67 protein-coding genes, 1 tRNA gene and 2 pseudogenes (2 of these 70 running past the window's edge) are annotated in these 52,177 nt (G+C 57.3%); 41 read left to right on the top strand and 29 right to left on the bottom strand.

All coding sequences use genetic code 11. The annotated features are described in order from the left end of the window. Both ACZ5IL_RS07130 and ACZ5IL_RS07135 read left to right on the top strand, forming a co-directional pair. Positions 1-949, top strand: partial view of a cell wall hydrolase gene (locus tag ACZ5IL_RS07130; RefSeq protein WP_464596000.1) — the 3' portion only. The gene continues 881 nt to the left of window position 1, outside the view; 949 of the gene's 1,830 nt are visible here — the last part of the coding sequence; its start codon lies beyond the left edge, outside the window; its stop codon occupies positions 947-949. Beyond that, positions 949-2,043, top strand: a complete 1,095-nt coding sequence (locus ACZ5IL_RS07135) for a hypothetical protein (RefSeq protein ID WP_464596002.1) — start codon at positions 949-951, stop codon at positions 2,041-2,043. The genes ACZ5IL_RS07130 and ACZ5IL_RS07135 overlap by 1 nt, the downstream gene beginning before the upstream one ends. Here the strand turns inward: ACZ5IL_RS07135 and ACZ5IL_RS07140 are convergent. After that, positions 2,034-2,219, bottom strand: coding sequence for a hypothetical protein (locus ACZ5IL_RS07140; protein WP_464596003.1), 186 nt, complete (start codon positions 2,217-2,219; stop codon positions 2,034-2,036). The two genes, ACZ5IL_RS07135 and ACZ5IL_RS07140, sit on opposite strands and share 10 nt — an antisense overlap. Positions 2,220-2,237: 18 nt before the next feature. On the opposite strand from ACZ5IL_RS07140, the gene ACZ5IL_RS07145 reads away from it, so the two are divergent. From ACZ5IL_RS07145 to ACZ5IL_RS07155, 3 genes are read left to right on the top strand one after another with little or no spacing between them, the layout of a single operon-like run. Continuing rightward, positions 2,238-2,705 (top strand): DUF5681 domain-containing protein, encoded by a 468-nt coding sequence (locus tag ACZ5IL_RS07145; protein WP_464596005.1) that lies wholly within the window; start codon positions 2,238-2,240, stop codon positions 2,703-2,705. Then, complete coding sequence (locus ACZ5IL_RS07150; RefSeq protein ID WP_464596007.1) at positions 2,689-2,871, top strand: hypothetical protein; 183 nt, start codon at positions 2,689-2,691, stop codon at positions 2,869-2,871. The genes ACZ5IL_RS07145 and ACZ5IL_RS07150 overlap by 17 nt, the downstream gene beginning before the upstream one ends. Further along, positions 2,868-3,023: a hypothetical protein gene (locus tag ACZ5IL_RS07155; protein WP_464596008.1), complete on the top strand. Its 156-nt coding sequence runs from the start codon at positions 2,868-2,870 to the stop codon at positions 3,021-3,023. The genes ACZ5IL_RS07150 and ACZ5IL_RS07155 overlap by 4 nt, the downstream gene beginning before the upstream one ends. A gap of 214 nt (positions 3,024-3,237) precedes the next feature. On the opposite strand, the gene ACZ5IL_RS07160 is transcribed toward ACZ5IL_RS07155, so the two are convergent. Then, positions 3,238-3,528, bottom strand: a complete 291-nt coding sequence (locus ACZ5IL_RS07160) for a hypothetical protein (RefSeq protein ID WP_464596009.1) — start codon at positions 3,526-3,528, stop codon at positions 3,238-3,240. Positions 3,529-3,600: 72 nt separating this feature from the next. On the opposite strand from ACZ5IL_RS07160, the gene ACZ5IL_RS07165 reads away from it, so the two are divergent. Further along, positions 3,601-3,804: a hypothetical protein gene (locus tag ACZ5IL_RS07165; protein WP_464596011.1), complete on the top strand. Its 204-nt coding sequence runs from the start codon at positions 3,601-3,603 to the stop codon at positions 3,802-3,804. 38 nt (positions 3,805-3,842) lie between these two features. After that, positions 3,843-3,980, top strand: a complete 138-nt coding sequence (locus ACZ5IL_RS07170) for a hypothetical protein (protein ID WP_464596012.1) — start codon at positions 3,843-3,845, stop codon at positions 3,978-3,980. 60 nt (positions 3,981-4,040) lie between these two features. Here ACZ5IL_RS07170 and ACZ5IL_RS07175 read toward each other — a convergent pair whose 3' ends face one another. The 4 genes from ACZ5IL_RS07175 to ACZ5IL_RS07190 form a co-directional block, all read right to left on the bottom strand. Then, the gene (locus tag ACZ5IL_RS07175) at positions 4,041-4,841 is read right to left on the bottom strand and encodes an outer membrane protein (protein ID WP_464596014.1); all 801 of its coding nucleotides are present in this window, start codon (positions 4,839-4,841) and stop codon (positions 4,041-4,043) included. Positions 4,842-5,646: 805 nt separating this feature from the next. Next, entirely contained in the window at positions 5,647-5,997 is a 351-nt protein-coding gene (locus tag ACZ5IL_RS07180) for a hypothetical protein (RefSeq protein ID WP_464596016.1), read from the bottom strand. A gap of 508 nt (positions 5,998-6,505) precedes the next feature. After that, positions 6,506-6,997, bottom strand: coding sequence for an HNH endonuclease (locus ACZ5IL_RS07185; RefSeq protein ID WP_464596017.1), 492 nt, complete (start codon positions 6,995-6,997; stop codon positions 6,506-6,508). 215 nt (positions 6,998-7,212) lie between these two features. Next, entirely contained in the window at positions 7,213-7,488 is a 276-nt protein-coding gene (locus tag ACZ5IL_RS07190) for a hypothetical protein (RefSeq protein WP_464596019.1), read from the bottom strand. Positions 7,489-8,280: 792 nt separating this feature from the next. Between ACZ5IL_RS07190 and ACZ5IL_RS07195 the strand changes: the two genes are divergently transcribed. The 5 genes from ACZ5IL_RS07195 (at position 8,281) to ACZ5IL_RS07215 (ending at position 10,196) form a co-directional block, all read left to right on the top strand. Next, positions 8,281-8,535, top strand: coding sequence for a hypothetical protein (locus tag ACZ5IL_RS07195; protein ID WP_464596020.1), 255 nt, complete (start codon positions 8,281-8,283; stop codon positions 8,533-8,535). A 134-nt stretch (positions 8,536-8,669) separates the two neighbouring features. Then, on the top strand, positions 8,670-8,984 hold the full coding sequence (locus tag ACZ5IL_RS07200) for a hypothetical protein (RefSeq protein WP_464596021.1): 315 nt from the start codon (positions 8,670-8,672) through the stop codon (positions 8,982-8,984). A gap of 260 nt (positions 8,985-9,244) precedes the next feature. After that, complete coding sequence (locus tag ACZ5IL_RS07205) at positions 9,245-9,589, top strand: hypothetical protein (RefSeq protein ID WP_464596022.1); 345 nt, start codon at positions 9,245-9,247, stop codon at positions 9,587-9,589. Further along, the gene (locus ACZ5IL_RS07210; protein WP_464596023.1) at positions 9,586-9,891 is read left to right on the top strand and encodes a hypothetical protein; all 306 of its coding nucleotides are present in this window, start codon (positions 9,586-9,588) and stop codon (positions 9,889-9,891) included. Before ACZ5IL_RS07205 ends, ACZ5IL_RS07210 begins: the two co-directional genes overlap by 4 nt. A gap of 101 nt (positions 9,892-9,992) precedes the next feature. After that, positions 9,993-10,196: a cold-shock protein gene (locus ACZ5IL_RS07215; protein ID WP_464596025.1), complete on the top strand. Its 204-nt coding sequence runs from the start codon at positions 9,993-9,995 to the stop codon at positions 10,194-10,196. Between the two features lie 368 nt (positions 10,197-10,564). On the opposite strand, the gene ACZ5IL_RS07220 is transcribed toward ACZ5IL_RS07215, so the two are convergent. After that, positions 10,565-10,939, bottom strand: coding sequence for a hypothetical protein (locus tag ACZ5IL_RS07220; protein ID WP_464596027.1), 375 nt, complete (start codon positions 10,937-10,939; stop codon positions 10,565-10,567). Between the two features lie 38 nt (positions 10,940-10,977). Here ACZ5IL_RS07220 and ACZ5IL_RS07225 point away from each other — a divergent pair, with 38 nt between their 5' ends. After that, positions 10,978-11,220, top strand: a complete 243-nt coding sequence (locus tag ACZ5IL_RS07225; RefSeq protein WP_464596029.1) for a helix-turn-helix domain-containing protein — start codon at positions 10,978-10,980, stop codon at positions 11,218-11,220. Between the two features lie 65 nt (positions 11,221-11,285). On the opposite strand, the gene ACZ5IL_RS07230 is transcribed toward ACZ5IL_RS07225, so the two are convergent. The 3 genes and pseudogenes from ACZ5IL_RS07230 to ACZ5IL_RS07240 all read right to left on the bottom strand — a co-directional run bounded on the left by ACZ5IL_RS07230 (position 11,286) and on the right by ACZ5IL_RS07240 (position 14,220). Then, on the bottom strand, positions 11,286-12,902 hold the full coding sequence (locus ACZ5IL_RS07230) for an esterase/lipase family protein (RefSeq protein ID WP_464596031.1): 1,617 nt from the start codon (positions 12,900-12,902) through the stop codon (positions 11,286-11,288). 130 nt (positions 12,903-13,032) lie between these two features. Beyond that, positions 13,033-13,305: pseudogene (locus ACZ5IL_RS07235) on the bottom strand (DUF4236 domain-containing protein); the annotation flags it as partial. Positions 13,306-13,464: 159 nt separating this feature from the next. Further along, positions 13,465-14,220: a hypothetical protein gene (locus tag ACZ5IL_RS07240; RefSeq protein ID WP_464596033.1), complete on the bottom strand. Its 756-nt coding sequence runs from the start codon at positions 14,218-14,220 to the stop codon at positions 13,465-13,467. An 854-nt stretch (positions 14,221-15,074) separates the two neighbouring features. Here ACZ5IL_RS07240 and ACZ5IL_RS07245 point away from each other — a divergent pair. The 11 genes from ACZ5IL_RS07245 to ACZ5IL_RS07295 all read left to right on the top strand — a co-directional run bounded on the left by ACZ5IL_RS07245 (position 15,075) and on the right by ACZ5IL_RS07295 (position 20,464). Next, positions 15,075-15,296, top strand: a complete 222-nt coding sequence (locus ACZ5IL_RS07245; protein WP_464596034.1) for a hypothetical protein — start codon at positions 15,075-15,077, stop codon at positions 15,294-15,296. Beyond that, a complete protein-coding gene (locus ACZ5IL_RS07250; RefSeq protein ID WP_464596036.1) occupies positions 15,283-16,320 on the top strand; it encodes a hypothetical protein in 1,038 nt (345 codons plus the stop codon). Before ACZ5IL_RS07245 ends, ACZ5IL_RS07250 begins: the two co-directional genes overlap by 14 nt. Before the next feature lie 461 nt (positions 16,321-16,781). Beyond that, positions 16,782-17,357, top strand: coding sequence for a hypothetical protein (locus ACZ5IL_RS07255; RefSeq protein WP_464596038.1), 576 nt, complete (start codon positions 16,782-16,784; stop codon positions 17,355-17,357). Between the two features lie 180 nt (positions 17,358-17,537). Beyond that, the gene (locus tag ACZ5IL_RS07260; RefSeq protein WP_464596039.1) at positions 17,538-18,068 is read left to right on the top strand and encodes a hypothetical protein; all 531 of its coding nucleotides are present in this window, start codon (positions 17,538-17,540) and stop codon (positions 18,066-18,068) included. Beyond that, complete coding sequence (locus ACZ5IL_RS07265) at positions 18,068-18,628, top strand: hypothetical protein (protein ID WP_464596041.1); 561 nt, start codon at positions 18,068-18,070, stop codon at positions 18,626-18,628. Before ACZ5IL_RS07260 ends, ACZ5IL_RS07265 begins: the two co-directional genes overlap by 1 nt. Continuing rightward, positions 18,621-18,806, top strand: coding sequence for a hypothetical protein (locus ACZ5IL_RS07270; protein ID WP_464596043.1), 186 nt, complete (start codon positions 18,621-18,623; stop codon positions 18,804-18,806). The genes ACZ5IL_RS07265 and ACZ5IL_RS07270 overlap by 8 nt, the downstream gene beginning before the upstream one ends. Beyond that, positions 18,799-19,305, top strand: coding sequence for an HK97 family phage prohead protease (locus tag ACZ5IL_RS07275; RefSeq protein ID WP_464596045.1), 507 nt, complete (start codon positions 18,799-18,801; stop codon positions 19,303-19,305). Before ACZ5IL_RS07270 ends, ACZ5IL_RS07275 begins: the two co-directional genes overlap by 8 nt. After that, a complete protein-coding gene (locus tag ACZ5IL_RS07280; protein ID WP_464596047.1) occupies positions 19,302-19,505 on the top strand; it encodes a hypothetical protein in 204 nt (67 codons plus the stop codon). Before ACZ5IL_RS07275 ends, ACZ5IL_RS07280 begins: the two co-directional genes overlap by 4 nt. Before the next feature lie 269 nt (positions 19,506-19,774). Next, positions 19,775-19,942 (top strand): hypothetical protein, encoded by a 168-nt coding sequence (locus tag ACZ5IL_RS07285; RefSeq protein WP_464596049.1) that lies wholly within the window; start codon positions 19,775-19,777, stop codon positions 19,940-19,942. Then, complete coding sequence (locus ACZ5IL_RS07290) at positions 19,926-20,204, top strand: P27 family phage terminase small subunit (RefSeq protein ID WP_464596050.1); 279 nt, start codon at positions 19,926-19,928, stop codon at positions 20,202-20,204. The genes ACZ5IL_RS07285 and ACZ5IL_RS07290 overlap by 17 nt, the downstream gene beginning before the upstream one ends. A 23-nt stretch (positions 20,205-20,227) precedes the next feature. Next, positions 20,228-20,464 (top strand): hypothetical protein, encoded by a 237-nt coding sequence (locus tag ACZ5IL_RS07295; protein ID WP_464596051.1) that lies wholly within the window; start codon positions 20,228-20,230, stop codon positions 20,462-20,464. A gap of 258 nt (positions 20,465-20,722) precedes the next feature. On the opposite strand, the gene ACZ5IL_RS07300 is transcribed toward ACZ5IL_RS07295, so the two are convergent. Beyond that, positions 20,723-20,983, bottom strand: a complete 261-nt coding sequence (locus ACZ5IL_RS07300) for a hypothetical protein (RefSeq protein WP_464596053.1) — start codon at positions 20,981-20,983, stop codon at positions 20,723-20,725. Positions 20,984-21,190: 207 nt separating this feature from the next. Here ACZ5IL_RS07300 and ACZ5IL_RS07305 point away from each other — a divergent pair, with 207 nt between their 5' ends. Next, the gene (locus ACZ5IL_RS07305; protein WP_464596054.1) at positions 21,191-21,328 is read left to right on the top strand and encodes a hypothetical protein; all 138 of its coding nucleotides are present in this window, start codon (positions 21,191-21,193) and stop codon (positions 21,326-21,328) included. A gap of 786 nt (positions 21,329-22,114) precedes the next feature. Next, positions 22,115-23,692 carry a hypothetical protein gene (locus tag ACZ5IL_RS07310; RefSeq protein ID WP_464596055.1) on the top strand — a complete coding sequence of 526 codons (1,578 nt, stop codon included), beginning with the start codon at positions 22,115-22,117 and terminating at the stop codon, positions 23,690-23,692. Here the strand turns inward: ACZ5IL_RS07310 and ACZ5IL_RS07315 are convergent. After that, positions 23,612-24,652 (bottom strand): acyltransferase family protein, encoded by a 1,041-nt coding sequence (locus tag ACZ5IL_RS07315; RefSeq protein WP_464596056.1) that lies wholly within the window; start codon positions 24,650-24,652, stop codon positions 23,612-23,614. The genes ACZ5IL_RS07310 and ACZ5IL_RS07315 overlap by 81 nt on opposite strands. 191 nt (positions 24,653-24,843) lie before the next feature. On the opposite strand from ACZ5IL_RS07315, the gene ACZ5IL_RS07320 reads away from it, so the two are divergent. Beyond that, a complete protein-coding gene (locus ACZ5IL_RS07320) occupies positions 24,844-26,463 on the top strand; it encodes a phage tail length tape measure family protein (RefSeq protein ID WP_464596057.1) in 1,620 nt (539 codons plus the stop codon). Then, positions 26,432-27,172 (top strand): hypothetical protein, encoded by a 741-nt coding sequence (locus ACZ5IL_RS07325; RefSeq protein ID WP_464596058.1) that lies wholly within the window; start codon positions 26,432-26,434, stop codon positions 27,170-27,172. The genes ACZ5IL_RS07320 and ACZ5IL_RS07325 overlap by 32 nt, the downstream gene beginning before the upstream one ends. 99 nt (positions 27,173-27,271) lie before the next feature. On the opposite strand, the gene ACZ5IL_RS07330 is transcribed toward ACZ5IL_RS07325, so the two are convergent. Next, a complete protein-coding gene (locus ACZ5IL_RS07330; RefSeq protein ID WP_464596059.1) occupies positions 27,272-27,586 on the bottom strand; it encodes a hypothetical protein in 315 nt (104 codons plus the stop codon). Positions 27,587-27,977: 391 nt separating this feature from the next. On the opposite strand from ACZ5IL_RS07330, the gene ACZ5IL_RS07335 reads away from it, so the two are divergent. Further along, positions 27,978-28,406, top strand: coding sequence for a hypothetical protein (locus ACZ5IL_RS07335; protein WP_464596060.1), 429 nt, complete (start codon positions 27,978-27,980; stop codon positions 28,404-28,406). Between the two features lie 14 nt (positions 28,407-28,420). Here the strand turns inward: ACZ5IL_RS07335 and ACZ5IL_RS07340 are convergent, their stop codons facing one another. Beyond that, complete coding sequence (locus ACZ5IL_RS07340) at positions 28,421-28,966, bottom strand: hypothetical protein (protein ID WP_464596061.1); 546 nt, start codon at positions 28,964-28,966, stop codon at positions 28,421-28,423. Between the two features lie 875 nt (positions 28,967-29,841). Here ACZ5IL_RS07340 and ACZ5IL_RS07345 point away from each other — a divergent pair. Next, positions 29,842-30,147, top strand: coding sequence for a hypothetical protein (locus ACZ5IL_RS07345; RefSeq protein ID WP_464596062.1), 306 nt, complete (start codon positions 29,842-29,844; stop codon positions 30,145-30,147). Here ACZ5IL_RS07345 and ACZ5IL_RS07350 read toward each other — a convergent pair. Further along, the gene (locus ACZ5IL_RS07350; protein ID WP_464596064.1) at positions 30,144-30,362 is read right to left on the bottom strand and encodes a helix-turn-helix domain-containing protein; all 219 of its coding nucleotides are present in this window, start codon (positions 30,360-30,362) and stop codon (positions 30,144-30,146) included. The genes ACZ5IL_RS07345 and ACZ5IL_RS07350 overlap by 4 nt on opposite strands. Before the next feature lie 109 nt (positions 30,363-30,471). On the opposite strand from ACZ5IL_RS07350, the gene ACZ5IL_RS07355 reads away from it, so the two are divergent. The 3 genes from ACZ5IL_RS07355 (at position 30,472) to ACZ5IL_RS07365 (ending at position 32,412) form a co-directional block, all read left to right on the top strand. Then, positions 30,472-30,951: a hypothetical protein gene (locus ACZ5IL_RS07355; protein WP_464596065.1), complete on the top strand. Its 480-nt coding sequence runs from the start codon at positions 30,472-30,474 to the stop codon at positions 30,949-30,951. 74 nt (positions 30,952-31,025) lie between these two features. Then, on the top strand, positions 31,026-31,325 hold the full coding sequence (locus tag ACZ5IL_RS07360; RefSeq protein ID WP_464596066.1) for a helix-turn-helix transcriptional regulator: 300 nt from the start codon (positions 31,026-31,028) through the stop codon (positions 31,323-31,325). Between the two features lie 322 nt (positions 31,326-31,647). After that, the gene (locus tag ACZ5IL_RS07365; protein ID WP_464596860.1) at positions 31,648-32,412 is read left to right on the top strand and encodes a tyrosine-type recombinase/integrase; all 765 of its coding nucleotides are present in this window, start codon (positions 31,648-31,650) and stop codon (positions 32,410-32,412) included. Here the strand turns inward: ACZ5IL_RS07365 and ACZ5IL_RS07370 are convergent. Both ACZ5IL_RS07370 and ACZ5IL_RS07375 read right to left on the bottom strand, forming a co-directional pair. Continuing rightward, a tRNA-Glu gene (locus tag ACZ5IL_RS07370) sits at positions 32,372-32,446 on the bottom strand. The two genes, ACZ5IL_RS07365 and ACZ5IL_RS07370, sit on opposite strands and share 41 nt — an antisense overlap. Positions 32,447-32,500: 54 nt before the next feature. Then, positions 32,501-32,833 carry a hypothetical protein gene (locus tag ACZ5IL_RS07375; protein ID WP_464596067.1) on the bottom strand — a complete coding sequence of 111 codons (333 nt, stop codon included), beginning with the start codon at positions 32,831-32,833 and terminating at the stop codon, positions 32,501-32,503. Between ACZ5IL_RS07375 and ACZ5IL_RS07380 the strand changes: the two genes are divergently transcribed. Next, positions 32,832-33,893, top strand: coding sequence for an RluA family pseudouridine synthase (locus ACZ5IL_RS07380; RefSeq protein ID WP_464596069.1), 1,062 nt, complete (start codon positions 32,832-32,834; stop codon positions 33,891-33,893). The two genes, ACZ5IL_RS07375 and ACZ5IL_RS07380, sit on opposite strands and share 2 nt — an antisense overlap. A gap of 216 nt (positions 33,894-34,109) precedes the next feature. Then, the gene (gene rpoH, locus ACZ5IL_RS07385; RefSeq protein ID WP_079447673.1) at positions 34,110-35,009 is read left to right on the top strand and encodes an RNA polymerase sigma factor RpoH; all 900 of its coding nucleotides are present in this window, start codon (positions 34,110-34,112) and stop codon (positions 35,007-35,009) included. Positions 35,010-35,122: 113 nt separating this feature from the next. Here rpoH and ACZ5IL_RS07390 read toward each other — a convergent pair whose 3' ends face one another. Both ACZ5IL_RS07390 and ACZ5IL_RS07395 read right to left on the bottom strand, forming a co-directional pair. Then, entirely contained in the window at positions 35,123-36,343 is a 1,221-nt protein-coding gene (locus tag ACZ5IL_RS07390; RefSeq protein WP_464596071.1) for a GGDEF domain-containing protein, read from the bottom strand. Positions 36,344-37,030: 687 nt separating this feature from the next. Beyond that, a pseudogene (locus ACZ5IL_RS07395) lies at positions 37,031-37,192 on the bottom strand (PRC-barrel domain-containing protein); the annotation flags it as partial. 298 nt (positions 37,193-37,490) lie between these two features. Between ACZ5IL_RS07395 and ACZ5IL_RS07400 the strand changes: the two are divergent. Then, positions 37,491-37,751, top strand: a complete 261-nt coding sequence (locus ACZ5IL_RS07400; RefSeq protein WP_464596072.1) for a hypothetical protein — start codon at positions 37,491-37,493, stop codon at positions 37,749-37,751. Between the two features lie 126 nt (positions 37,752-37,877). Here the strand turns inward: ACZ5IL_RS07400 and nadC are convergent, their stop codons facing one another. Genes nadC through ACZ5IL_RS07420 form a run of 4 tightly spaced genes read right to left on the bottom strand, consistent with a single transcriptional unit; the run spans position 37,878 to position 42,298 of the window. After that, positions 37,878-38,741: a carboxylating nicotinate-nucleotide diphosphorylase gene (nadC, locus tag ACZ5IL_RS07405; protein WP_464596074.1), complete on the bottom strand. Its 864-nt coding sequence runs from the start codon at positions 38,739-38,741 to the stop codon at positions 37,878-37,880. An 18-nt stretch (positions 38,742-38,759) separates the two neighbouring features. Then, positions 38,760-40,289: an L-aspartate oxidase gene (locus ACZ5IL_RS07410; RefSeq protein WP_464596075.1), complete on the bottom strand. Its 1,530-nt coding sequence runs from the start codon at positions 40,287-40,289 to the stop codon at positions 38,760-38,762. After that, positions 40,286-41,269, bottom strand: a complete 984-nt coding sequence (nadA, locus tag ACZ5IL_RS07415; protein ID WP_464596076.1) for a quinolinate synthase NadA — start codon at positions 41,267-41,269, stop codon at positions 40,286-40,288. Before nadA ends, ACZ5IL_RS07410 begins: the two co-directional genes overlap by 4 nt. 51 nt (positions 41,270-41,320) lie before the next feature. Further along, entirely contained in the window at positions 41,321-42,298 is a 978-nt protein-coding gene (locus ACZ5IL_RS07420) for an NUDIX hydrolase (RefSeq protein ID WP_464596077.1), read from the bottom strand. Positions 42,299-42,532: 234 nt separating this feature from the next. On the opposite strand from ACZ5IL_RS07420, the gene ACZ5IL_RS07425 reads away from it, so the two are divergent. The 4 genes from ACZ5IL_RS07425 to ACZ5IL_RS07440 are packed head-to-tail and all read left to right on the top strand — an operon-like array spanning position 42,533 to position 45,900. Further along, positions 42,533-42,826, top strand: coding sequence for a Dabb family protein (locus tag ACZ5IL_RS07425; protein ID WP_079447473.1), 294 nt, complete (start codon positions 42,533-42,535; stop codon positions 42,824-42,826). 43 nt (positions 42,827-42,869) lie between these two features. After that, complete coding sequence (locus tag ACZ5IL_RS07430; RefSeq protein WP_464596078.1) at positions 42,870-44,006, top strand: 8-amino-7-oxononanoate synthase; 1,137 nt, start codon at positions 42,870-42,872, stop codon at positions 44,004-44,006. After that, positions 44,003-44,644: a dethiobiotin synthase gene (bioD, locus tag ACZ5IL_RS07435; protein WP_464596080.1), complete on the top strand. Its 642-nt coding sequence runs from the start codon at positions 44,003-44,005 to the stop codon at positions 44,642-44,644. Before ACZ5IL_RS07430 ends, bioD begins: the two co-directional genes overlap by 4 nt. Continuing rightward, the gene (locus ACZ5IL_RS07440; RefSeq protein ID WP_464596081.1) at positions 44,641-45,900 is read left to right on the top strand and encodes an adenosylmethionine--8-amino-7-oxononanoate transaminase; all 1,260 of its coding nucleotides are present in this window, start codon (positions 44,641-44,643) and stop codon (positions 45,898-45,900) included. The genes bioD and ACZ5IL_RS07440 overlap by 4 nt, the downstream gene beginning before the upstream one ends. 122 nt (positions 45,901-46,022) lie before the next feature. Here the strand turns inward: ACZ5IL_RS07440 and ACZ5IL_RS07445 are convergent, their stop codons facing one another. From ACZ5IL_RS07445 to ACZ5IL_RS07455, 3 genes are all read right to left on the bottom strand, one after another. Beyond that, entirely contained in the window at positions 46,023-46,457 is a 435-nt protein-coding gene (locus tag ACZ5IL_RS07445) for an HIT family protein (protein ID WP_464596083.1), read from the bottom strand. Between the two features lie 94 nt (positions 46,458-46,551). Beyond that, positions 46,552-46,743 (bottom strand): hypothetical protein, encoded by a 192-nt coding sequence (locus tag ACZ5IL_RS07450; RefSeq protein WP_079447468.1) that lies wholly within the window; start codon positions 46,741-46,743, stop codon positions 46,552-46,554. Between the two features lie 119 nt (positions 46,744-46,862). After that, positions 46,863-47,129 (bottom strand): hypothetical protein, encoded by a 267-nt coding sequence (locus tag ACZ5IL_RS07455; RefSeq protein ID WP_464596084.1) that lies wholly within the window; start codon positions 47,127-47,129, stop codon positions 46,863-46,865. 316 nt (positions 47,130-47,445) lie between these two features. Between ACZ5IL_RS07455 and ACZ5IL_RS07460 the strand changes: the two genes are divergently transcribed. Further along, positions 47,446-48,645 (top strand): pyridoxal-phosphate-dependent aminotransferase family protein, encoded by a 1,200-nt coding sequence (locus tag ACZ5IL_RS07460; RefSeq protein WP_464596085.1) that lies wholly within the window; start codon positions 47,446-47,448, stop codon positions 48,643-48,645. 824 nt (positions 48,646-49,469) lie between these two features. On the opposite strand, the gene ACZ5IL_RS07465 is transcribed toward ACZ5IL_RS07460, so the two are convergent. From ACZ5IL_RS07465 to ACZ5IL_RS07475, 3 genes are all read right to left on the bottom strand, one after another. Continuing rightward, the gene (locus tag ACZ5IL_RS07465; RefSeq protein WP_464596086.1) at positions 49,470-49,976 is read right to left on the bottom strand and encodes a hypothetical protein; all 507 of its coding nucleotides are present in this window, start codon (positions 49,974-49,976) and stop codon (positions 49,470-49,472) included. A gap of 42 nt (positions 49,977-50,018) precedes the next feature. Beyond that, positions 50,019-51,187, bottom strand: a protein-coding gene (locus ACZ5IL_RS07470; RefSeq protein WP_464592339.1) for an IS3 family transposase whose coding sequence is annotated in 2 segments (ribosomal slippage) — positions 50,019-50,923 and positions 50,923-51,187 — 1,170 coding nt in all. Because the reading frame shifts where the segments join, the coding sequence is not laid out codon by codon here. Positions 51,188-51,547: 360 nt separating this feature from the next. Next, positions 51,548-52,177, bottom strand: the 3' portion of a protein-coding gene (locus ACZ5IL_RS07475) for a 6-phosphofructokinase (RefSeq protein WP_464596087.1). It continues 558 nt past the right edge of the window; the window shows 630 of its 1,188 coding nt (coding positions 559-1,188); its start codon lies beyond the right edge, outside the window; it ends in the stop codon at positions 51,548-51,550.

Below are 52,177 nucleotides of genomic sequence, written 5' to 3' on the forward strand. Positions count from 1 at the left end.
GACAGGCAATTCCTCTCCGGTCGCTCAGGCTCTCACGCCGCTCATCAGCACGATTGGCAATCCTTACATATCGCCCGATGCCCGCAGCACGGCGATGATGGTCTTGCAGAGCCAATTGGCGGCTAACAAGGTGCAGACTGTCGATCTTGGCAACGCGGTCGGGATCATGGATGCGCGCGGCAACATGCTACGTTCAATTCCGAAGGGAGAGCCGAACAAGGGTCCGGAGTTCGGCGAGGTTGGCACCAATCAAGCCACCGGCGAAAAGATCATGGGCTGGCGCAATCCGCGCGACATGAGCGTGACACCCTATGCTCCACCCCAGCCTCAAGGCACGACGCCGTCCGTCGTCCCGCCCGTTCCAGCAGGTGTTGATCCTAAGGTTTGGCGCGAGGAACAGTCCAAGCGGGCCACCTCCGACGCCATGCCTGCCGATACCAAGACCGTCGCGGCCCTTCGTAACGAGGTGCAGGGGTTGCCGTCCTACAAGAACCTTGCGCAAGCGGCTCCCGTCTATCGCACAATGGTGGATGCGGCGGGGCGCGACAATCGCGCGGCGGACGTGAACCTGATTTACGGGCTCGCGAAAATCATGGACCCGGGTTCGGTAGTCCGCGAAAGCGAGATGACCGTGGCGCAGGCCATTGCGACGCTTCCTCAGCAGTTGCAGGCCGGAATCAAGTCTCAGTTGGCAAACACGGGCCGACTGGCCCCAGACTTGCGAGAAGCGATCATGACGGAGGCGCACAGCCGTGTTGGCGCCTATCAATCCATGTTCGATCAGGATACGAATATGTATCGCGGCATTGCTCAACGTGGACGCATGAACGCGGATGATGTTCTGCCGAATTTCGGCGCATTCGATCCCTGGACCCGGCCAAAGACCACTGGAGACGTTTCCAAGCCGGGTGGTCACACACAGTCTGGCCTACAGTGGAGCGTCGAATAATGGCAACGCTTAACATCGGTGGCCAGCGCATCTCGATTGACGACGGCTTTCTGCAATTGGCGCCCGAACAGCAACAGGCAACCGTGGAAGAGATTGCGGTCTCTTTGCCTAAATCCACGCCCTCAACGGATTCTGGCAGCGTCCTGGGTGCGATCGATAGTGGCGCACGGCAGCTTGTGAAAGGCATTCCGGTGCTTGGCGGCGCGATGGATAAGATTGCGGCTGCTGGGGATGCGGCAACGTATTCGTTTCTAGGGCGCGGCTCTCCGGGAGAGAATTTTTCGGAACGGTACGCCAAAAACAAGATTTCAGAAGCCGGCAAGGATGCCGCCTTTGAAACTGTACATCCCAACATCTCGACCGCGCTGCAGCTCACGGGTGGCGTCGCCGGCACATTACCCCTGGCAGCCACAACTATCGGAGCGCGCGGTCTTGGTCTGGTTGGCTCGACCGGGGCGCGTGTCGCGCAAGGTGCTGCGGGCGGCGCTGCAATTGGCGCGGGTGATGCGGCAACGCGAGGGAATGATGTTGGCGCCGGCACGTTGGTTGGGGGCGCTCTTGGTGGATTCTCTCCTTTCCTGGGTCGAGTGGCGGGCGCGGCGGTCGAACGCTTCGCACGCGGGCCGACGCCAGACGCGCTGCAAGGCTTCCAGCCCAAAGCAGTCGATAAGGTGACGCGAGCACTGACCGACGACGCAGTTGATCCTGCGGCCCTACAACAGCTTGGCGCTGTTCAACGTGGTTCGCAGACCCGCGGCCGGCAGGCTGCTGGCGCAGAGTTTCCGAGCAGCGTCGCACCTGTCACGCTTCCGGGCGGCGACCGAACTCTGCTGGGTATCGCAGAACAGGGTATCCGCGGCATTGCTCGGATGTTGGGCACACAATCCCGTCAGGCTGGTCTGGATCGACAAAGCTCCGATGCGGCCCGTCTGCTGTCCTCGCAGGGCACAGACCGCGACCGGGTCGTGCAGGCATTGATAGACAGCGCGGCACGGCGGCAACGCCTCCGGCCACGCGCCGATGCGACGCAGGACATTGCAACACTGATCGGGCAGTCAGGGAATAACGATGTCAGGCGGCGGGTTCAGCGATGAGGGCTGAGCCTGTCTTGGCGGTCGAACCAGAGGCCGCCGGCCAATGCTACCGGCAGCATAAGCGCCAACGTCCACAGACCAATTCTGTCATAGCCCCACATCGCAACCACATACACGCCATACATCATGGCGCCGTAAAGAACCGTAGCGGCGATCAATTTGACCGAGCGTGACATGATCGACCTTGAGGACATATGAGCGGCAATCGATCTACTGAAAATACAGCAAAACAACAGCGGGGGACACCCTTTCAGAAAGGTCAGTCTGGTAACCCGAACGGACGACCTATCGGCTCCCGAAACGCCACGACGTTAGCCATGGAAGCCCTGCTGGATGGTCAGGCGAAAACATTGACGCAGAAGGCCATTGATATGGCGCTTGCCGGCGACATGCAGGCGATCATGCTCTGCATTGACCGGATGCTGCCGCCACGCCGAGATGTGCCGGTCTGTTTTGATCTGCCCGAACTAAAGTCGTCGGCTGACATCGCTGCGGCCACGTCGTCAGTCCTGAAGGCCGTAGCGGTCGGCGAGCTGACGCTGACCGAAGCGGCAGAACTATCCCGCATCATCCAATCCTTTGCCCGAGCCGCCGAGACAGCCGAGTTGGAAGAGCGCATCAGACGCCTTGAACAGGAGTGTCAGAATGACCCTAAAAGCTAGGTTGGAAAAGCTGGAGGCAAGTAACAATGGCGGCGGCCCTCACATCGTTTCGGGACGAGACGGACTCGACTTCAAGGCCGAGCTTGAAAAGCTGACAAAGAAACTCGGCAAGGCCCCAGATGGCCTGATCATCTGTGTCCGGCGTTTCACTGGAGAAGCAGCATGAAGACCGATCTGGTGAAGCGGTTGGAGGTGATGGAGCGACGTCGGGCTGTCATCGAGGATAACCGAGTCAGCGTCATGCTGGTGTTCGGTGGCGACCCGGAACCCGTGCATACGCCCGGTGAGAAGGTCATCCGCCTGGACTTCGCACCATGAGTGATTCACTGCATCGCAGAGTGGGAGGAGCGCAAACATGAATGCTGCTGCCTTCACTCTTTTTTCTATCGGCTACGCCGCCGATAGCCTTAACTTTGCATTCATCCGACCATGAGAATCTAAGCTCAACCCGAGAGGGCCAGTATTCGTGCGTACAAAACCCGCTGCCGGCTAATCCCGGTGGCGGGTTTTTTTGCCTTCCCCGCCAATCCCTCTATTTGCCCACTAGGCGTGTAAGCTTCGCATCGCAGGCGACTTCGGCATCGTCGAAAGACTTAAATGGTGAGCCTGTGATTTCGGCTGCGCCATAGCCTCCGTAAAGCGGGCGCCAGGATGCTACGTAACCTGGTTTCCCGTGAAAGCCGGGACCGGCAAAGCTTTTGAAGTAACTGATGGTGAAGGAAAAGCCGTCGCTATTCGCGCTCCAAATTTCCATCTCCTCGACGGCGCGCTGGAATTGGAGCGCCGCCATTCGATAGGGCAGGTCTCTCAAGGTACTGGACATCGCGATACTCCACATGCGATGCGGAAAATGTAATGCTCGCGCCAGCAAATGGGAGTCCTAGATTGAGCGTGATTGAATGGTTCAGACGGTGCCAAACACCGTTCCGCAAAGGCCGTGAAGGACTTTACGCGGGTCGTGAAGGCTCAAGGAGCGCTGCTCGACTTTGATCGAGACAAGAGGCTTGCCGAGCTGCTGAGCAGCGACGGCGATCCGGCCGCGAACTTCGACGAGATTACCAAACTCTTGGGTCAGTCGGAAACGGCCCCCAAGCCGTAGCGGCTGGACTCCCATCGTGGCCCGTTCCACTTTCGATCATGACCACAGCCGAAGAGCATGACATCTGGATGCGCGCACCGTGGGATGAAGCGAAGGCGCTGCAAAGGCCACTGCCGGACGGCTCGCTCCGGACCGTCGCAACTGGCGAGCGAGAGGACGCTGAGGCGGCAGCCTAGCTCCCTACGCAAAAAAGCCCCGGGCACTGCCGGGGCTTTTGAACTCATCGATTAGGCCGATTAGTACATCGAGCCGGCTGGGCCGCCGAACTTGTAGTTGATGCCAATCTTGGCGATCGAGAGCTTGTTCTTGAAAGCCACGTTGCCGGTGGCGGCACCTGCGCCGAGTCCCCCAAGCGCCGACAGATCCAAAGCAGCGTTCTTCGAGTCGAACTCCATGTAATCATATTCGAGGAACGCGCTCCAGTTCGGGCTGAAGGCATATTCCGCGCCCGCACCAATGAGCCAGCCAAAGCTGGTGGTCCCAGTGCTCGCCGTGCCACCGACGCCGAGACCACCAATGCCACCGATGCCAACCGCAGGGAGTGTGACGCTGTGCGTGGTGTTCAACCAAGCCGCACCGCCCTTTGCATAAACCAGCGTCTTGTCGGCTACGACGCCGCCGATGCGACCTGTCGCCGTCGCCAGCCAATCGCTCTTGGCCGTGCATGACAACACGGTGATGCAGGGCGTCGTGCCCTTTACATCCAATCCCGCGATGTCGGCCTGAACACCGAAGACAGCCCAACCAGACTGATAGTTATAACCAATCTGTCCGCCACCAAGAAAGCCGCTTCGGCTGTTCTGCGCGATCGGAAGGTTGACTGGCGTAACAGGAACGCCCAGGCCGGAAATCGAAGTCAATGTTGATTCAGTAGTGCCCCAGCCCGCTCCAGCGTGCACACCTGCATAAAATCCCGTCCAGTTCCAAACCGGCGATGGCGCCCCGTAAGGCGCCTTGACTGCGAGATCGGCAGCGGAGGCCGAAGAAAGGCCCATGGCCGTTAAACCGGCAGCAGCGAGTAGGATGATCTTGTTCATGCTTGCCCCAAAGTTAGAAGGAAGAACCGATGGAGGAAAGCTTGCAATAAAACCGTGGAACTCGCTGTAGCAGGTAGACCACAGTGTACAACTTATGCACGAGCCTCCTCTCGCGAGGAGCGCTTTTCTGCCCTGCGCATCGAAGCAACTGGAACGGGTTGATCCTCACAACCCTTTGAGATCCACCCGAGCCCGAATTGGCCCGCTGTGGGTTCATCCGGCGGGCCTTTTTGTGGACCTGGTTCAGCGCATCCTCCGCGCTCAATTGGACTAGGTATCCGACGTTTGAGGCAGCGGACCGCCACCGTCCAAGGTACGGATTCCCGTACTTGTTCATCGCCCTTGCTTCGCCCTTACTCGACGAAAAACGACGGCGAGGGAGGGACTTTTCGTGAGTGACGCTCAGCGTATCTTAGTAGTCGGACTGCTCTTGATGGTCGGCGCAACGATGGTATTTTCTTTTTTGAATTTTGGCCAAGGCGCTTTCAGCCGTGGGGATCGTATCGCTATCCTTGTTTTGTCAGGCCAGGACAAAGATTCAATAATGGGACCCGGGTATGGACTTTATACGAAGAAGGGGATTCCCGGCGTTCTCTTCGGGTTGATAGCCCCGATCTGCCTATTTCTAGTTGCCGTTTTTGTCGCGCTCGGTGCGAGAAAGCGAGACGAGCGAGCAACGGCTCGGTAACAGGGGCCATGTGTGCCCCAGCGCTGGCTTGATCAACTTCTGGGTCGCGGGGCCATCTAATTGCTGTTTGCTCTGCATGTAGATAGAGCGGCGCGACCAGCGCGCCCGAGGGACTGATTATTTGCCTGGCGGTCGCCGTCCAAATTGATTCATATCAACCGGCTCGCGAAGCTGCGGCAGCCCCTTCGGCCGATCTGGATAAATGAACTCTTCGCCGCGAAGCCATCGCCCGTCGAAGCGATCCCAAAACTGAATCGCGTCTAGCTGAACAGCGAACTCGTAGACGCGCCATGAGCCGTCGCGTTCGATGTGCTCGCCTGTCCCGTCAAATGGGATGCTGTTGAGCTTACAGACGGCGTCGATAAATCCCCAGTTTTCCCTGATGTAAAGGTCAGCCAGACATCGCACCGATTCCTGCGATGGCGATTGCTTGCATTCATCGGGCGCGGTATTTGAATTGATGTTCAAAAACCCCAGAAGCCTCTACGAGGCCGCCTTGATGTCGGTAGCCGGATCACTCTTCGTCGTTGTGCTTCTGAAAGCGGCGTTCGCATTTGGCTTCGGCTGAGCGCCAGAGTCCGAAACATGGTGCTTAGATGAGTAAGAGACTGGGAAACGTTCTCTACTGGGCTGGCTGCATTCTAGCTGGCCTTGCCGTCTTATTCGGCGTGACCGTGTCCATCATTCTTTGGAAAAGTGGGAATCCTAATGACCACGAGATGTCCTGGTTCCCGGCCGTCTTCGCAAGCGTTGGCGCGCTGGTTTCGTGGCTGATAGGCCGAGCGCTTCAATACGTCTTGTCTGGCAAATAACCAGCAACCTCCTCCGGCGGCGATGGTGCTGATCATCGCAGTTGGTGCTCTGATAGCATGGCGGGTCAAAGACTTGCTGTCGCAAGCGAGCTCCGTTGGCTTAAACATGCGGGTCAGTTCACGCGACTAGAAATAGAACCTCGCGTCTATCATCCGGGCTTGCTTCATCCACGCTTCGCCTCGTTTAGCGCGTGCTCCAGCTTCGCCACGGCCATGATTGTGGGCTTCAGCGCAGCGGAAGCATCGTTGAATCCGCGCTTGTTCAGCCGGCTCAGAACGCCATTCGGCACACATTCCCAATTCGACGGGTCTGGATTAGACCTGTTTCCGTCGATGCATTTGAGTTTGTGTCCCTTGGCTGTTGGCCCGTTCTTCTCCTCCCAAAGCAGAATATGTTTGGGACGCCATTGTTCTCTGCGGCTTTTGCTTTTCCGGTCAGTCTTGACACGAATGTAGCCATCACTATCGACGACTTCGAACCCAACAGGTCTATCCAGTCGCCAAGTCGAACTTCTGAGTCCCCTGTTTTTTGCGCGATAGTACAAAGCCTCTTTGGTAAGGTCACTTCTACCGAATTTTTTAACAAACCCTTCGTGCAATGCGCGAGGCGGCAAATCGCACCCGTTCTCCAAGAACCGACGTTCTGACGGACTCATGTCGTGACCATAACAAAGGTGACCTCTACCTCCACTCACTGCCTTAAGTCCGAGTTTTTGACAAAGGACCTTAAACTTACTGTAAGTGACGTCTGTTCGGCCGAACTTCTCTACAAACAACTTGTAGAGCCGTGGTCGCGGAGAGTTCGCGGGTAACCGCCGATAGGTCCGCTTAATGAACGCAATCTCGGCCTTGCTGTATGAAGTTGATACTGTCATCGGCGTTCAACCAGCTTAGGCGCTGTGCCAGTCGCCGGCTTTTCCATCATCGACAGATACGGGCGCGGATCACTGCCGTCGTGGTCATTCACGAGCTTGGCGGCCTGTAGCTGGACCGCTGCGGTCCGCAGGATTTGATCAGCAACACCCACCATCGCCTCGGCGCGCTTGTGCTCTTGGTCGATCTTCTCTGAAGTATTATCCTCATCGGCAAGTCGCTCGATCTGCGCGAAGAGATGGTCGTTGAGGTCAGAAAGTCTATTCTTGGTCATGCTGTTTCTCCGATGCGATGAATGCATCAGATGGCAGGTCATTGGTTCCCGACAGATCGAGCTCACGGGAACTCTCTAAATCCTCGATATCCCTCCACAGAGAGGAGTGGGATGTCTGGGTGCGGGCGCTGCTTGGGTCGGACACTCCGGCCGATCAGCAACCCGGAAGGCCAGAAGGGCCACCGCTGAAACGGCATCCAAGCGATAGGAAGTCCGTCCGGCGAGCCATTTGCCGAAGAATGAAACCAATTTCCTATTCCCATGAAGTCTATCTGAAACATTGGGCGGCTACGTATCCCTCGAATTGTAGGGAAGCGTCATGCTTGAAGCCTCAGTTGCCGCACTGTTTTTGGTCAGCGTCGCCGTATTCATTGCTCAAGCATACGACGCGATGCGCACGCATTGATGCGCGGATAGTGACACGACAGGAGACAAAAATCTGGTGAACGGTTCCACCGCTTCGCCGAAGGCGGCATATGCGATCACAAACAGGAAAACTCTTCCAATGAAATCCTTATCGACCGATCAAGCTAGACAGGCATCTCTCGTTAGTTCCCTTATCTATCTCGCCATTAAACAGCATGAACTCGCAATTGAATGGGCGTCTATCCAACAGATGAGGCTTCAACTCCGCAGCGCGTTCAATGCAGGTCCGGGAAGCGACGTATGCATGACTCGTGCATAGGAAGCCTGCCTCCCGACCATAACCGTCGTACAAAAGATTTTCTCCATCAAACCAACCGCGAGCACGCCAGCCTTTTTGTTAGGAAGGGGACCAATCTGGAGCAAAAAATGAGCAACAATGCCGAAATTCTTGCCAAGACAATCCTCGATCTCAAGGCGATGCTGGACAACAAAAGAGTGCTTTCTGAAATTGAAAGCGCGCTAGCGGATGAGTTGCCCGGCATCGCGAAAAACAGAAATCAAGAGCTGATCCAAGACCTACTGTTGACGATTGACAATGCCGATGCGGTCAGCGCCGCTGAGCGTGTACTGGCTCGATCTTATCGTCCGAGGCTAGTGATATGGGAAAATCACTGTGCGTGATCTGCCAGTGCCAGTAACCCTAAAAACACCAACAGCGTCCATTGGGACCTTAGAACCTGGCGCGGCTCGGCGAGCAATGATTTAACCTTGGCAAAGCCAATTTGAGCCGAAATTTATTGCAGAGTGAAAAAATTATGTGGGAACGCATACGCGCCGGATCCGGCCTGTTGAAGATTAGACCCCAAGAAGAAGCGGACCTCGATCCTTTTTTGGTTGATCACCTGACGGCACAGGCGAAACAATTGCTGTCAGAAGGCAAGTTGCACAGCGACACGGACGTCACCATCGCGGTAGACAACCTACAACCGAACACCACGGAGACGGTAGACGCGTTTATCGTCGTTGCCAGCCATATTGCGCATAGTTTCGGGCCGAACAATCTTCTGGCTGTGATAAGCCTTCGCAAGTGGGCGGATCGGAACCGCGGGCCGGTTATGGTTAGCTGTTAAAGCCGCTCCACGCTCTCGTCTCGCGGACCACACCGTATTGAAAGTGAAACGTCGTTGTCTTCTGCTACAGCGAACGCTGCGGTCGCCGTTTCGTCGCTATGCGATGACGTTGACCCCATCAGGGCTTAAAGCGGTCGCTTGGCGAAAACTCTTTTCAACTCCGGAAAGCCGCGCATCCGGACGAGGCCCTGCTGGCGTATGGCCGAGAACTGGACCGATGCATCCATGACCACAAAACCACATGCGCGAAATATCGCCCTTTGTGGGACGAGCTAAGCTCTCGCCTGCATCAGGAGGAACTTCACAAAAGCGAGGACATCGGCACTCTTCACGAGCGACTCTATGCCGAAGTCGGCCTGAAAGCGCTCAATGAGCAAGGCGAGCATCCGGACGATATCATTAATCGCTCTGACGCCCCTAGCCGCGCCATCTTAGCTATCCCGGCCACGACATTAGCCGGACTTGCGGTCAAAGCGCGGCTCGCAAAGTTCGGCGCTTCACACATCTGGGATGAGTCCGACGAAGACGCTGACTGGGATCATCTAGTCCTGAGAAACCTCGTCGATGCTGTTTTGGAATTGGCGGCGAAAGACGCAGCACGATGAAGGCGAACCGAGAGCTGAATGTGGATGAGGTTTTGAAACGCTGCGAGTGGGGCGTTCCGGTCAACGTCAGTATGGAGGTGGCAATAGAAGCGCACCGATCCGCAGCCCAATCATTAGGCGGGTTTGCGCTCCGAGCTGTCATCCTGGCGCGGACGCCAGAGGTTGCCGACCTACAATGCCAGATCGATTACCTTGCTGGCCTTCCAGGCGAGGCGTGGGATGCGCTTGGATGCGATCAGGATGTGCGCAGCCTGACGTTAGATGCCATTCGGCGGCAGATTGCTTGGATGCAGGATAATTGACAGCTGGGGACGGCCCGCCGGTTCACGCTGGCGGGTTTTACTTGCACATGCCTGCCGCCCAGGGTTGTATTCGCGGCGTTTCAACTATTGGGGGTACTAAGGTGGCTACAGGAACTGTGAAGTGGTTCAATCAGCAAAGGGGCTATGGCTTCATCGAGCCGGAAGCCGGCGGCAGGGACGTATTCGTTCACATCTCGGCAGTGGAGAAAGCCGGTTTCAACAGCCTGCCAGAAGGCGCCAAGGTGTCTTACGAGATCATTTCGGACCGGGGCAGGGAGAGCGCAGGGAACCTGCGGATAGGTTAGCGAGCTGAGCCGGATGTACGCTCGCTCGCGATGTGGATGGCCCAGGCGATGCTTCGGGCCATTTGCTTTTCTGGAATGTGTTTTTTCCGTTCATTCAGGAAGTGGGGGCTTCCGCCGACCGCGGACTGGCTCTTGATCAAAACGTGCTCGTGCAATGCCTTTGCCTGAACCCCTATTGACGTTCGGCCCATTAATTTAGCGATCAAGCGGACCGGCTTACCTTCCGCTGCCAGCTTTTGTAACGTCTCAATATCATCCGGCGTCCAAGGCTTTTGCGGGCAAGGCTGTTGGGATTGCGGCAGCCGCCGCGACTGCGAGCAACCCCCGTCGAGACGTGACAGCAGTAGCGCTCATTTCTCTTTCCTCCTTTAGTCTGACAGACGGGTGATTTCGGCGCGAGCGGCATTGATCTCTTGGGAGGCCTGCGGCCAGCTTTCGCTATACGAAGCCAGTTCAATGGTGCGGTTGAGAACGGCGATGCGTGCCGCCTTTTCGTCGGCCGGGATGTCGGCAATACGCGCAGCTTCGCGAGCCTCGGCCCATGCTTTTCGCAGTGCCCATCCGAAACATTTCCAGCCGATGCTGGAAAATTTGATGGCCGGATATTTGTAGGTCTCACGGAAGATGGCCCACGCATGTGCCATGATGGCCTTGCGGTTGAATTTGGGCATAGCTCCGCAGTTCACCGTGATGGTGTTGTTCGTGGTCATTGGGGTTGTCCTTAGATCGTCGGCCTGATACAAAAGGATCATACATGATGATCTAAAAGGATCAATAGGGGATGGTAAGTTTTTTTCAGCTTAGAGCAGGCCGGGCGCTGACGGGGCTATCTCAGGCTGAGGTGGCCGAAGCGGCAGGGGTCTCCATCCCAACGCTCAAACGGGCCGAGGCCGGCGGCACGATCAAAGTCGCCGATGACACAATTGCAGCCATTGCCAAAGCCCTCGAAAAGGCCGGCGTCGAGTTCATCGCGGAGAATGGCGGTGGGGCGGGGGTGAGGATGAGGAGGCGAGGGAAGAAATAGTCGCGCGTGCCAGTTTGCTCTCCTCAGGTCACGCCCTTGTCGTGGAATGGGGAGAATACGTGCGTCTAAAAAGGGAGCTTTTCGCATCGTTCGATGTCGAGGTTCTTATAGTCAACAATGAGATCAATGCGAATACTCTCCCGAACTGCCACGTCTTCTTGCAGTATAACGGGGACATATATCACGCTGGCGCAATCGTCATCGCCAGCTTCCTTGCTGTGTACGTAGAATTTGAAATTGGCGCTTAGGTTCGAAAGCATAATGTCGACGAGTTCCCGACGCTTCTTGTCGTCTCCGTCGAACTTGAGGTTGATACCTCCCGCATAAAACATCGAAGATAGCTCTGATAAGATGCGCCGCATCGAGGTCTTCTGCAGAGCCTCTTTAAAGTTCACGCCTACTGTGAAGACAGGCGAGAACTCATCGCTAAACCATTGCGAAAGTGCTCCGCTTTTTTCGTTGACACTCGTATATTTGTCGCCTGGACCTCGCTGACCAACACTTAATGTTCCGGTCGCGCCGACTGTGTCTGTTACGTTGATCCATATGCTGCCAGCATCGCCGTCTTTGTTACCGACGTCTGGGAATGGTCCGGCGAATTCAGGATAAAAAGAACTAAGCGGGCGTCCAGACTTGGAGTAGTAGATGATGAACATCGCGTTCCTTGGCGGCTTGTTTAGCGTGAAGTAGTTGAGCTTCGCATCCCGCAAATCACGAGTAATCGCCGCATCATTTAGGTTTCCGCTTATCGTTCGAGGTGATCCATTAAAAAGGACCACGATTAAACCAATGCAGAAATAAAAAAACAGAAGAATGAGAGCCAGTCGAATCAGTTTTGCAAGAATCCCCGGCAGGTGCCACGGCAAATCGAACGAGGGGAGCGAGTAGAAAGTTGGGGTGCCAACGTCCGCTGGATGTCTGAAGGTGACGCCAATCGTATTCTTGATCTCGGAGTAGATTAGCGCGTCTTTACCGACCGGCTTCGAAAGTGATGTGTGATGGGCTCTGATCGGGATTGGCCGGCAATTGGGCAGACCCGGATCCGAAGAAGCCGGGTCCACTATACGCCCCGCCGCGGTGTTCTGGGTCTCGTAGTAAACGACGTGCTGAAGATCAGATCGTCTTTCCGCGACTCCTCGATAGCCTGTGTTAAGGTTTCTCAAAGTGGCATTGTTGGCGACCAAATCTTTCGCTGAGTTTGAGCCCCATGCGAACAGTCGAAATCGCTCCAGCCACGTCGCTTTTCCCGATCCGGTATGTGGCGTACCAAGAAACATCACGATTTTTGTGCGCCTAAATAAGCTCTCAAGAGTTCTGTCTGAGTCCGCGCGCTCGTTTGCGTCGCGTAGAAACTGTTTTATTAGCAGGCCGCCCAGGCTGTGGCACACGAAGACAATCGGTCCACTGGATAGCTCTGCTTCGTTTGCGAGTAGCCGGCTTATACTTACAGCCTCGTCTAATATTGGCAGCGAAGATCCAACCCAATTTGAGGCGGGCGAGAAATAGCCGAGGGTGAAAACTGTTGCCCCAGGAATATCTTCTGCCATCCAGCGTGGCCAAAAGTTTTGGCGAGATGAGCCATTCTGCCAAGTTCCGTAGGGGTGACCGCCCAAGCCATGGACAAAAACGATGTTAATGCGCTTCTCGCCGGTCCAGCTAGCAACCTTGATCAACTGCGTCATTCTACATCTCAACGAGGCAACGCTGAATTTGGCTTCATTATAAACGTGACTGACAAGGCGAAGCCAAAAATCCGGGTAGAGCACTGTCTGTCGACGGCGGGGCATGCCTTCTCGGCGGCTTCAAGCCGCCTCATGCAAGCAAGGTTGCTATCTTGGTTTGTTGACGACGCACATTGATCTCGTCGAGGACTTCCCCGAAGACGACATCTCGCATTGCAAGTACGTTCGCGGATTCGACCTCAATCATTTTGACCCCAGATGCCTCTATCCCAGAGGAAGACAACGGGCTGTCGATATCATTGGCTTGTTGTTTAGCTCCCGCTCTGCCAATCGTGGCGCGGTAGTAGACGCCGTTGCGGCCAGCATGAACATAATGGCCCTTAGGCCCAGTCCCGAATCGAAGTCCTTTTGTGTCGACAAGAACACCAACGCCGCCTTTTGAAAAATTGAAGCGAAAGGGGCCGCACTAATCGACTTTCGCAAATAGAAAGGCATTCGCAACCTGTCTTCCGACTAATAATGAGAGGACGTTCACTGCGAAGGTTGAAAGCCCTTCGACTAGTCAGGCGGCGATCAGCCGCCGCCAAGCATCGTCCGGCGCGTCCGCACCAAGGGCATTGCCGGCTACGCGTGACAACAGCGAGACCAAGTGAGGATCTGTGCGGGATACGTCGGTCAGGACGGCAGCGCCGCGACGTGCCGGATCCTGCGCTTTAACGTCCGTGAACTTCGATATGGTAGCGTACACCGCATTCGGCCGCGGGCGTACCAAATCGAGCAGATAGATAATGTTGCCTTCACGCTCGACTCCGGCGCTAAACTCCCAAGTACGACCGCTGGCGCCAATAATTTCGGGCTGCCGAACTACCTTCTGGCCTCTGAACGTGATCTCGATCTTGCGGTCGAATATTTCTCGACTTGCCGCATAACGAATCTCTTCTAGGCGGATCGCTGTCCGGCGCACAGCTTCTGCGCTTGCATTCGCAACAGCAACGACAGCGCCTGGCAGTTCGTCGCGAGTAGCCTCCACCACGAAAAGAAACCGCTGGTCGAATCCAATGCCGGTTCGTTCGGCGACAGTCTTGGCGACGCGCTTGAACGTAGACGAGGCGCCCATCATATCGGCTTCCTGCGCCCCGTACCCATCGTCCGAGACAAACCAACGGTCGTTCATACCGTCGATGCGCACAATGGTGTGAGCTCCGCTCGGATAGGTGACGGGCGTGGAAATGAAGGCGGTACCGTCTTTGCTCTCAGTTGATACGAGAGACTTGGCGATTTCCGCAGCAGCGTCGGTCGCAGTAAATGTGCTGATCATAGGAACCTCGCTTGCCATGGAGGCACCGGGAAATCGGGACGGTCGAGCCGCCATACAGTCCCGAGAAAACCCGTAAAATCCGTAAACGTTTCAAGGCAATCAGGCAACTCCACGCCGATCAAAGGCACCGTTTGAAGTAGCCCGGGAATTCCTAGCTTGCGGTTCTCGCGATAGGAGTGATGCCTATCGAGCAATGTCTTGCCACGCAAACTAGCCGGTGCGGTGAACGGATTGGTGTGTGGCCTATTCGGGCGCCATTCTACACGTTCAAAATGTAGGAGCCGTTCAATCTCAGGGCACCAAAGCTCCATCTGGGCATGGACGTCGCGTTCCGCCATATCTGCCCTGGCATTTAGGCGTGCCTGCAATCCAGACGCTGACACCGTCAATAAGTAAGGGGATGACGAGTTCAAGACAGTGGTTGGAACGATGACTTGGGGCTGGCGACCAAGCGGGCAAACCGCCAATGGTCTTCGTTGCATTCATTGCAACGGCAACCCGGTCAAGAATATCGCGCTCAAGGTCAGCCCTCATCGCCCACCATAAGGGCTCAAACCCTCTAGCGTCAGCGCCGCGACTTCCTTCGTAGCGACACGCCTTGAATGATTTCCAGCTTACCCAGTGCTTACCCGTAGGATCGTCGCTAAATTCAAGTATGCTTTAAGTGCTTGATTTTATTTGGCGCTCCCTAGGGTTGGCGAGCAACCGATTGATATCAATGAATTATTGAAGGCGCTGGCGTCGCTGATTTCCAACGCATCCCATAGCGTCCCTTCACAAAACGAAGTGGCTACGGTCAAGGAAGACTCGGGCGAACCGAGTGACAACAAATCTAACCACAAGGAACCTCCCAAGTGAAGATACTGAACGTGCGCCCGTGTTCGGGCGGGCGGCGCATTGCCGCGATTGATGTCGAGATCGCACCAGGAGTCCGCGCCGTCGATGTGAGCTTGATTCAGAAGGCGGATGGCAGCCTGAGGGTGTTCGGACACTCGCTCACTTTCGACCGCGCCACGGCAGATGAACTTGCCCGCGCCGCGCTATTGGCCGGGGGCGGCGTGCATGATCGAGTCTAAACCTTATTCCTGGACCGCGAAGCCCGAGTCGCTTGAGGCCAAGTTCAAGTTGATGTGTCGCCTGCCTTACGACCCACGGGTGAAGCGGCGACATATGCTCGTGTTCGGCTTCATTTTGGACTGGTACCACTCCGGCTATGGCAACGCGCTGGCCTCGTACCGGCACGTCTATGACACCATCCGCGACCGCGACCCGGCGGGCATCGGCCTTTTTATGGGTGACATCCACGGCGCCCTGACCGACCTTGTGTCGTGGGGATACCTCGACACAGAGCCCGGCAAGGGCCGACGCGCCTCCCGGTATATGCCGGTTTGGGAACTTAGCGTTCGGGATTCTCTGAACACTACTAGCGTTCGGGAAACTCCGAACATTAGCGTTCTGGAAACCCCGAACACTACGGGCCATAGCGTTCGGGAAATCCCCGAACTAAGACCCACTTACCAGACCCGGTCTACAGACCCGGGTACTGGTAGTGATATAGATATCCGGCCGGGTTCGGCCGCCGCCGAGGGCGCCGCCCGGGCCGGGGATGGGTATGCTGCCTTAGCCGCCGCATATGCCAAACCCGGCGATAATCTCCATAAGGCGGGCCTCGTCTATACAGACCTGGCGCCAGACGCCTCGGAGCAAGCCCGCATGGTGAAGGCGGCCACGTCGTGGAAGGCGAGCGCGAAAGGTCCGCGCATGTCGCTTGAGCGCTGGCTGAGAGAAAAGCGTTGGCTCGGTACCGAGGAATTCAAGCAAGACAACCGAAGGGCGAGCCGATTCCCCTCCTGCGTAGTGACCTACATCAAACCCGTGGGGGGTGAAGGAGCGCGGATTAAGTATCGTGATTACAGCGGCACGCTGCAAACGCGTATGCTGGACGCTGACGAAATGGCTGAATTCCAGGACTACTGCGCGAGTGACAGGCCACAAGTTGCGATGGCAAGCGACGACCTACACGAGTTCGTCGGTGCCCGTTTTCACGTCGATGCCGAGGACGGCACCTTCGGCGGCTATCTGGCGCCGGACGCGGCGTGATGCACGAAAGTTGATACCGACTTCGCTTAGGGTGATGGGTGAATTTAGCTCGGGTTCTTTTCCAACCCGAGCACGCATGGCGTCGCTACCAGGCTTAAGAAGGCCGGCATCACGTTGGGCGCGCATCATCTCGCCGAGACGGCGCTCGGCCTTTTGTTGACCAAAACAGCGCGTCGAACGCTAGATACATTGGCGTGATTATTCTTCTTGTGCTCTTCCGAACTGTAGCCCATTCGTCTCAGCCTTGGGTGTTGGCGGCGGTCGCCTTGGTTTCCCCCTGTCTCAGCCATACTTAGTCTTTGTCGTCAGACCGCACGACTCTCTGAGACAGCCGAGGTAGTTACCCTGCATATCGGCCCTCGTGGCTAACGGCACCGCATGAATGGTGCCGCCGCGATTCCGGATTCTATAAAACTAAAGGTTAAGCGCAGACGGCCGCATCAAACGTCACGAGGAAACATTTGCCCAAAGCAGCAAACGACAACGTCGAACAACCCATAGCAGCCGACCGCGTTATCGAGGCTCGCCCCGGCCCTGACGAGCTTAACCGCGTTCTGCATCGCCGCTTCCCTGGAATGGGGCCAGCCTATGGCGCACAACTCGACGCGGCGGCGAAGGCGACGTTCAATGCCGATATGACGAAATGGCTTGGCCTGGACGGGCGCTGGCATTCAACGCAAGAGAAATATCGCCAATCCAAGGGCAAGCGCCGGCAGTCAAAAGCAAGTGCGAAGGTGGCTTCACAATGGGATGAGGCTGAAGTCGCTACCAAACCCGTGCGCGATGGGTGGATGTTCACGGAGGCTGTGGCTTGCCGGTGGCGCGAATATGCCCCGGCCGTCGCGGATGGTGCGCTGGACATCGTCGGCAAGGTAGTTCCAGCGACATCTGGCGGCAGGCTACTGCAGTTCGGCGCGGTGGAGGACGCCATGATTCGTGCCATAGACGCAAAACGTTTTATGGCACGGGTGGCCAACGATAACGTGCAGATTGAAACTCATCGTCGAAACCGGCCGCGTCTAAGACAGGCTGCGTAAATCCAGATTTCGCCACAGTCCGGAACGTATCCCTTCAGAGGCTTGCGATTTGCAGCCCTCGACATGACGTGACGCAACTTCGGTGCGGGCTCAATCCCCGTGCCACCTATTTTTTGTAAGCCGCAGGACGGCTTTTTATTTCCACCCTCAATCGACATTTTGAATAAAGGAGATGCCAACGTGGCAACACTTGCCGCATGCTTGTCGGCAATCAAGCCTTTGGGATTCGACCATCCTCGATCTAGCGCAATCGCTCGCCGCTTAAGCGAGGCGGGAGCAATTCCTTCCGGTGGACCGGCTAGGCCGCCGGAACTTGGCGAAGACGACGCGCTTAGATTGATCGTCGCCATCGCCGTTACTAGCAAGCTCCGTTTGGCCGATACGGAGTCCGCTGAATACCTTGCGCTCGTCCCCGCCGGCACCGCTATTCCTGACGATGCGCCCGCGGGCATTCCGCGAAACGCCGCGGAGGCTATCGACTACACCGTCGACGTGGCGCGGCGCGGCGATCCAGATGCGAGGCAATCGTTCGTAACGTTCGTCAGATCTTGGCCCGAGGTCTCGATCGAACAACCTCGCAGCGTGGTCCGATTTCGCAAACCGGGCTCCAATGCCAGCCACTGGGAGTGTGACGGTCGTAGAACTGTGACGACGATTCCGGTCGCGGCGGTCGCGAACATTTTGGATGAAGTTTTTGGGAAAGTGAAGTGATGGCGAAGAAAGCAGTCGAAGGATTCCGCGTACCGAGCTTAGTCGAGGTCAGTCCTGCTTATACGGCCTTGCTGCAGAAGCAGTTAGAATTACAGACACGCCAATCTGCGTTGCGGGACGAGCGACGTGCCTTGGAAAAGCAGCTCGATGCGCTGCCGCAGTCTACTGTTCGAGTGTCTTCGCGCATTGCTGAGCTATTGGGCGATGAACAGGATTCCGCACCGATGCTACGCAAGCAGATTGCCGATCTTCGCAGCGTGGAGAGAGATGTTGAGGCGACTTTGGAAATCACTCTGCGTCGAATTTTGGAGGCGAAGGGGCCAGCCAGCGCGCTCGTGGTTGCTGCTACACGTAACGAATATGCGAGCCGTGTTGCGGCCGTAACAAAGGCAGCGGCTGCTCTCCACGAAGCGCGCATGAATTATCTCGATTTGCGTTGGCAGTTTGAGGCGGAGGATGTCGCTTGGACCGCCCTTGGTCCGTTGTCGATCGCGTTCCTAGGGGATCACACTGATGGGCATTTGGTCCGGTTGATCCGAGATGGTGGCGCGAATGTTTGAAACAGCCGAAAATACCCGCGAGAAACGGCAGAAGAGCAGGCGGCACATCAAGCTTCCTGGCAAACCAGCAAAATACGCGAACGATGATCCTGTCGATATCGCACGTGAGTTGCGGTCGAAATCTCGCCTCGGTCGGAAGGAGGCTAAACTTGATGCCGCGGAGAAGAAGCGTGGCTGACAACGTTATCAGCGGGTTTGCTGTGCGATTTAACGACGAGACTGTGATTGCCGGCGAGTTCCGAGAGAGGATTGCTCCCGGCGCATTTACACGAACGCTAAAAGAAACGCCAAGCATTGTTATGCTTCTCGACCATGACTCCGGCCGGGTACTGGGTCGCACCCCGACCACGCTGTCCCTACGTGAGGATCGTGCAGGCTTATATTTTTCGCTCCAGGTCGATCCAACCACGCCAGAGGGGCAGACGGCTCTTGGCACCGTTGGCCGGCGGGATGTGAAGGGATGTTCATTCGGATTTCGAGTGCGTGCTGAGGAATGGAGTGATGGTGGGGACCGGCTCCCGTTGAGGACGATCACAGATTTGGATCTGTATGAGCTGACTCTTACAGCCTTTCCCGCTTACCCAACGACCTCAGCCTCGCTTCGCTCGGACAACGCCGCTGTTGCAGCCCTCCGCAGGTGTGAAGCCAAGATGAAAGTCAGAGGAATCTTGAGATGAGCTACGCAACCAAAGTTCACCGCGACATTGGCGGCGACAGCATCACGCTCGATCCCAATGGCAAGATCGTATTTGGCAACGTCACGTTTTCGGTCAATGCTGCAGGGAAGTTGGTTGTTACCGGCCTTCCTACCGCAGATCCCCACGTAGCCGGCCAGCTTTGGTCGAATGGCGGCGCGTTGACGCTTAGTACTGGTTAATGACCGACCACCGTAGCGATGAAGCTAAGCAGTGGCGCAAGTTATACTCTACTGCGCAATGGCGCGCGATCAGAGGGGAACAGTTGGCGATCTACCGAAGTGCATCACACCGAGCCGCACCGTGGCGACGTGGACAAGTTCTGGAATGGTCCATTCCTCTCAACTTGTAGATCTTGTCATTCCAGCCGCGGTCAACGCGAGGACTTAGGTCAGATCGTCGTCACGTTCGACGCATCTGGCTGGCCCGCCGAGGGGTAGTGGGGTGTCAGATGGGTTTCCTGCCTTTTGCCATGGATACCGGCGGCACCCAACAACACACGCTCGCGCTGCCCCGGTTCAAACAAAAATCTGGAGACCTATGTGACTTCACCCAAACCACCGGCTCATCTCCGACCACCGACTGCAAAGTGGTGGCGATCTGTGACCGCAGATTTTGATCTGGACCCGCACCACGTCAGATTGCTGACGCTCGCGGCTGAGGCGTGGGACCGCGGGCAGCAGGCGCGTGAGATCATCGAAAGCGAGGGAATGACCTACGCCGACCGGTTCGGTAGCCCCAAGCCTCGGCCAGAGGTTGCAATCGAACGCGACAATAGGATCGGCTTTGCCCGTCTGCTCAGGGAATTGGCGCTTGACGGTGTAGACGCCCCAGAGACGCCGCGCGCTCCGAGGACGGCAGATTATGGGAATCGCCGATAATGCCGGTGCGGAGACGGCGCAGCATGAGGCGCAACACGGGCACTCTTGATGACTGGGAATGGGCGCTCGAAATGGGATGGCCGTGCACAGGGGATCTGGACGGCATCTGCGAACTCGACGATAGCGGTTATCCTAACCGGGAGGAAGCGCGCCGCGCGTGGAAGCTCTACGGGGCACAAATCATGACCAGGTGGAGCGCCGAGCACCCGAATGGTTCGCGGTACGCCTGCTGGGGATACGAACAATTCGGAGAGCCGTGATGCCTGTTCGAATGCGTAAGAACAGGCGCAGCAGTTCCACGCACATAACCGCAGAGGCGGTGGCTCTATTCAGACGCGGCATGCCGGAGCGCGATCCCTACGAACTGAGAGGCATAAAACTCAGGCTCGCCGCAGCGCTCGGCCGAAGCAAATTCGCGGCCTGTCCGCTAGATCGCAAACCGCGCTCGCTAATCGGTTGCGACACCGAGCCAACCGAGGTCGCGCTCGGGCTTCGGGCGGAGTTGATGAAGAGAGCCGTCACCAAAACTCCTTCTCTTCCTCGAGATCGCTGACAGCAATCTCGTTTGGATGAGGCGGGTTAAGGAGTCGCAATCGCTCGCTTTCTGCGGCGGCTTCGGTCGCAATGATCCGAAATGCTTCCTGCGAGCGGGTGCCATTCGCGGCTGACTGTAGAATCCGTTCGGCCATCAACGCTTGAGTTGATGGATCCGGGCGAACGTCGAGTGTGGCTTGCGCAAGCGCGCCTCGCATAACCGCAATTAGCTCTGCATCAGACATCTTGAATCTCCGTCTTTGACAGCGCTGTACCGCGCATTTGTGACGGTTGTACCGCGGAAGTCGGACGATGATGAGTCGAGCGAGTTAAACTTCGGACAGGTTGAGGCACATCGTCACACGACGAAGTGATTGCTCATTCACATTACCAACCCCACCGCGTTTGCACGGATGTACTGCAGCCGCGGCATTCTCCCGACAGGAGTCATCATGACCGACGACGCACCGAAGCCAACACTTGCTGAGGCTATTGCCAAGCTCAAGGCGATTATTGCCGAGTGCGAAGAGAATCCGGATCGGATCCCGGTCTACTTTGGAAGTTTTGAGACGTCAGAAGGAAATCTTTGAACGATGGTCGCGTTTCCCACTTACGAATTCGGTACCGTGTCAGTCGCCAACGGCGGAACAACAGTTACCGGTGACGGAGTTATCTGGTCCGGTGTGAATGCTCGGGCTGGAGATTCCATTTCCATCGATGGCGGCGCTTTCAACCGGATCAGTGAAGTCACGGATGACTTCCACTTCGAATTGGTGCTCCCGCAGAACGGCGCCAAAGCCAACGCATCGTATGTCATCGTTCAGGACTCCCCACAGCGTCAAACTAGTTGGCAGCAAGGCGCCGACGTCTCGTTCCTTATCAGCGTTCTGAACTCCAAAGGGCTACTCTGGTACCTTCCGCAAGGATACACTGACCCGAACGACATCATGCCCGCGCTTACCGCCGATGACGGGCAAGGCATCCTTAGAATTGACACTGGCGCGCTGTGGGTGATGACAGGCGGGACTTGGGCATCTGCGGGAACGTACAAAGGGTTTCAGTACAAAGGTGCTTACAACCCGGCGACCGCATACGTCGCCAATGACGTCTTTACGTCAGGTGGCTCCGCCTACATCGTAACAGCCTCGACGACCGGTAACGCTCCCCCGAATGCGTCTTATTACGACGTATTCGCGAGCAAGGGGGATACGGGAGCAACCGGACCCACAGGCGCAACTGGTCCAGGTTACAGCGCGACTTCGACCACATCGCTTGCAATTGGAACAGGCAGCAAAGCGTTCACCACGCAGTCTGGTCTAGCCTATACCAGTGGCGCCCGAGTACGGGCATCATCCGCGGCGAATACAGCCAACTGGATGGAAGGTCTTGTAACGTACAGCGGCACGACGCTGACAATGACATCCGCAAAGACTAACGGCTCTGGCACGCACGCTGACTGGAATCTGAATGTCGTCGGCGAGCCTGGTGCCGGCGATCTGTCATCGGCGAACAATCTATCCGACCTCGCAAGTGCGCCCACTGCGTTGACCAACTTGGGCGGGACGACGGTCGGCAAGGCTGTATTCACTGCGGTCGATGCGGCTGCAGCAAGAGCCGCGATTGGCGCTGGTGCTGTCGATTTCGTCCAAAAATCAGACGCCCTTGCTTATTCGCCGTCAACAGACCCCGGCTATATTCGGTTCCTGTCTCAATCTGGCCTCGCTCCTAACAACGGTGGAGAAGAATGGCTAGGCGAAAAGGTTGCTGTTGCGCCATCACACGATAACTACATCACGATAGGCAGTGGGGCGATTTACGAACGAGTACCCGCTGCACCGCACACACCGGCAAACATCACAGAGCTTGGATGTTCTCCTGGCGGCATCGGCTTCGATAACGGCGTTCCTTTCAACAAGGTGTTGATAGCAGCGCGACAGAGCGGATTTACTGATTGGTTTGTCCCGCCCGGCGCGTACCATTTCAACACCCGAGCGTCTGGCAATATCGATTTCAACGGCTTCACGTTGCGCGGCTCGCAAAATCAGAAAGCTACGCTATACAAAAACTTTCAGAGCAGCGGCACCAACGACGGCATAATCAATTTCCGAGAGGGGCAGGGCGGCACTATTGCCGACATGAGCCTGATCTCACTGGCTGGTTCTCAGAACGGGTCATCCATCGGAACGGGTTGTCTGATTTCCATCGTGTCAGGGTCTTCGTACGTTGCAGGTTACATCAACCTGTCTCGGCTTGTTCTATCCGGCGACTCAACTCTTGGGGGCGGCACCCAGGCGTCGACGTACTTCCCGCTGGTGGTGGACGGTACCGCAAGAAACACTGCTCCGCACGGCGCGCGCAGTGTGATGCTACAGGACGTTCTAATCTTCGGAGGCGAGATTGGCTCGGTCAAACTCAACGGCGCTGTTCACTTTTACTGGCACGGCGGCGAAGCGGTTCTGGCTGGCGGAAAGACTGGCCGCATATTTATCATCAACGACGGTTCGTGGGGCGGAGTTAAGTCCGAGGACATTAGGCTGTCGCTTGCGTATGCCGATGCTTTGACGATGAACCAGGTGAATGGCGCAAACATTAGCGTGGCACGTCTCGGTGGTTCTATTGACGATTTCACGGGGGTGACGAACTGCCTTGTGATGGGTTCGGTTGGCGGGGCGGTAGCTGCCGGGGCTAGATCTGGTTCAAATCGGGTTCTCAATTATCGAACCGTAAGCAATGAAGTCACGGTTTCCGGTGCGACTTCGGTATCCACCTCGGCTACCGGAATTAGTTTCGGGGTTACATTTGCCGCTTCACCGAAGGTTACTTTGACCGTCATCAACAGCACTGCCGCCTACGCTTTTCTGACCGGGGCAGCGTCAACTACGGGGTGCAACGCCGCTGTTAATGCTGGCGGGCCGTACACGGTCAACTGGCAGGCTACGGGCATCCTCGCGTGAACCGCGCTTTTTTAGTGTCAGAGCTGGTTTTTCAACGAAGACCCACGACAGCGTCGCCACCACGGCTGTGGCCACAAAAACGGCGGGCCACATCCAGGTTTCACCGACAAAACCGCACCACATGAAGATCATAATTATCGGCATGTGGTAGAGGTAAGTGCCGTACGAAATGTCCACACGCTTCAACACCGACGATAGTTTCGGTAGTGTGTACGCGAATGAGAGTGTTGCGGCTGCGAGAAGGATCAGCGCTAGGACATTGACAGGTGTCGGGCTTTGATAGTCGGGGACGGTATTGAATGTATGGCAATACGCTATCAGGATAGCGGCCCATACCAAAAATGTGCCATTAAATGCCACCTCAATGATGGGCCACGCGAGCCGCGCCAGAGTTCCTAAAAGGAAAATCCATAGGTAAGGCGCGCATGTTGCGGTCCAGAGAGGCCCGACTTTAGCGCCATACCACATCGCAAATGCGAGCGAGATAAGCGCCACGCATACTACCGAAAATACAGGGCGCTTGAACATTAGTACCGCTGGCAGAACCAGATAGAAGCTCAATTCGACAGGGATCGTCCATAGCGCGCCACCAGGGAAAAAAGGTACCGCCTCGTTCCAGTGGAAGCCCTGTAGGGGGACGGTATGGGCGGTGAGAAGTGTTGATGCTGTTGGGATCATGGTCAGCAGGTACGTCGCGAACCATCGGCCCGTTAACGACTCCCACGTCAAGACGCCTGCAATAACGAGCATCAATACTATGACGAAAAAGTTGACCCACAGCGCCGGGTAAATGCGAAGCGCGCGATTGCGAAAATAGCTCCATAAATTCCTGTCGTTCTGAATGTAGGAGCCGGCTACCAAAAATCCGCTAGTGACGAAGAAGATCGCGACACCAGGAAAAAACCCTAACCAGTTTAGCTCGGATGGGTACTGGAGCTTTAGCCATTCGCTGGTGTGCATAGAGACAACCTAAAACGCCGCCAGCAGGCGCAGTAGGTCGAAATTGTTTCGATGATCCAAGGCTAGCCCCCAATCCGGCGAATCCTACTCGCCACCGCCTTCTAAACGCAACCACCCCAAAGGACCAATCCAATGCCCAACCTCGATTGCGGGGGTATGGGCTGTGACTTGGAAAGGAGAACACGCCATAAATGGCTGACGATACCGAACAACTTGTAATTTCGATATCTGCGGATACCACGCAGATCAATCGGGCCATTAGCCGTCTGCTTGGTACGGTAAATAGCTCGACGCGTGGTATCGAAACTGCCTTCACTCGCGCCGGCGCCGGGATGGACGGTGTTGGCACGAGCGCGACCAAGCTCCAGAAGCAGATTGAGGCTTTGACCGGCGTATCTGCGTTCAAGGACCGCGGAGCTGACATCGCGGCTTATGGTGCGGAACTTGATAGACTTAGCGCCAAATATAAACCGCTGTTTTCCGCGCAACAGCAGTATAAAAAGTCCCTTGAAGAGATAAACCAAGCGACCCGCGGTGGACTTCTTTCCGAGAAAGAGCGCGCTGCTGCACTCGCGTCGACTAAGTCGGCTTTCGTCGATCGGGTCAAGAATATCCGCGGCGTAAGCACAGCGAACAACGAGATTGCTAAGACCGGCAAGCTCGCCACCTATGAACTCGTAAATCTTAGCAGGCAGGTGCAAGACGTTGGCGTGCAGTTGGTCGGCGGGCAGGGCCTGTTTACCATCATAGCGCAGCAAGGTCCGCAGATTGCGGATATCTTCACTTCGTCCAAGACTGCGACCGTTGGTGGCGCGTTCAAACAGATCGGAAGCGGTATTGCGTCGGTCATCACGCCGATGCGGCTACTTGGTGTCACGACCGCGGCCACTGGCGCCATAGCTTTGGCAAGCCTTGCTAGTTGGAAGTCGTATACGCTTCAGCTTGACGATACAGCTCGGACTGTCGGTACGACGGCGGCTGATTTGTCCAAACTGCAGGCTGCTGCTTCATTTAAGGGAATCAGTTCCGACGAGTTTACCAATGGCATCTCAGCGTTCGGTAAGGGCGTCTATGACGCTAAGAACAATATGGGCGAGTTGGCCGAAGTATTTCGCGCGAATAATGTTCATGCGACAGAATTTGAGGACGCCTTGGGCAAAGCTGCCGACATCATCAAGAATGCGCGGGATGATCAGCAGCGACTCGTTCTTTTGCAGCAGATGGGTCTACCAGCCACGATGCAGTGGGTGCGATACCTTCAGGGTGGCTCCGAAGGGCTGAAAGCTGCCAAAGACGCGGCTGTTGATTTCGGCGGTGCCGTCGATGACAGTATGATCAAAAAGGCGCGCGAGTTCGATGAAGCTTGGAATCGCGCGACAACTAATTTCAGTCTTGGATGGCGTTCTGCGACCATAACGGTCGGTGGATTTCTAAAGGACTTGGTCGACAAAGCGCCGAAGATTGGGGCTTTTGAGTACAAGCCTTCCTCCCAGGTGAAGAATGCGTTGCTATTGAGCGGGCAGGGATCGACGCTCGGGGCCGATACGAACGTCGACAGGTTCTACAAAGACCTGGGGTCGCGCGCGCCTGGGAACGCTCTGACGGGCGGATCCGTAGACAAGGACGCAGTCAAGAACGACATTTCTCGTGCCCAACCAGCGCTTGGCCTACTTGGCACCACGCGCCCGAGGCCTGCTGCTCTAGCCGTAACTGAAAAAACGGTCGAGGCACGAGTGCAGCCGCGCCCATCGATTAGACCTACTATTTCAGAGGAAGTTCATGTCCGCGATCGTATGTGTATCCCAGCCTGACCAAGGACTGGTCCACCTTGCAACAGACGCAGCTTTCTATTCGTCAGAAGGTGAGGTGTGTAACTTCGGGAATAAATTGACGACTATTCCACATTGGCCTGGCGCGATCGTAGGTCTCGGCAACTCCGCGATGGTGGTGCTTTTTGCGTGGTCGCTCTCTGAAGAGTTTACGAGTTTCGACGATTTCGTTGAGCGTGGCGAGCAGCACTTGCCGACGATGATGAAATCATGGGGGCTCGATATACCGAGTCATTCGCATATTATTGTCGCAGGCATTTCTCAATTGCGCGGGCCGGAAGCGTACGCGTTTAGAACCGGAGACTGCATTCCGAAGACTGCCACTGCCGCCGACGTCAAGGCATCAGATTGCTATGACGAGCCGTTCAGGTTGGTGAAATTGCCGAATGTTGTGATGTCGCCAACTGCGGATGACCAGGTTTACGCTGCTGGCTATGATGGCATCGACCCGACGGATCGGCCCTCCGCGGTAGTTTGGTCAATGCGCAAGGTGTTGGAGATGCAACGCCATACAGCGCTTCCAGATTACATAGGCGGAATCGGTGGTTGGGGACAGCTCGTGACCATCTCCAAGTTTGCTATCCGCCAAAGGATCATTGCCAGATGGCCAGAAGATCGCGTTGGAGGGGCGTTGCGCCCGCTGCCAGTTGATTGGGAAGCGTGGCATCGCGAAAATCCGCGGCCGTCGTGATGGGCGGGTGAGTAGTTTGGAGTGAAGGCGGCCTGTCGCAGCTGAAGCGGGGGCGAAGGAATAAACGAGAGGAAGGGAAGACAGTAGCGCGGTGTGAAGTTATCTGGCAACCGCTCTCAGTGCCTTGTCGAGGGAGAAAGTGTCTTTCGTCCCATCAGCAAACTCAATACCGAAGCAAATGGTCGTGCCACCATTTTTAGTCACTTCGGTGGGAAAGAACGCAACGGCAGGTGTCGGCATCGGCCAATTAGTGGCAAGGCAATATGCATTATAAAGGATTTTAACCTGGTCAAAGTCCTTACTTGGAATCGGAAAGCCAAGTTTACTGCTTAAGCGAATCGGATCGAAGTGGCCTTTTGCATCAGTGATTGTTTTGAATACGAGGCCGTCCCCGAGATCTATTGTTTTGCCCACGATGCTTGTTCTCTCATCATTGCCATTCTTAGCCCAAGAGCTTCTTTTCGATGGAGCCGGTGGCTATGCGGACATCTTCAGTGTTTGTGTGCCACCTTCGCCAGAGCGTGCATAATGATAGAATAGCTGGTGCAAAGCTGGCGACTACAAGAGTACCTGCCAACTTATGTCCGATCACGAAGTCTGCTTCGATAGCAGCCCAAACGAGCGTCAAGAATAAAACACCGGCCGATATTGTATTTACAATCGCGGCGAGTCGGTACTCGTTGAAAAATTGTACCTTCTTCAGCTGAAGTGTCGCCTGAGCATCCAGAACGTCGTTTTCGAGCTCGGCGGCGTCAGGAGCCAGGACGCTTGATTCTTGCGGTGGAAGACGCTGTGGATGCTCCTGATGCCTGACGGCGCTGCATCTTTCATTTTTGACGTTAAAGGACTTTTGTCTTGGGCAAGGTCATCAGGCAATCAATTTGCCGTGGTACAAGCCGACGTCGAAAATGGAAAGGTGCGCGTCTTTTCTGTGGTATGGAATGAGTTCGGTGATGCATATGAAGATGACATGCCGAAACTTGCCAGCCTAAATATTGAAAGAAAACAGCTAACGGAGGAGCATCGCATGTCGATCATAGCAATTGCTGATCGTGCGAATGCGACTTTCGGCCGTAGGGGCCCCAATGATCAAGCGGTGGACTGGAAAGTTGCGGGGATTGCATCATGCGATTGCTCCGTCGTCGTGACTGATGAGCGGCGCAAGGGGCGTTATTCAAGTGTCGACGGCATAAAGGCAATTACGTTTGATGAATATATATCTTCACACGAATGAACTGTGTCACCAAGTTAACGCACGTTGACGATAGACGCCTGCAATTTTTCTATTCTTTCGCGGAGCGCTATGAGATTTATAACCAAGGCGTGTAATTCTCGGGATGTATACACATGCTTTGGGAAATTGCTCGTATCGAATTTTCTTGCTTCGAAGTAGGGCGGAGCCAGCGCCCAGCTCTCCAAGTTTCCCTGCACTCGATCTTCAATGAAGGAGGGAAGAAAAACGCTCGGAAAGACAACGCCGTGAGCAACCTCATTTCGACGATCGGCAAATCCTGCAGCTGCGGTGCATATTCGATAAAATTCTCCTTCCAGACACTGATCGGGTTTCAGCTTAAAAAAGCGATCGGCAGTCTGTCGCAAACGCAACAAGCGGGCTCGAAAAATCTTCCCAGCATCTCCGTATTCGCGAACCGTGTTGCCATCGTTCGGGCGTTGGGCGATCGCCGAATGAAGCATCCCTAATTGAAATTCTATGTGGACCCATTGACTCAAGACACGGCCGACCCATTCGAAAGTCTTCGCCGAACTGTCGTCGCCCTTTGTAGGTAAGGGCATTGGATCCCAAGGGTTTGACATCTAAAGCCTACTTGAACGCACAAAGGCCATGCGCGGGGTTGATTATTTCAACTTTGCCTTCAACCCCAACTCCACCAACCGCCTTATCGCTTCGGCGCGTGAGGGAAGATCGGCTTGACCGCCAATACATTGTAGTTGTTGGCCAGTCGGAGGTGGAGGGAAAATGAAAGATATCGACAAACTCCCGCACTGGCCTCGCGGTTTGTCGAGAACGTTGGCTGCAAGTTACGTCGGCGTATCGCCAACCACCTTTGACCGCATGATTAAGGACGGCCTGATGCCGCGGCCAAAGGCTGTTTACGGCCGGCGGCTGTGGGACGTCCGCGCCGTTGACATCGCTTTCGACTTGCTGGATGGCGGTCATCGTAGGGACGATGCGGGGCAGGTGATTTACGAGCTCTCGAACGAGCCTTCGCTGGAAATACGCCAAGAAAAGAAGCGCAAAATACCGAATATCCAATCCTTTCGGAGGAAGAGGCGCAAGCGTGGCTTGTTGGGTATGATGCTGAGAAACGAACTAATTTACTGGCGAAACCGATGGGACTTATGGAGAGGCAAGCTCTCTGCGGCTTGTTTCATTGCGGTGGTATATCTGTCCTCCGCAGTCAAATCGTTAAAGGGTGTACCGCCGCCACGCTGGAAAAGCTGGAGTGGAGAGGTTTCGTGGAGCACGATGCATCCCAGTCCAAAGGGAAGAGAAAGAGATACAAAATTACTTCAGCCGGTAATGCCGCCGCTATCGAACTCCAAGCCATCCCGTCCTAGCTCGCCGTCCACCACGCTAGCTAGCTGCGCATCAGACGGATGTCCTGCGCCCATGTTATCCGCGAATCTAGCAAATGGAGGCGTGAATAATGGTCAATCTGATGGAGCGTCCGCTTTACCTCAATGACGATCAGATCGCGGTGGCGGTGCTTGGTACCGAGAGAGCCCATGAGTGGCCCGCCCTAGCGAGGGAGCTAAATGCATTCATTCCCTTGCCGCCGATCCATCGAAGGATGAAGGCTCGCTTCTGGCCCGACCTCGTTGAGTATTTTCGAGATTTGAATAACGTCGATATTTTCAATGATAAGCTTGCCGAGCGAATGAAGGAAGCATCCCATCCGGATAAAAATGTGCAGGTGCGAAAGCGCCGCCCTAAAAAACTGGTTCGAGGTTAGGCCCTCAATTTCGACAGCCTCACTCCTGGCCCGCCGTCAATCGATTGACCGTCCGTCAGAAAGACGATGCCTGCGGATTCGAGGGCACGCTTCATATCATCCACTGTACGATCGCGCAGGGCTTCACCTCGCTCGAAACGCGCGACTGTATCGGGCGACACTTTGGCCAACTCAGCTAGGTCACGAACACCAAGTCCAAGCGCCGTTCTAGCCATCTTACATTGTATGGGGATCAAATCAGTACCCTGTTACGAAAACTGTTGACGTGTAACGATATTACGATATCGTATCACCGTTCTGATTCTGTAACAACGGACCCGCACAATGCCGCAACCCACCTTGCCGGCAGCCGATCCCGGCTTGCCAATTACCCGCCGCGACGTCGAAGCCCAAATCGCCTTGCTTATCGACCTCCTGGATCAATTCGACGGCGACACCGATATCGAGCCCGACTCAGACCTTGAGGACGGAGCTGATAACGAACCGTCCCTAGGCTTTTCTACAGGTGGCTTTGCACCCGAATTTCAGCGCCAAGAGGGGCAGAGATTTTACATCAACGCAGACGGCGGTCAGGATATGGAAGACGAGCATGACGGCCGCGAACCGGGTGAAGATGCCGAGCCCGACGTCGATTCTGAGCCATCGCTCGGATGGACCGATAATCCAAATCAGACAAGCCCGCACTGGCAGGCGAACCATCTTGGAACCGTTGATCTAGAGGAAGGTATCGGCGCCGTCCGGAAGAAGCGGCCGGCGTCAAAGACGGGTGGGAAAGTCTGTCGAGGTTGCGAGGTGCTGATATAGCTCGCACCAGCGCGGCGGTGTTGACCGTTAGCGCGGGTAGACTCCTAGCTATTATCATTAACTTGGACAACGCCATGACAACCGCCCACGCCAATGACAACCAACGCGGGGGAATCATCCCCCGCGGCCTCCGTCGTGTGGATGCGGCGAGGTACTTGGGAATCAGCCCAAGCCACTTCGATGCTCAGCGGAAGGCGGGCAACATTCCGGCGCCAAAGCAGATGCTTGGCGTCGTGCTCTGGGACCGCAACGACCTCGATCGATTGTTCGATGAGATTCAGGCCGAGATGCAAACCGATAACGTGAATGAATGGGACGGTGTCCTTAATGCGCGACAGAACGAAGAAACCCCGATGGGTTCATCGGTACACTGATCACAACGGGATCGAGCGCATCTATCTGCGCAAGCCCGGTGTCAAACGCATGGCGCTGCCCGGACCTGTCGGCAGCAGGGCGTTTTGGGATGCCTATAACGCAGTGGTGACCGATCAGCCGCGCGAGGTACTCGTCACACGCAATCCGGCTGGCAGCATCTCGTCGGCCATCGCAGGGTACTACTCCAGCGCCGAGTATCAACGTCTGTCGACGACCTCGAAGAATAACTATCGGCGCGTGCTTGAGAAGTTTCGGGAGGAGCATGGTGAGAAGCGACTCGCTGCGCTGGAGACGAAGCACGTCAATGCCATCATGGATGCGATGGCCCGCACGCCCGCCGCAGCTAACGGCCTACGTAAGCGCCTGCACAGCGTCTTCGAATACGCGATAGGTGCTGGCCTCGTGATAGACAATCCGATCAAGCGTGCGAAACGAGTTCGGTACGATCAGAAGTCCTATCGATCATGGACCGAGGCCGACATTGCGGCATATCGCGCGAAGTGGAAGGAAGGTTCGACCTACCGTCTGGCACTGGAGCTTTTGCTATACACGGGCCTTCGGCGCAGTGACGTGGTCCGCGTCGGGTGGAAACACGTCAAGGATGGTGCAATCCATATCTCGACGGTCAAGTCGCAGCACAAGACACACCTACGGATTCCGATCCACGCTGAGTTGCGACACCATCTCGATCTGGTGCCGAGTGACCGTACCACCTTCCTCGCGACCATCGCGGGCGAGGATCGTAGCGCCAAGGGCTTCACCAACTGGTTGCGAGAGGCCGCGCACGATGCCGGCCTGCCTTCGGATTCAAGCCCTCATGGACTGCGTCATGCCGCCTGCCGTCGTCTCGCTGAGGCGGGCTGCACACCGCATCAGATCCAGTCGATCACGGGCCACAAGAACCTCGCTGAGGTCGAGACCTACACGCGTGCGGTGGATCAGGCTCACCTCGCAGAGTCGGCGATTGCGCGTTTGGCTACTCCAGCCAAAACGGTAGCCACGCTAGACACTAACACGTTGCAATTATTAGCAAATTTTTCAAGTATGGCGCTCCCTAGGGGAATTGAACCCCTGTTTCAGCCTTGAGAGGGCCGCGTCCTAACCGCTAGACGAAGGGAGCGTATTGGACAGGCAATAACCCCGAAATCGATACGCTGCAAGGTACCTCAGGATATCAGGGCTCGCGTGCGAAACTCAGCGTTCCGGTCGATCGTAGCGTACGCGGATCGAACGTCCGTATCTGGACGGAACCGCCGAGATCGAGGGTCACCACTAGTCGGTCACCTGTAACCGCAGTTGCGATGATCTTTGCGTCCTTCGGCAGGGTTGCGGTGACGTCGACCGCCGCCCTGCTTCCCTCAGCGCGGAAAAAGCGATAGCCGATGGCGACCAGGACGGCTCCCACGGCGAGGGCCGTGGTCAGCCCAGCGATCAACATCATCCGCCGCACCCGCGCGAACAGCGCGGCCTGTTCCGGCGTCGGTTCAGGGTTTAAAGTCTCGGTCATGCAAGGCTCGGCTCTTGAAGGCTCATCATCGGATCAGGATCAAAGGCTGGACATCATTGTCACCGGCGACGAGGGGTCGGTGCGCCTTGACCGCGTCCTTGCCGTTCACAGTCCCGATTTGTCGCGATCACGCCTGAAGTCCCTGATTCTCGCCGGCTGCGTCAGTGTTGTGAAAAAAAATTCTGCTGCCGAGAGTACGATCGGCCCGGCTCGTGTTTGCTACCCGGCTTATCATGTCGCTCCGGGAGATACGATCACAATCCTCGTGCCCCCGGCAATATCGGCCAAACCGAAAGGCGAGGTCATCGCGCTGGACATCATCTACGAGGACAACGATCTCATCGTCATTAACAAGCAGAAAGGTCTGGTTGTTCATCCCGGAGCAGGCCACCAGGCCGGGACGCTCGTCAACGCCCTCATCGCGCATTGCGGGGAGAGTCTGTCCGGCATCGGCGGCGTCTGCCGGCCCGGCATCGTACATCGACTCGACAAGGACACCACCGGCCTCATGGTAGCCGCCAAGAATGATGCCGCACATAAGTCGCTGAGCGCGCAATTTGCGGATCACGGACGCACGGGAGCGATGCGACGCGGTTACCTGGCTTTTGTCTGGGGATTGCCGAACCGCTCCCACGGCACGGTTGACGCTCCGATCGACCGGCACCCTTACGCACGCGAAAAGATGGCCGTACGTGCAGGCGGGCGGGAAGCGATTACCCACTGGGAGGTACTGCAGGCCTTCAACGGCCGGGACGGAAAACCGGTGGCCGCTCTTCTCGCCTGCCAACTCGCCACCGGCCGCACACATCAGATTCGGGTACATCTCGCCGACGCCGGCCACCCTCTGATGTGTGATGGCGTCTATGGATCGCATTTCAAGACCAAGGCCAATCATCTGGGGCCGCGGGCCTCGGCCGCCCTAACCACTCTCGGGCGGCAGGCGCTTCACGCGTCCCTTCTGGTCATCGAACATCCACGGACTGGAGAAACTCTGCGCTGGGAAGCAGGGCTGCCGGAGGACCTGTTTTTACTTCGATCGGCTTTAGCGGCGGCGGAATGACGCATATTTCAAAAAAACACAATCATACCAAATAGTTGATTCACTATCACGAAAACGTAATCACTTTTTGTTCTTCTTTTTTTGACCCGCCTAGTATATGCTGCACCTGCGTTGAACATCCAACGTGGAACATCGCAGCGTAGTCAGCTTTAACACAAGAGACTGCCTGCCAGGCTCGCCGCTATCGGGGGCCTGAACCAAGTGGAGGGCGCAACCATGGCCCGTACTGCTACCCTGCCGGTTCTCAACGGAGAATCGGGACTTTCTCGTTACCTTGCGGAAATCCGCAAGTTCCCGATGCTGGAACCGCACGAAGAGTACATGTTCGCCAAGCGTTTGCGCGAACATGACGACCGCGACGCGGCGCATCATCTCGTGACCAGCCACCTGCGGCTCGTGGCTAAGATTGCCATGGGCTATCGAGGCTACGGCCTGCCGATATCGGAAGTCGTTTCGGAAGGCAACGTCGGCCTGATGCAGGCAGTGAAGCGATTCGAACCCGAAAAGGGCTTTCGGCTCGCCACCTATGCGATGTGGTGGATCAAAGCGTCAATACAAGAGTATATCCTGCGTTCGTGGTCGCTCGTGAAGATGGGCACAACCGCGAACCAGAAGAAATTGTTCTTCAACTTGCGGAAGGCGAAGAGCAAGATCTCCGCGCTTGATGAAGGCGATATGCGTCCGGATCAGGTCAAGCTCATCGCCAAGCGTCTTGGCGTCACGGAACAGGACGTCGTCGACATGAACCGCCGCCTCGGTGGCGATGCATCGCTCAACGCTCCGATTCGTGATGATGGCGAGGCCGGCGAATGGCAGGACTGGCTCGTCGACCATTCGCCTACTCAGGAAGCCATCCTGGCTGAACATGAGGAGTTCGATCATCGTCGTCGCGCATTGACCGGCGCGATGGGCGTGCTTAATCCGCGTGAGCGCCGCATCTTCGAGGCCCGACGCCTCGCAGATGAGCCGATGACGCTGGAAGATCTCGCTGCCGAGTTCAATGTGTCGCGTGAGCGCGTGAGGCAGATCGAGGTTCGCGCCTTCGAGAAGGTTCAGTCAGCGGTGAAGACCTCGATCGCACGGCAGGAACAAGCTGCCATGGAAGCCGCCCGCTAAAGCTGGAAGCTTTCGTTTTGAGATGAGGGCCGGCGACGACGCCGGCCCTTTTTGTTTGTTCGCGGCCTGTTTGTTCGCGGCCCGGAAGCCAGCGCTCCAGTCTTCAACGCTGCTTATGCCTTTTGATTCCACAGAATCTGTTGCGACAGCAAATCCGGGGCAATCGGCGGTGCAACGTCTCCGCATGACGCATACCGGTTTTTCCCCTCGTTCTTGGCTGCATAGAGCGCCTGATCGGCGGCGGCGAGCAGACGCTCAGAACAGGCTCCAATCTCCTGTGTCCATTGAGCAAGCCCGATGGAAGCCGCGATAGGAACATCGGCGCCGGCGCATCCGGCAGCGTCTTCGCGACAGGCATTCAGTACGCGCCGCGCAATCTCCGCACCTTCTCCCAGTGTTGTGGCGGGTAACAAGATACAGAATTCGTCACCGCCGGTACGCGCCAGCAGATCTCCGGGCCGCAGCTGCATCTGCGTCATCAGCGTGAAATGCCGCAGGCAGGCGTCACCGGCTGCATGACCGTGGGTATCGTTGATCTGCTTGAAGCCGTCGAGGTCGACCACGAGGATCACGAAAGATTCACCGCTGCGCTGCGACAGTGCACATGTCTCCTCCAGCCGTCCGAGCAGCTGCCGCCGGTTAGCGACACCGGTGAGATCATCCACAAGCGCAAGGTCGACAACCTCGCTGCGCAGTCGCTCAATCGCCATCAAAAGGAACCCGAAGTTCCAGGCCATCGACAGGAACATGAGGCCTAACGTCAAGGCAGCTTGAAAACTATTGAAGTCGACGAAGGACATTCCGCCGCCAATCTGGAAAAATGCGCAGACTGACCTGATCACGGTGATACAGATGATAAGCCCGCCAACAATTCCCGCGAGCTGGGCTCCCGAATTGATGCGGCCCTCCCTGCGCGACAGCACCATTTTCAACGTCAGGGCGATCGGTATCGCCTGAGCCGCTGAGTAGATGAAGATGCGCATCGGCATGTCGTCGCGCACATATACGAAAAAGAAGAGTCCGGCGACGCTCACACCGACCGTGGCAAAGGTCGTTTGCCAGGAGACAGGTTGTTCGTAGAAGCGTCGGATTCCCATCGTGCAGAGGCAGATCGCGAAGATCACCCCGCCGCCACCGATCACCAGAGGCAGCATTGAATCGACGTGATGGCGCAGTACGGGTACTGCGGTAAAAAAAGCGGCGACGAAGGACGCCGCCGCCCAGTATGGCGCAGCCGCTAGCGTCGGATAGCTCCGCATGACGTAGGTCCAGACCAGGCCCAACGCCAGGAAGTTCACGATAAACACCACCCACAGTGTCGGCACGCTCAGCATAGCAATTCCGGAGCCGCGCCGCTCCGCCTTCCCCGGTATTCCTTGCGACTTTCCGTCTTTTCGATAGCGTGCAACGGTAGCGATTAATGGAAGCTCACCGTGACGAGAAGACTCTTATCCATGGTTTTGAAATAATGAACGCCGGGTGGCTTGTCCCCGGCTCGATGTCTCACGCGATTCGCTCGCACGCTGAGTAACTCGCTTCTCTGAATTTCCTCCAGGTCTGGTAGAGTCCGTCGATCATGGGACCGACGCCTTCTGGGCATCTACTAAAACTTCTCTCTTTATTAAGTTTGCCTTCCGCGAAATCACTGGACACCCAACCGACTTGCGTCGGGGTAAATCAGCCTGAATTTGCCCGGAGTTTCGACCCGGGACAGGCGTTCCCGATTCAAAAAGCCCGCCGGTGAAGGGGGGACACCGACGGGCCAGAGCGGACGAGGGATAGAGGCAATTAGCCCGTCCAGCCAGTTAACTCATGCAGAGTAGCAGGGTTCCTAGTTCAAACCGTCCAGCGACAAGCGTGCACGTTACAGCCGACAAAAACGGGCTAAGAAAAGGGGCCAAGAGCAGCCCTGCCGGATTTGGAGTTGTTTTGATCTCAGACGAAACATCGCGCCCCTACCACGCGAGTGTTGATAGAGCCCTCGTCGAAGCAGAGCTTTAGCACTGCCTTTGACCGCTCACTCAGCCGGGGCGTATCACTTCGTCGTTATAGTCGTCGTCGAGCTCTGCACGGCGAGCCGTCCAATCGAAGAGTTCAGAGCCATGCTTGGGAGCTCCTTTCAGCCGGTTCCCGCTAATGTCGCTGCGATAGCCGTCGAGCTCCGAGTCGTATCTGAGCAACTTCCCAGACCCCTGCAAGCTGCCCACGGTAAGCGTCGACCGAAACGGGTTCGCAACCGGGCAAAAAGGGATTTTGGCAAGACTTGCTTTCGGTTGGGTTCCCTTTACTTGGGGATGCATGTAAAGATATATTTTTTATGTATCATTCGAGGGAGCGTTCCACTTTTAAATCTGCTAGAACGACATGCAGAAACCTTCTCTGGGGCTAGCATTGGATTTGCGCGACAACAAAATGAGATGAGCGACGACGTCCATTATGATGGCCGGTAGCGTGGGATAGACACAAAGGAAAGGCACGACGATGGAAAGTATGGGCAAAGGAAGAATCGTTATTATAATTGCGCTGACAGGCATATTGATAGCTACAGGCGTGTGGATGATCTTGATCTTGAATCAGACCTCCGACGTCGAGATAGGAAAACATGGCTGGATCGCGCTTGGTCTTGGCACGTTCTTTTCGATCGTCATCGGATGTGGATTGATGGCCCTGATGTTCATTAGCAGCCGCAACGGGCACGATGAAGCAGCGGATCCTTTTCGGAAACGACCGCCTTCGAATTAAACTGGGCGCATGGACGAGTTCGTGTCTTTGGCGACCTGAGTGACGCTGTCTGGTTTGGCTAACCAGTATTGATTATCTGCGGGGCTTTATCAGCTGCCGACATCCCGTTCGCAACTCGACGTTGGATCAAGCGCTCGCTTGGTCCTGAAAATCAAGGCCGAGGTCGAGAATGCCGACGCTGTGCGTGAGCCAGCCGATCGAAATGAGGTCGACGCCCGTTGAAGCGATCGCTGCCGCCGTTGCCGGCGTAATGCGGCCGGAGGCTTCGGTCACGGCGCAACCTCCGACCATCGCAACGGCTTCCCGGAGCATCTCGGCGGTCATGTTATCGAGCAGCACGGCATCGACGCCCTGATCGAGTGCTTCACGCAATTGATCGAGCGTATCCACTTCCAGCTCGATCTTGACGAGATGGCCGACGCTGTTCTTTGCGCGCTTCAGCGCTTCGGTGACGCTGCCGGCGATGGCAACGTGATTGTCTTTGATGAGAACCGCATCGTCGAGACCGAACCGGTGGTTGCTGCCTCCGCCGACGCGGACCGCGTATTTCTCGATCGCGCGTAATCCCGGCGTCGTCTTGCGCGTGCAGACCACTTTCGTCTTGTGGTCTTGAATCGCGGTGACAACGGACGCTGTCGCCGTGGCGATTCCGCTCAAACGGCACAGGTAATTCAGTGCGACCCGTTCCGCTGTCAAAATCCCCCGCGCCGGACCCGACAAGGTCGCGATCACCGCACCGGGCTCGACGACCGCACCGTCGTCGTGCTCGATACGCATCTGGATTGCCGGGTCGATGAGTTCGAAGGCGAGCCGAGCAAGATCGAGCCCGGCAACGGTGCCCCGCTGGCGAGCGACAATATGGGTCGTGGCCCGGTGGCCAACTGGTACGATCGCGTCGGTCGTGAGATCGCCCGCGCGGCCGATGTCTTCAAGCAAGGCCATACGAACCAGTGGTTCGATCATGATGCGAGGGAGGGCAGGGAGCGACATTGTGTCCTTGCTTACGAGCTAACTAACCAAATCGGGAACGCAGTCTTGTGCGGCGTCGAACGCATCGCAAAGGCGTAATGTCGTTCGCGTCGCTCGGATTGCTCGCTCGGGACAGTCGGTGCGCGCATGGGCGCCGCGGGTTTCTTCACGGCGAAGCGCCGAGATCACGATCATCAGAGCGACGATGGCTGGGTCGCCTGCTGCCTGTTGGGAGGCGGCGAGCGGTAAGAGCGCGCGCGCGGCTGCACGCAGCTTGTTGCCATCTCGCAAAACTCCGGCGGCGTGGGACAGAATCGGCCGGATCAAGGTCGGATCGCAGCCGGCGCCTGCATCCGTCATTCTGGGGGAACGTCGTTTCGCAGGCGCCGTGGCGGCAATATCCTGAGCGACCAGACCGGCGCACACGACTGCCTCCAGAAGCGAGTTGCTCGCGAGCCGGTTTGCCCCATGAAGGCCGGTACAAGCGGCTTCACCGCAGGCCCAGAGACCGTCAACGGATGTTCTTCCGTGTTTATCGACGGAGATTCCACCCATGTGATAATGCGCGGCGGGACGAACCGGGATCGGCTGTGTCAGGGGATCGATCCCTGCATTGCGACAAAACGAGGTGATCGCCGGGAAGCGTCGGGTGAAGTCGATCCCTCGGAGGTTGCGCGCATCGAGAAATACCCGATGTGCTGCGGCCATATGTCGCCAGACGGCGCGCGCGACGACATCGCGCGGCGCAAGCTCCGCATCGGGCGTATCCGCCATGAAACGATCGCCGTTTTCGTCGATGAGAGTCGCACCTTCGCCGCGCACCGCTTCGCTGATCAGTTTCAGCGGGAAGGAGCCGGTATCGAGCGCCGTCGGATGAAACTGGATAAATTCAAGATCGGCCATGGTCGCGCCGGCGCGCGCCGCGAGCGCTAGTCCTTGCCCGCACGATCCCGCCGGATTGGTTCCGTGCAGAAATAATCCGCCGATGCCTCCGGTCGCGATGACGATGTGACCGGTGGCGTAAGCAACCAGATCACGCTCCGTCTGGCAGACGACCCCTCTCACCGTATTGTCCTCGACGATCAAACGCTGTGCGCTGGTCGCCTCACATACAGTGATAGAAGGCGTCTCATAGACCTTGCGGACCAGGGTACGAATGATGCCGTGGCCGCTCGCATCACCTCCGGCATGGACAATCCGGCGGCGCGAGTGGGCTGCCTCAAGGCCAAGCGCGAGGTTGCCGTCGGTATCGCGATCAAAAACTACGCCGAGCTGCATAAGCCGCTCGATCGCAGCCGGCGCACCGGCGAGGATTGCCGCAGCAACGCGCTGGTCGCAAAGCCCGTCCCCGGCGGCGAGGGTATCGGCCAGATGCAGCGATGCGTTGTCGTCCGGTCCGATGCTCGCGGCAATGCCGCCTTGTGCGAGGATGCTCGATGTCTCGAGGCCCAACGGCGCGCTGCTTAAAAGCAGCACCGGTCGCGGCGCCAGCGCGAGCGCTGTCATCAGGCCGGCAAGGCCGCCGCCGATAACGACCGCGGCGCCATTGGTGTCATGCAGCGCGGTCATCCGACAGATAGCATTCGCTCGACAGCGAGGCGTGCGCGCGCAGCGATGCCCGGGTCGATCGTGACCTCGTGCTGCATCGTCTCCAGCGCGTGGCGGATATTACCGAGCGTGATCCTCTTCATGTGCGGGCACAGATTGCAGGGACGAATGAATTCCAGGCCAGGATGATCGGCGGCGACATTGTCGCTCATCGAGCATTCCGTCAGGAGCACGACCCGAGGCGGTCGCCGGGTAGCGACATAGGAAGCCATGGCGGCGGTCGATCCGGCGAAATCAGCTTCCGCGATAACTTCTGGCGGGCATTCCGGATGTGCCAGGACGACGACGCCGGGATAATCGTCGCGCAACTGCCGCACCTCGTCGGCGCTGAAGCGCTCGTGCACCTCGCAATGCCCGGTCCAGGCGATGATCTTGACGTGGGTTTCGGCAGCGATGTTCTTCGCCAGAAATTCGTCGGGCAGCATGATGGCACGTTCGACGCCGAGGGACTCGACGACGGCCTTTGCATTGCCCGACGTGCAGCAGATGTCCGACTCGGCCTTCACCGCGGCCGAGGTGTTCACGTAAGTGACGATCGGAGTATCGGGATAGGTTTTCCGTAGAAGCCGCACGTCTTCGGGCGTAATCGAGTCGGCGAGTGAGCAGCCTGCGCCAGTGTCAGGAATCAGGACCGTCTTTGACGGATTCAGCAGTTTGGCTGTTTCGGCCATGAAGTGCACCCCGGCGAGCACAATCACGTCGGCTTCCACCTCCGTTGCCTTGCGGGCCAGCGCGAGGCTGTCGCCAACGATATCGGCCACGCCGTGGAAGATCTCCGGCGTTTGATAGTTATGCGCAAGCACGACTGCGTTGCGACGCTTCTTCAGCTCGATGATCGCATCAACGTCCTCGGCGAAAGCGGGCCATTCGATCCGGGGGATCGCGTGCCGCACTTTGGGATAGATTCGGGCCGATGGCCGCAGTTCCAAAACGGACGACATGACTATACTCCACTCGGACGCCTATTATACTGATGTTGAGTATAAGTGTTGTCAAGTCCCCGAGACGGGTAATTTGGTCCCGGCAATCGCACGCTCAGCCAACACGGCGCGGCGGAAACGGAAAAGTTTTGCTGGCCGTCCCCCGGTCTCCTGGCTGGTCTCGCCGGTATCCTCCACCAGCTCCTGCTGCTCGATTAAACGACGAAAGTTCGGTTTATGCACAAGTTTTCCAGCCAGAGCTTCAACGCACCGTTGCAATTGCAGCAATGTGAACGTCTCGGGCATTAACTCGAATACGACAGGACGGTATTTGATCTTGGCGCGAAGTCTGGCGATGCCGGTTGCCAGAATCCGTCGATGGTCGAGGATCATGGGATCACCCGGCACGGACGCGGCCGTCGAAGCGGGCGGGCCATCGCCGCGGAGGGCTTCCGGAATTAGTCGTGCCTCGTACATAAGCTCGTACCTTTGCAGGACGAGTTCCTCGTTCCAGATGTGGTCGTCCAACCCAAACAGCCTCGCCGCTCGCTGCCGGCGATTGCTTCGCGTTGTCCGGTCCGGTGCTGCTGCGATCCACGCCGAGAGACCGGACCGCAGCGTTTTCTCCATCATTGGCGTACCGAGGCGATGGTCCTCCCAAGGGAAATAATCGTACCAACTGCGCCAACTCGTCTCATATTGGTTGGATCCGGCCTGCTCGCGGGTGAGGCCGAGATAACTGATCGAGATGACGCGCTGGTCGGCGGCGCCGGTGCGATCCCGATCCGCGAAGGTGTAAAGCTGCTCGACATAGCCTAGCGGCAGCCCTGTCTGGCGTTCGACCCACGCCCGCAATCCCGATTGCAGAGAGCGATGAGCCAGTTCAAACGGACCCGATGGCAGCGCATTCTGATCCTGGATTGTCAGAACACGGGGATCTCCGGCAGTCACCGCCACTAGTAGCGCGATGAGGTCCGCCGCAATTGCCTGTGGGGAGGCAGGAGACGCCGAATGCATGGGCACCTTGGATTTGACAAGCGGATCATTCATCGCAAGCGGTCATCATCGAACGTGCTCATGCACTGAGATCTGGTGCGTCCGGTGTGGACATAGCAGAAAGCTCATATGGGCAGTATTTCGCGGAACATTCAACAGGATGTCCCGGCTCGTGAAATGCTGCTCCCTGCATCGGATATCGTGCCCTGCGTCGTGAGCGTTGCGTTGGACCTGATCGCAAGATAGTCATGCGGCCTGGATCACCCTCTCTCTGCCCTACGGCCAGCCATGATTCGTCACATCGTTTTATTCACCGCGAAAGACAAGGGCGATATCGACAAGATAATCGACGGCCTGTCGCCGCTTGCCACAATCCCGCATGCGCGCCGGCTCGAGGTGGCGCGCAACCGAAAGACCGATCAGCTCGGCAACGACATCGACGTCGTGGTCTATGGCGAGTTCGACAGCGAGGCGGAACTCGCAGCCTACAAGGCGCATGATCTCTACCAGGCATCGACGAAGCGGGTGCAGCCGCTTCGGGACATGCGATTTGCAGCCGATTACGATGTGCCGGCCGATTAGCTTGTAGCGGGGCTGCCGCCGCTGGCGAGGTTAAGCGCAACACATGACGATGCACGGAATTTATACGAAAGATTTACAGTCGCTCGCAGACAGGGGTCGTCTTCGGACGTTGCGCGGGCGCTCTGGCATCGATCTCGCATCGAACGATTATCTCGGTCTGGCTGAATCCCGAGAGTTGCGGCAGGCCGCCGTCGATGCGCTGGCGCGGGGTGTGCCGGTCGGGTCGGGTGGATCGCGCCTGCTGCGCGGCAATCATCCTGAACATGAAGCGCTGGAGCGCGAAGCGGCAGTTTTCTTCGGCGCTGAATCGGCGCTCTATTTCGGCGGCGGCTACGTCGCCAACTTCGCCATCTTCTCGACGCTGCCGCAGCGCGGTGATCTCGTCGTGCATGACGAACTGATCCACGCCAGCGTTCATGACGGCGTTCGTCTTGGCCGCGCTGAATCCGTTGGCGCCCGGCATAACGATGCCGATGCGTTTGATGCGGCGATCGTGAAATGGCGCAAGGCCGGCGGCAAGGGGCGGCCTTGGTTGTCGGTCGAAAGCCTCTACAGCATGGACGGTGACAGCCCGAAACTCGCCGAACTGTTCGCGGTCGCCGACCGGCACGAGGCAATGGTCGTGATCGACGAGGCCCACGCGACCGGCGTCCTGGGACCGCAGGGGCGGGGGCTTGCCGCGCCGTTCGAAGGGCGCGACAACGTCATCACGCTGCACACCTGCGGCAAGGCGCTCGGGACGTCGGGCGGCTTCATTCTTGCGCCGAAGATCATCCGCGATTTTCTGGTCAATCGCGCGCGGCCGTTCATCTATGCCACCGCGCCTTCGCCTCTCACCGCCGCGGTAACGCGCGCAGCGCTCAAACTTTCTCACACCAGTTCCGTGCGGCGTGAGCGCTTGGCGCATCTGGTGCAATTTGCCGGCAACGAACTGCGGCGACGCTGCAATATCGAGCCATCCGGCTCACAGATTATTCCGGTGATTGTCGGTGCCGATCAGGCGGCGGTGGAGCTGGCGGCCTCGTTGCAGCGCAGAGGCTTCGATATACGGGCGATCCGCCCGCCGACGGTTCCCGAAGGCACGGCGCGATTGCGCATCGCGTTGACGCTCCATGTCAACGAGACAATCGTCGCGGACTTGTTCGCGGCTTTGGCAGAAGACATGCGGTTGGCTGCGTGAGCACGCGGATCGTCGTCAGCGGGACCGATACCGGCGTCGGCAAGACGGTTTTTTCAGCGGCACTCGCCGGGGCTCTCGACGGATATTACTGGAAGCCGATCCAGTCGGGACTGGACGAGGAAACCGACTCGCAAACCGTGTTGCGTCTGTCGGGACTCGCGCCCGAGCGCGTATTGCCGGAGGCCTATCGGTTGCGGACGCCGGCGTCTCCGCATTTCGCCGCCGAGCTTGACGGCATAACCATCGATCACCGGACGCTGGAGGTGCCGAACGCGGATCGTCCCCTGGTGATTGAAGGCGCAGGAGGCTTGCTGGTGCCGCTGACGCGGAGCGTTACCTATCTTGATCTCATGGCGAGGTGGCGCCTGCCGGTGGTGCTCTGCGCTCGAACGGCTCTCGGCACCATCAACCATAGCCTGTTGTCGATCGAGGCGCTGCGGGCGCGCGACGTTGCAATATTCGGCGTCAGCTTCATCGGAGAAGAAAACGTCGAAACCGAACGGATCATCATCGATATGGGAAAGGTGAAGCGTCTGGGCCGGTTGGGTTATGTCACGCCGTTGACCGGCGCCACATTACGCAAGGCTTTTGCCGACGGTTTTGATATCGGCGATTTCGTCAAAGAGCGGGCCCGATGAAGCCGGCATCCCCAGTATGGCACCCGTTTACCCAACACGCGCTGCAGCCGGATGCGATATCAATCGCCAGGGGCGAGGGTGCTTGGCTTGAAACCGTCGACGGGCACCGCGTCTTCGATGCGATTTCCTCGTGGTGGGTGGTGACGCACGGTCATCGTCATCCGCATATCGTGCGGGCGATAAAGGATCAGACCGACGGTCTCGATCAGGTGATCTTTGCCGGATTCACCCACGAACCGGCCGAAAGGCTGGCGCGGCAGCTTGTTGCGATAACGCCGCGAGGACTCGACTACGTCTTCTTTTCCGACAGCGGCTCAACGTCGGTAGAAGTCGCGCTGAAAATGGCGCTTGGTTTCTGGCGGAACCGGGGTGAGCAGCGCAGTCGTATTCTGGCGCTGGAAGGGGCCTATCACGGCGACACCATCGGCGGCATGTCGGTGGGGGAACGAGGCATTTTCAACGCGCCGTACGATCCGTTGTTGTTCGATGTGGAGCGGATTCCCTTTCCCTCCGAAGGTCGTGAGCAGGCCACGCTGGATGCGATCACGATGGCGTGCCGGAACGCCGGCGTCGCGGCGCTGATCGTGGAACCCCTGATCCTTGGTGCCGGCGGCATGCTGATCTATCCCGCATGGGTGCTCGCGGAGATGAAGCGGATCTGCGAGGCTCACGGCGTTCTGTTCATTGCCGACGAAGTCATGACGGGGTGGGGTCGCACCGGAACGGTCTTCGCCTGCGAGCAGGCCAACGTGACGCCCGATATCGCCTGTTACTCCAAGGGGCTGACCGGCGGTTCGCTACCGTTGGCGGCGACGCTGTGCCGCGCGGATATCTTCGATGCTCACTATTCAACGGATCGCAGCAAGACTTTTTTTCACTCCAGCTCCTACACGGCGAATCCGATCGCCTGTGCGGCCGCTTGCGCGAATCTGGAGATTTGGCAAAGCGAACCGGTGATGGAGCGCATCGCTGCCGTCACGCGCGCGCAAACCAGCGGTCTTGACCGCTTTCGCGAGGATCGGCGTTTTATCAACGTCCGTCAGATCGGAACTATCGCAGCGCTGGATGTCGTCGCGGATGACGCTGGCTATCTAGCCGGCATCGGGCCGCGCCTTTACGACAGCTTTCTTAGCCGTGGGCTGCTGGTCCGGCCGCTGGGCAACACGATCTATCTCATGCCGCCTTACTGCAGCACGCCGCACGAACTCGACAGCGTTTTTGACGCGATCGACGAGATCGCCGACGAGGTCGGATGACCAGGCGCCATCGTTGCGGCCGCTGACGGTGATCGCCATCAGAAGCGGCTCCATGGTTTTGATCTGACGCATTTCTTCACGCGAACCGGTATCCACTTCGCTCGAAAACGCTATCGTTCGCGCTACGAGCCGAGCGCGGCGATCAGTCGGGCCGCGTGATCCTGGAGCACCTTGACGTCCTCCTGCTGGCTCTGGGGCGGCAGAAGCGGCACTCCCGATTTCATCGGTATGACGTGCATGTGCAGGTGAAACACCACCTGTCCGCTGACGGCTTCGCTGAACTGCTGGATGATGGTGCCTTCGGCGTCGAAGGCCTTCATGGCCGCCACCGCGATCGTCTTGCTGCTTCGCGCGACTTCCGCCAGATCATCCGCTGAAATGTCGAAGATTCCGCGGGCAGGGGCCTTCGGGATCACCAGCGTGTGGCCCGGCGTGCGCGGCATGATGTCAAGGAACGCGAATGTATGCGCATTCTCGTAAACCTTGAAGCACGGCAGATCGCCGCGAAGAATCTTCGCGAAAATATTCTGGTCGTCGTAGGCTGGCACTAATCTCATTCGGTATATCCCGGCTTGTTCAAGCTGCGTTTAGCCGCATTCTGCTCGGTAAATGCCGACGCAACCGCTACCCTCGGATTCCGCCGCGCTAGGCCTAGTCCCGATTGCGTGGCCGATCCATCAGCTTTGTCAGGCCAAGCCGTCTGATCCGCTCGCGCGTAAGTTGATCCCGTGCGCCTTCCTTGATCAGCAAGTCGATCAACTCCAGCCGCTTTGATTCATCCGTCGCCTCGGCGAGAAGGTCTCGATAGCGCTTGTAGTCGTATCCATCGTCCGATTCATCCATGGGAGGTCTTGTCGTCTCCTCTTGCCCGTGAACCCATACTTACGCGGCGGCTTGCGATCACGCCACGCACGGTTTTGCCCGATCGATGCGCTAGCATGGGCGTCCCTCGCACCAAGCAGTCAATTGCAGGGATGCGAGCGGCCGTCCTGCCCTCGGTATGGGGCGGCGCTCTGTTTGCAGCGCACGCTGACCGGTCCGTCGTAATAGGCGAAGGGTTGGTCCGGCGTGACGGCAGGCCCGTAGTTGTGGAGGTAGATATCGGTCTCGGCCGGATGGGTGTGGTGGTGCTTGTGGTGACGATGCCCTGCCCCTGCGGACGTTGAGATGGCCATCGAAACCACGACGGCTGCCAAAATCCTCGCCGGAAGAATATTGAAGAGAATCATCGGACTTATCTCCTGTGCTGCGGATAGAGCGTCGAATCCTGCGTACAGCTTATTGGAGATATCTGTAAAAGCAGAAAAGAGAAATTGTGGGCTGGTTCCATGTTCGGGCCGGCCTCAGCCGCTGTCAATGCCCCAGGGGTTGAGGCAGAGGAACTCTGGGCGGACCGGGAGGACTCATCGCGCGTGGCGGGCGGGGCGGCTCGAACTGGGTCTCCCGAGGGCGGTCCGGCAGGGGGGCGTGCGAGCGCGGGACAACGCCGCCGGATAGTGGTATTCGACCCGCAATACGACAAATTCCCGGAAAGGACGCTCCCCGATGACGCTGCACACAGGACGACATACCCTTCAGATCCCAGGCCCCACCAATGTGCCTGACCGGGTGCTGCGCGCCATCGATATGCCCGTCCTGGACCATCGCGGTCCGGAATTCGCGGTGCTGGGCCATGAGGTGCTGGCCGACGCCAAGCGGATTTTCCGCACCAAGCAGCCGGTCATCATCTATCCGTCGTCGGGCACTGGCGCCTGGGAAGCCGCCATCGTCAACACATTGTCGCCGGGCGATAAAGTGCTGATGGCGGAGACCGGCCAGTTCGCGACGCTATGGCTTACCATGGCCAACAAGTTCAAGCTCGATGTCGATGTGCTGCCGACCGACTGGAGGCGCGGCGCCCCCTTGGACTTGATCGAGGAGCGGCTCAAGGCTGATCGGGAGCACAAGATCAAGGCCGTGATGATCGTGCACAATGAGACGTCCACGAGCTGCGTCACCCATCCCCTTGAGGTTCGCAAAATCCTCGACCGCGCCAAACATCCGGCGCTGTTGCTGGTCGACACCATCTCCGGTCTCGGCGCGCTGGAATATGAGCACGATGCCTGGGGTATCGACGTGTCGATCGCAGGTTCCCAAAAGGGCATGATGTTGCCGCCCGGTCTCGGTTTCAACGCGGTGTCTGAAAAGGCTCTGGCGGCCTCAAAGTCCAACACGTTGCCGCGCGCTTATTGGGACTGGCATCCGGTGATAGCCAACAACGTGGAGGGCTCGTTTCCCTACACGCCGGCCACCAATCTACTTTACGGTCTGAAGGTTGCGATCGCCATGATGGAGGAGGAAGGTCTGGAGAATGTATGGGCTCGCCACAAGCGTCACGGCGCTGCGACGCGTGCTGCCGTGAAGGCGTGGGGGCTGGACCTCGTCTGTCAGGATCCGCACGCCTATTCGCCGGCGTTGACAGCCGTCATGATGCCTGACGGACACGACGCGGATGCGTTCCGCAAGGTGGTGCTCGACAATTTCGACATGTCGCTCGGCGCTGGCCTCAACAAGATCAAGGGCAAGGCTTTCCGCATTGGTCATCTCGGTCATCAGAACGACCTGATGTTGATGGGAGCCCTGGCAGGCATCGAGATGAGCCTAGATATCGCCAAGGTGCCGCATCGCGCGGGCGGCGTCGCTGCGGCGATGGAGGTGCTCAAAGGGCGCGAGGCTTCGCCGATGTTGAAAGCGGTCGTGGCCTGATTAGAACCACTTCGATCGTCGGGGCTCGCTACAATGCGGCGCCCCGACGCGCTCTTTGAGGGAAGCAGCATAAACGAAAGAGCGGGCGCATAGTCGCTCTCACGGCCGTCAACGGAGATCTTCTCTCCGTTCTCAAAGGCGGTATCGCTCCCCCGACCGTTCACCCCTCCGCATCCTCCTCCTGAGTGAAGCCGATATGTCCAAGGCTGACATTTGGCGGAGGCATGCATGGTCCTTTTTAGGCGGTCGCACACACCATCCCGTCGGCAAATCCACAAACCAGTTGAAAATTGGCTTCGTTCTGCCGAATTAGAGATGTTGCATTGCTCGTTTGCGCCTTGAAAAGGCACGCTTTTCGTATCTTTCGATCTTCCTCAATTCCGCGTTTAGCCGAATGCTGTCGTCAAGCGTTCGATCGCTTTTGAAAAAGCGATCGAATATTGCAGCCTTAACTTTCCTCACTTGCAAAAGGGTCAACTGCGCGTGGGCGGCTTCAGCGCTGGCGAACGTGGGATCATCCTGGTTCGTTTCCTTCGAAAGAAGGCGCGCGAATTCCTCGATCTCGTGTCTGAATGGTGAGTCGGTGCGCGCCAATCCGTGCTGAAGTGCATTGTTCGCTGCCCGTGTTTTGCCGGCCTGAGAAATTGGTCCAGTACTTCTTTGGGCATTTTTTCGGTTGGCGGCGATCCGTCGCGCCGAGGCCATGGTGAGTTACTCCGCTGCCTCTTTGAATGTGCCCAATTCACCCTCAATCAGGTCGGCTGCTGATTTTTTCAACTGTCGTGCAGATTTCTCGTTACGACGTTCGATTTCCCGAAGCGCCATCAATCGTCGGATTTCGTAGGACGCAATGCGCTGTTCCACCGCGTGATCTCTGCCGCGCCTTTGAGGTATACGAGAGCCAACACCTTCGAAGATGAATATCCTCGCGCCAGCAAATCCGCGTCGATTTCCCTACGGCCGGCCGGATCACATAACCAACGCTGGGCGTCACGGTTGGCACCGAGCATCCGATCTGCTGTTGCTAGATTTTCAACTGGCCCGTCGAGATTACGGTATGCATTCTTCAATAGGTCAAGGACGATCTCTTTTTGGAAGAGATTTATTAGGTCCGACAAGATCAAACGCTCGCGACGGATTTGCCAAGACAAATCCACGAAGCCCTTCAAATAGAGTTGGTTGATAATATCAGGCTGGGTCAGCGTGCTAACGATAGCGTTATAGAATGCATCGTAGTCTTCCTGCTTTTCGTCGCCAACCAGCGGGGCATCATCCAGAAAGCGGTCAAGGTCTGAAGGAAACTGTGATGATTTGACGATCGGTTTGGGCATCCCGTTTTTGGCCTGCCCCTATGAGGTGGTCCGGTTTCAGTCTTAATGCATAATCGGCTTTTCGGCCATTGCTTGCGCTGCTGGCGGAAGCGATCCGGCTGGCTTTGAAGGCCAGGCGATGGCCTCTGGCGCCGGCGGTTTATATCCGAGCGATGAGTGTGGTCGCTCGGTGTTGTAGTAGCGCCGCCATGCCTCGATGATGACCTTGGCCTCGGCGAGGCTGTAGAAGATCTCACTGTTGAGCAGTTCGTCGCGAAGCTTCGAGTTGAAGCTCTCGCAGTAGCCGTTCTCCCAAGGGCTTCCGGGCTCGATGAACGCGGTCTTGGCGCCGACAGCTGCAATCCACTCTCGCACTGCCTTGGCGATGAACTCCGGCCCGTTATCAGAACGAACGTGGCCGGGCACGCCGCGTAGGATGAACAGGTCCGACAAGACGTCGATGACGTCGGTCGAGTTGAGCTTGCGATCAATCCGGATCGCCAGACATTCTCTGGTGAACTCGTCGATGATGTTGAGCATGCGGAACTTCCTGCCATTGTGGGTCCGGCCCTCGACGAAGTCATAGGACCAAACATGGTTTGGATGCTCGGGCCGAAGCCGGACGCACGATCCGTCATTCAGCCAGAGTCTGCCTCTCTTCGGTTGTTTCTGAGGAACCTTCAGCCCCTCCCGCCGCCAGATACGCTCGACACGCTTGGCATTCACCGTCCAACCCTCGGACCGCAGCATCGCCGTGATCCTGCGATAGCCATAGCGGCCGTAGCGTAAGGCCAGACTGATGATGTCGGTCGTCAATGCCTCTTCATCCGGTCGGCTTTGCGGCTTCTTGCGCTGGGTCGAGCGATGCTGGCCCAGAACCTTGCAGGCAAAGCGCTCCGAGACGGAGAACTTCACCATGACATGGTCGACGCAGCGGCGACGGCGGGAAGGGCTCAGAAGTTTCCCGAGGCAGCCTCTTTCAGGATCAGCTTCTCGAGCGTCAGGTCCGACACTGCCTTGCGCAGCCGGTCGTTCTCTTTCTCAAGCTCTTTCAAGCGCTTTACCTGATCGCCCTTCAGGCCACCAAACTCCTTGCGCCACCGGTAATACGTGAACTGCGTCACGCCGATCGAACGAACCGCTTCGCCAACCGATCTGCCTTGTGAAAGCAAAACATCGACCTGGCGCAGCTTCGCGACGATCTCTTCCGCCTTGTGCTTCTTCTGGGGCATTCCAATGTCCTCTCTAACGGCTAATAGCCTAATTCAGGGAGGACCACTTTTCAGGGGGCAGACCATTTTCCCAACCTTCGTGACGCAACACCCACGAATTAAAACAAGCCTATTCCTCTCTCCTCTTGAAAAATTCATCTGACTTTGATCGAAGTCGACATTTCCATTGTTCTCCACAGAGAATTTTAGGTCGCTCCATTTGGTCGCCGAGTTGGTTCAGTTATCGACCAAAGGTCCCGTGCAGACACTGAGCCTGACCTCCTTCATGATCTCAACAGGAGGCGTGACGAGCAGCCTCATCTGCCGGCACAACTTGCCCAAGCTCACCTCTGGGGCGCGTTCTTGGAGGTCTCTGTCATCCTAAGACGCGCGGTTGAGAAAGATCGGTAGCCCTCGCTTACCGGCGTAGATGGGACGATAGCGTTCAATGTTGTATGTGGTGGCGACGTCCAATTTGCGGGGGCCCAGCTTGGGGTCAGGGATTGGCACGAGATCGTAGCGGCCCTCGACTAGAGCGGACATTAGGCCGGTCCTACCTTCTAGAACGGCATCGTAGGCCATGTTTCCGAAAGTCAGGGCGACAAGTTTGTCGATGAAATCCGGATCCCCAGATCGCAGGTCATAGGTGAGGTCGGATACGATCGTCTCCTCGCCAGCGCGCCGCTTGATCTCGTTGGCAAGAGTTTCGGCGACGCTCGCCTTTTTACGGTGACCATAGGGGTCTGGCTCGCCGTATTCCTGCACTCTATAGCCCTCCCACTCGGCACCCTCGCTGAGCACGACCAACGCGTAGTTGCTTGGGTTGGCTCGCTTCTCCTCGAGGAGCAACTGGATCAGCTTGTCGAGATTGACCTTGTACTCCGGTATGACGCACCGGATTGAGGTCGCGTACGCGGTAAAGAGCGCCGAAAACCCGGCATCGCGGCCAAAGACGCGAAAAATGCCAATGCGCTCATGCGAGCCGACCGTGGTGCGCTGTCGCTGAATGGC

The organism is Nitrobacter sp. CN101 (assembly GCF_055390255.1).

What these genes read in the sequence shown, in the direction of transcription:
- ACZ5IL_RS07135 (WP_464596002.1), top strand. Translation starts at nt 949, where the DNA reads ATGGCAACGCTTAACATCGGTGGCCAGCGCATCTCGATTGACGACGGC.
- ACZ5IL_RS07140 (WP_464596003.1), bottom strand. Translation starts at nt 2,219, where the DNA reads ATGTCACGCTCGGTCAAATTGATCGCCGCTACGGTTCTTTACGGCGCC.
- ACZ5IL_RS07145 (WP_464596005.1), top strand. Translation starts at nt 2,238, where the DNA reads ATGAGCGGCAATCGATCTACTGAAAATACAGCAAAACAACAGCGGGGG.
- ACZ5IL_RS07150 (WP_464596007.1), top strand. Translation starts at nt 2,689, where the DNA reads ATGACCCTAAAAGCTAGGTTGGAAAAGCTGGAGGCAAGTAACAATGGC.
- ACZ5IL_RS07155 (WP_464596008.1), top strand. Translation starts at nt 2,868, where the DNA reads ATGAAGACCGATCTGGTGAAGCGGTTGGAGGTGATGGAGCGACGTCGG.
- ACZ5IL_RS07160 (WP_464596009.1), bottom strand. Translation starts at nt 3,528, where the DNA reads ATGTCCAGTACCTTGAGAGACCTGCCCTATCGAATGGCGGCGCTCCAA.
- ACZ5IL_RS07170 (WP_464596012.1), top strand. Translation starts at nt 3,843, where the DNA reads ATGACCACAGCCGAAGAGCATGACATCTGGATGCGCGCACCGTGGGAT.
- ACZ5IL_RS07175 (WP_464596014.1), bottom strand. Translation starts at nt 4,841, where the DNA reads ATGAACAAGATCATCCTACTCGCTGCTGCCGGTTTAACGGCCATGGGC.
- ACZ5IL_RS07185 (WP_464596017.1), bottom strand. Translation starts at nt 6,997, where the DNA reads ATGAGTCCGTCAGAACGTCGGTTCTTGGAGAACGGGTGCGATTTGCCG.
- ACZ5IL_RS07190 (WP_464596019.1), bottom strand. Translation starts at nt 7,488, where the DNA reads ATGACCAAGAATAGACTTTCTGACCTCAACGACCATCTCTTCGCGCAG.
- ACZ5IL_RS07195 (WP_464596020.1), top strand. Translation starts at nt 8,281, where the DNA reads ATGAGCAACAATGCCGAAATTCTTGCCAAGACAATCCTCGATCTCAAG.
- ACZ5IL_RS07200 (WP_464596021.1), top strand. Translation starts at nt 8,670, where the DNA reads ATGTGGGAACGCATACGCGCCGGATCCGGCCTGTTGAAGATTAGACCC.
- ACZ5IL_RS07210 (WP_464596023.1), top strand. Translation starts at nt 9,586, where the DNA reads ATGAAGGCGAACCGAGAGCTGAATGTGGATGAGGTTTTGAAACGCTGC.
- ACZ5IL_RS07225 (WP_464596029.1), top strand. Translation starts at nt 10,978, where the DNA reads ATGGTAAGTTTTTTTCAGCTTAGAGCAGGCCGGGCGCTGACGGGGCTA.
- ACZ5IL_RS07230 (WP_464596031.1), bottom strand. Translation starts at nt 12,902, where the DNA reads ATGACGCAGTTGATCAAGGTTGCTAGCTGGACCGGCGAGAAGCGCATT.
- ACZ5IL_RS07240 (WP_464596033.1), bottom strand. Translation starts at nt 14,220, where the DNA reads ATGATCAGCACATTTACTGCGACCGACGCTGCTGCGGAAATCGCCAAG.
- ACZ5IL_RS07250 (WP_464596036.1), top strand. Translation starts at nt 15,283, where the DNA reads ATGATCGAGTCTAAACCTTATTCCTGGACCGCGAAGCCCGAGTCGCTT.
- ACZ5IL_RS07265 (WP_464596041.1), top strand. Translation starts at nt 18,068, where the DNA reads ATGGCGAAGAAAGCAGTCGAAGGATTCCGCGTACCGAGCTTAGTCGAG.
- ACZ5IL_RS07270 (WP_464596043.1), top strand. Translation starts at nt 18,621, where the DNA reads ATGTTTGAAACAGCCGAAAATACCCGCGAGAAACGGCAGAAGAGCAGG.
- ACZ5IL_RS07280 (WP_464596047.1), top strand. Translation starts at nt 19,302, where the DNA reads ATGAGCTACGCAACCAAAGTTCACCGCGACATTGGCGGCGACAGCATC.
- ACZ5IL_RS07285 (WP_464596049.1), top strand. Translation starts at nt 19,775, where the DNA reads ATGGGTTTCCTGCCTTTTGCCATGGATACCGGCGGCACCCAACAACAC.
- ACZ5IL_RS07295 (WP_464596051.1), top strand. Translation starts at nt 20,228, where the DNA reads ATGAGGCGCAACACGGGCACTCTTGATGACTGGGAATGGGCGCTCGAA.
- ACZ5IL_RS07300 (WP_464596053.1), bottom strand. Translation starts at nt 20,983, where the DNA reads ATGTCTGATGCAGAGCTAATTGCGGTTATGCGAGGCGCGCTTGCGCAA.
- ACZ5IL_RS07305 (WP_464596054.1), top strand. Translation starts at nt 21,191, where the DNA reads ATGACCGACGACGCACCGAAGCCAACACTTGCTGAGGCTATTGCCAAG.
- ACZ5IL_RS07310 (WP_464596055.1), top strand. Translation starts at nt 22,115, where the DNA reads ATGGAAGGTCTTGTAACGTACAGCGGCACGACGCTGACAATGACATCC.
- ACZ5IL_RS07315 (WP_464596056.1), bottom strand. Translation starts at nt 24,652, where the DNA reads ATGCACACCAGCGAATGGCTAAAGCTCCAGTACCCATCCGAGCTAAAC.
- ACZ5IL_RS07320 (WP_464596057.1), top strand. Translation starts at nt 24,844, where the DNA reads ATGGCTGACGATACCGAACAACTTGTAATTTCGATATCTGCGGATACC.
- ACZ5IL_RS07325 (WP_464596058.1), top strand. Translation starts at nt 26,432, where the DNA reads ATGTCCGCGATCGTATGTGTATCCCAGCCTGACCAAGGACTGGTCCAC.
- ACZ5IL_RS07335 (WP_464596060.1), top strand. Translation starts at nt 27,978, where the DNA reads ATGCCTGACGGCGCTGCATCTTTCATTTTTGACGTTAAAGGACTTTTG.
- ACZ5IL_RS07340 (WP_464596061.1), bottom strand. Translation starts at nt 28,966, where the DNA reads ATGCCCTTACCTACAAAGGGCGACGACAGTTCGGCGAAGACTTTCGAA.
- ACZ5IL_RS07345 (WP_464596062.1), top strand. Translation starts at nt 29,842, where the DNA reads ATGGTCAATCTGATGGAGCGTCCGCTTTACCTCAATGACGATCAGATC.
- ACZ5IL_RS07350 (WP_464596064.1), bottom strand. Translation starts at nt 30,362, where the DNA reads ATGGCTAGAACGGCGCTTGGACTTGGTGTTCGTGACCTAGCTGAGTTG.
- ACZ5IL_RS07355 (WP_464596065.1), top strand. Translation starts at nt 30,472, where the DNA reads ATGCCGCAACCCACCTTGCCGGCAGCCGATCCCGGCTTGCCAATTACC.
- ACZ5IL_RS07360 (WP_464596066.1), top strand. Translation starts at nt 31,026, where the DNA reads ATGACAACCGCCCACGCCAATGACAACCAACGCGGGGGAATCATCCCC.
- ACZ5IL_RS07365 (WP_464596860.1), top strand. Translation starts at nt 31,648, where the DNA reads ATGGCCCGCACGCCCGCCGCAGCTAACGGCCTACGTAAGCGCCTGCAC.
- ACZ5IL_RS07380 (WP_464596069.1), top strand. Translation starts at nt 32,832, where the DNA reads ATGCAAGGCTCGGCTCTTGAAGGCTCATCATCGGATCAGGATCAAAGG.
- ACZ5IL_RS07375 (WP_464596067.1), bottom strand. Translation starts at nt 32,833, where the DNA reads ATGACCGAGACTTTAAACCCTGAACCGACGCCGGAACAGGCCGCGCTG.
- rpoH (WP_079447673.1), top strand. Translation starts at nt 34,110, where the DNA reads ATGGCCCGTACTGCTACCCTGCCGGTTCTCAACGGAGAATCGGGACTT.
- ACZ5IL_RS07390 (WP_464596071.1), bottom strand. Translation starts at nt 36,343, where the DNA reads ATGCTGAGCGTGCCGACACTGTGGGTGGTGTTTATCGTGAACTTCCTG.
- ACZ5IL_RS07400 (WP_464596072.1), top strand. Translation starts at nt 37,491, where the DNA reads ATGGAAAGTATGGGCAAAGGAAGAATCGTTATTATAATTGCGCTGACA.
- nadC (WP_464596074.1), bottom strand. Translation starts at nt 38,741, where the DNA reads ATGTCGCTCCCTGCCCTCCCTCGCATCATGATCGAACCACTGGTTCGT.
- ACZ5IL_RS07410 (WP_464596075.1), bottom strand. Translation starts at nt 40,289, where the DNA reads ATGACCGCGCTGCATGACACCAATGGCGCCGCGGTCGTTATCGGCGGC.
- nadA (WP_464596076.1), bottom strand. Translation starts at nt 41,269, where the DNA reads ATGTCGTCCGTTTTGGAACTGCGGCCATCGGCCCGAATCTATCCCAAA.
- ACZ5IL_RS07420 (WP_464596077.1), bottom strand. Translation starts at nt 42,298, where the DNA reads ATGAATGATCCGCTTGTCAAATCCAAGGTGCCCATGCATTCGGCGTCT.
- ACZ5IL_RS07425 (WP_079447473.1), top strand. Translation starts at nt 42,533, where the DNA reads ATGATTCGTCACATCGTTTTATTCACCGCGAAAGACAAGGGCGATATC.
- ACZ5IL_RS07430 (WP_464596078.1), top strand. Translation starts at nt 42,870, where the DNA reads ATGACGATGCACGGAATTTATACGAAAGATTTACAGTCGCTCGCAGAC.
- ACZ5IL_RS07440 (WP_464596081.1), top strand. Translation starts at nt 44,641, where the DNA reads ATGAAGCCGGCATCCCCAGTATGGCACCCGTTTACCCAACACGCGCTG.
- ACZ5IL_RS07445 (WP_464596083.1), bottom strand. Translation starts at nt 46,457, where the DNA reads ATGAGATTAGTGCCAGCCTACGACGACCAGAATATTTTCGCGAAGATT.
- ACZ5IL_RS07450 (WP_079447468.1), bottom strand. Translation starts at nt 46,743, where the DNA reads ATGGATGAATCGGACGATGGATACGACTACAAGCGCTATCGAGACCTT.
- ACZ5IL_RS07455 (WP_464596084.1), bottom strand. Translation starts at nt 47,129, where the DNA reads ATGATTCTCTTCAATATTCTTCCGGCGAGGATTTTGGCAGCCGTCGTG.
- ACZ5IL_RS07460 (WP_464596085.1), top strand. Translation starts at nt 47,446, where the DNA reads ATGACGCTGCACACAGGACGACATACCCTTCAGATCCCAGGCCCCACC.
- ACZ5IL_RS07465 (WP_464596086.1), bottom strand. Translation starts at nt 49,976, where the DNA reads ATGCCCAAACCGATCGTCAAATCATCACAGTTTCCTTCAGACCTTGAC.